The sequence below is a fragment of the Rhizobium sp. NZLR11 genome, assembly GCF_019685115.1.
Classification (GTDB): Bacteria; Pseudomonadota; Alphaproteobacteria; order Rhizobiales; family Rhizobiaceae; genus Rhizobium.
This window is the reverse complement of the sequence record NZ_JABDWD010000019.1, coordinates 1-56,595: the sequence shown is the minus strand read 5'-3', so window position 1 is coordinate 56,595 and position 56,595 is coordinate 1. Positions and strand designations below refer to the sequence as shown.

The following is a 56,595-nucleotide window of genomic DNA, read 5'->3' as shown; positions in this document are numbered from 1 at the left end:
CACTCGGCTGGGCGCTGCAATTCCTCGTACTCAACCGCACACTTGGCGACGATATTCTGCCGCCGCTGCTGGTGACTTTCGGCTTTTCGATCGTCATCCAGAACGGGCTTCTCCAAGGCTTTTCGGCCGACAGCCGTCGCATCTCGGCGGGCGCGCTGGAAACGGCCTCGTTGCAGGTCGGGCCGATCAGCATCGGCACGATGCCGCTGCTCACCTTCCTTTCCGCCGTTGGCGTCATCGTGGCGCTCAACCTGCTGTTCTATCGCACCTCGCTCGGCCGCGCCTTCCGCGCCACGTCCGACGACAGCGCCACTGCTGGTCTGATGGGCATCCGGGCCGAACGGATTTTCGCGACCGCAACCGGCATCGCGATGATGGTCGTGACAATCGCCGCGCTCTATCTTGGCACTCGTGCGAATTTCGATCCGACCATGGGGCCGGCGCGGTTGATCTATGCCTTCGAGGCCGTGATCATCGGCGGGCTGGGGTCGTTCTGGGGTACGCTGGCCGGTGGCATCATCATCGGCGTGGCGCAGACGGTGGGTGCGGCGGTCAATCCGGAATGGCAGATTCTCGCCGGGCATGTCGCCTTCCTGCTGGTGTTGATCGTCCGGCCCCGCGGCCTCTTCCCTCGGGCGGTGGACTGAGATGGCAGGCAACGTTTCCACATCCTGGTCCGTCTCGACGCGCACGCGCGGTTCCTTGGTTTCCATCCTGCTGATCCTCGCGGTGGTGGCTCTCGCCTCCGCAACGCCGCTCTTCGCGCCGCGTGCCGTGATCCAGGGCCTGTTCTCCATCCTGACCATGCTGGTGCTGGCGCAGTGCTGGAACCTGCTCGCGGGGTATGCCGGCCTCGTCTCCGTCGGCCAGCAAGCTTTCGTCGGCTTCGGCGCTTATGCGATGTTCGGCGGCGTCAGCCTGCTTGGAATGGATCCGATGGCGGCCATCGTGCTCGGAGGGCTTGCGGCGCTCGCGCTCTCCGTACCGACCGCCTTCTTCGTGTTCCGCCTGCACGGAGCCTATTTCGCGATCGGCACCTGGGTGATCGCCGAGATCGTGCGGCTCTCGCTCGCACAGTGGAAGGCACTGGGCGGCGGCACCGGCACCTCGCTGCCCTCGGGTGCTGCGCGTGATATGTTCGGCGTCCGCTTCGTCGCCGATCTGCTGGGCATGCGTGGGCCGCAGGCGACCGACATCGTCTGCTACTGGCTGGCGCTGCTCCTGGCGGTGGTTACCATCGGCTCGATCTACAAGCTGCTGCGATCCAAGCGGGGACTTGGCCTCGCTGCCGTACGCGACAACCGCGAGGCGGCGCGCTCCGTCGGCGTCGACCCGCTCTGGACCAAATCCTTCGTCTATCTGGTCGCAGCGCTGGCGACCGGCCTCACCGGTGCGCTGATCTACGTGCAGAAGGCGCGCATCTCGCCGGACGCCGCCTTCTCGGTACCGGACTGGACGGCTTACGTGATCTTCATCGTCGTGATCGGCGGCATCGGCACGATCGAAGGGCCGATCGTCGGGGTGATCGTCTTCTACATCCTGCAGAACCTGCTTGCCGACTACGGCTCCTGGTATCTGCTGATCCTCGGCCTGATCGGCATTCTGATCATGCTGTTTGCGCCGCGCGGCCTGTGGGGCCTATTCACCGACCGCACCGGAATCCAGCTCTTTCCCGTCCGCCGCATCCTGGCGGACCAGCCCAAAAACAAAGACGAACGAGGGAGTGCCTGATGGCTGACATCGAAACCGACGTATTGATCATTGGAACCGGCCCGGCGGGCTCGGCCACTGCGGCGCTGCTCGCCACCTATGGCGTCGAGAACATGGCGATCAACCGCTATCGCTGGCTCGCCAACACGCCGCGTGCCCACATCACCAACCAACGGGCCATGGAGGTGTTGCGCGACCTCGGCCGCGAGGTCGAGGCCGAGGCCTATCTCCATTGCAGCCCGCAGGAGATCATGGGCGAGAACGTGTTCTGCACGTCCATTGCCGGCGAGGAGCTGGGCCGGCTTAAGACCTGGGGTAACCATCCGAAGTCCAAGGCGGAGCATCTGCTGTCTTCGCCGACAGAGATGAACGACTTGCCGCAGACCTTCATGGAGCCGCTTTTGTTCAAGACCGCCTGCTCGCGTGGCACGCAGGCCAGGATGTCGACGGAATATGTCAGCCACGTGCAGGATGCCGATGGCGTGACGGCGACCTGCCGCGACCGGCTGACCGGCAAGGACTTCACCATCCGCTCGAAATATCTTGTTGGAGCCGATGGCGGCAACTCGCTGGTGGCGCAGCATATCGGCCTGCCGTTCGAGGGCAAGATGGGCGTCGCCGGCTCGATGAACATCGTGTTTAAGGCCGATCTTACGCGCTATGTGGCCCACCGTCCCTCGGTGCTCTATTGGGTGCTGCAGCCGGGCTCGAATGTCGGCGGCATCGGCATGGGTCTCGTCCGCATGATCCGGCCGTGGAACGAGTGGCTGATCAACTGGGGTTACGATATCACCCAAGGCGTGCCCGATGTCGACAATGCCTTTGCCGAGGGCGTGGCCCGCGACCTGATCGGCGATCCCGATATCGACATCGAAGTCACCTCGGTCTCGACCTGGACGGTCAACAATTGTTATGCCGCGCGCGCCCACAAGGGCCGGGTCTTCTGCATAGGTGACGCGATCCACCGCCATCCGCCGTCGAACGGGCTCGGCTCCAACACCTCGATCCAGGACGGCTTCAACCTCGCCTGGAAGCTCGCCATGGTCGTCAGGGGCCAGGCCGGCCCCGGCCTGCTCGAGACCTATACCGAGGAGCGCGCGCCTGTCGCCAAGCAGATCGTCACCCGTGCCAACCAGTCGATCGAAGAATTCGGCCCGATCTTCGGCGCGCTCGGCCTGCTCGATTCCATCGATCCGGTGAAGATGCAGGAGAATATGGACCGTCGCTGCGACGACACGCCCGCGGCCGAGACCCAGCGGGCTGCTCTGCGCGAGGCGATCGCCTTCAAGGTCTACGAATTCGACGCCCACGGCGTCGAGATGAATCATCGTTACAAGTCAGCGGCAGTCGCAGTTGAGGACCAGCCCGAGCCCGCCTTCACGCAGGACAACGAACTGCATTTCGAGCAGACGACCTGGCCCGGCGCGCGTCTGCCGCATGCCTGGCTGTTCGGCGACGGCAACAAGAAAGCCTCGACGCTCGATCTCTGTGGCCATGGCAGGTTCACCATCCTGACCGGCATCGGCGGCCGCGGCTGGGTTGATGCGGCTGAGGCCTTGTCCGCCGAACTCAATCTGCCGATCGCCACCCATATCATCGGGCCTCGGCAACAATGGCAGGATCACTATGGCGATTGGGCCCGCGCCCGCGAAGTCGGCGATGCCGGCGTCATCCTGGTGCGGCCCGACCACCACGTCGCCTGGCGTTCGGAAGGCCTGGCGGCCGATCCCGCCGGCGAACTGCGCCGCGTGTTGAAAACAATCCTGGACCGGTGAGGCGAACATGGAAGCGCATGAGAAGGGCTATTTCACCGAGGAGAACTCGGTCGAGGTCGTGACCGGCCGCAATGCCGGCGCCAAGGACGAGCGGCTGAAGCAAGTGATGGAAGTCATCACCCGCAAGCTGCACGAGACGGTGAAGGAACTGGAGCCGACGCAGGACGAATGGATGCAGGCCATCCTGTTCCTCACCCGCACCGGCCAGATGTGCAACGAATGGCGGCAGGAGTTCATCCTGCTGTCCGACGTGCTTGGTGTTTCGATGCTGGTCGACGCGATCAACAACAGAAAACCCTCGGGCGCCTCCGAGAGCACGGTGCTCGGCCCCTTCCACGTGGCCGATGCGCCGGAATTGCCGATGGGTGCCAATATCTGCCTCGACAGCAAGGGCGAGGACATGGTGATCGAGGGCCGCATCCTCGACACGGAAGGCAGGCCGATCGCCAATGCCGTGATCGATGTCTGGCAGGCCAATGACGAGGGTTTCTACGACGTGCAGCAGAAGGGTATCCAGCCCGAGTTTAACCTGCGCGGCATTTTCCGAACTGGGCCGGACGGACATTACTGGTTCCGTGCCGTGAAGCCGAAATACTACCCGATCCCGGACGATGGCCCTGTCGGCCAGTTGCTCGGCAATCTCGGCCGCCACCCCTATCGTCCGGCGCATCTTCATTACATCGTCAGCGCCGGTGGCTTCGAGACGCTGACGACGCATATCTTCGACCCCGACGATCCCTATATCCATTCGGACGCGGTCTTCGGGGTCAAGGAAAGCCTGCTCGCCAAGTTTGATAAGGTGCATGATCCCGGGCGTGCCAGGACCTATGAATTCGCCGACGACTTCTGGGATGTGACGCACGATTTCGTGCTGTCCCGCTGCAAGGCTTGATAGCTTTAGACATAGGGCATCGTAGGAGGACGCGGTCGCCGCGTCCTTGTTTTTGCGCGCGAATCCTATTCCGTGGCGGTCTTGCGCTCGCGCTCGCCCATGAACGGTCCCTGGACCCAGTGAATCGTCTTTTCATGCTTCTCGACCGCACGGCGTAGTTCGGAGAACTCCCGCCTGAGATGGCCCAGGAACTTGCGGCCGGCGGGGTTCGAATAGGGCTTCTTGCGGGTCATGATCCCCAGCACCCTTTCGGGCTGCGGAATGTCGAGCGGAATGATAGTGATCTTGTTTTCGCCGCGAAAGGCATAGGCCACGGAATGCGGCAGGATCGCCAGCGCGTCGGTGCCGGCAAGATAGTTCACGACGCTGAATAGCGAGCCGCCGGCATAGCGCAGGCCGACTTCCTCGAGCCCGAGGGTCAGCAGGATATTGTGCAGGTCGAGCACCAGAGGCGAGCCTGGCAGCGGTGCGACCCAGGGGTAGTTGACGATATCCTCCGTCGCGACGCTGCGCTTGCGTACCAGCGGATGGCCGGCGCCGCAGGCGAGCACGTTGCGTGCCGGCAGGATCGACTCAAAATGAAGATCGGCTCGCATGTCGACCGACCCGGTCGGCGTGACCGCGAGATCGATCTGGCCAGAATCCAGTTCGGCGACGAGGTCGGGATAATTGCCATAGGACTGGTGCACCATGATACCCGGCTCGCCGCGCTGGAACGAGGCGATCATCGGCGAGACGACGGCATCCATGAAGAAGGGCACGCCGCCGATGCGCACCCGGCCGGACGATCCCGACTTGAAGCTGCGGATGATCTCCATCGCCTTGCGCGACGATGCCAGGATCGACTTGCCCTGCTGGCCCAGTTGCTCGCCGAGCGGGGTGGGCTGCATCGGCCGGCGGCCAGAGACGAAAAGCGGCTCGCCGATGCGCTTTTCCAGGATGGAGATGGTGCGTGACACCGCCGACTGTGTCATGCCGAGCATCGCGGCGGCTTCGGTCACGCCACCGGTTTCGATAACGGCGGCCAGCTGGACGAGATGAGCTTCGACGATCTTCATAGCAATTTGCTATAACTCCTATGAATAATGTCAATCAACAGGCGATTGCATCGGCTATAGTTGTGACGATCACGACGCGCGGCTCGCTCTGCCGGCAACCGTGGCTCCGGATGAACGCGGGGGAGGACCCGCGTCCGGAATTGGAGACCGTTTCCGGAGGAGGAAAACATGGCCCTTATCAGCGGATATCATCATCTGACGCTTTGCACCGACGGTGCGCAGGAAGATTACGACTTCTACACCAAAGTGCTCGGCCTCCATTCGGTCAAGCGCACCGTGCTATTTGACGGCACGATCCCCGTCTACCACCTCTATTACGGCTCTCGGAACGGCGATGCCTCCACCATCATCACCACCTTCCCGTTCCGGAAACCCGGTGTTTTCGGCCGGCGTGGCACCAATCAGTCCAAGATCATCCAGATGGCCATTCCCGTCGGCTCCGCCGGCTACTGGATCGACCGGCTGAACGGCAAGGGCGTCGAGGCAGCCAAGATTTCGCGCTTCGGCATCACCCGCGTCGCCTTCAAGCATCCCTGCGGCATTCCGCACGAACTGGTCGAGAGCCCTGCGGACAACCGCGCCTCGATCGTCAACGAGGCACAGGGCGTTGTTGCGGTGCATGGCATCAAGGGCATCTACGGCGCGGCGATCGCCGTTTTCGACCGCACCGCGATGGATGACTTCCTCGGCGTCGGAATGTCGATGACGAAGGAAGCAGACAGCGACGAAGGCCTGATGTTCTCGGTGCCGAATCCCGGCGGACCGACCAGCATGGTCGAAGTGCTGCACGAGTCGAACGGCCCCCAGGGCACTTGGACGCTGGCGGGTGGAACGATCCACCATCTCGCACTCAACACCGGCAACGAGGAAAACCAGCTCAAGCTCAAGGCGCATATCGAAGGCCTGGGCTTCACCGACGTGTCGGACCAGAAGGACCGCAATTATTTCAAGTCTTGCTATGTCCGTTCGCCGGGCGGCGCGCTGTTCGAAATCGCATGGTCCGTCGAGGGTGGCTGGGCACTCGACGAACCCGCCGACCAGATCGGCACCACGCTGGTTTTCCCGCCGTGGTTCGAAGGCCGCAAGCAGGAACTGATCGCCGGACTAGAACCGGCGAATTTTTGAGCCAATGCCGATGTCGCACCACGACGCACCGCTCCTCCTCGGCGTGCCACCCGAGGCGGCCTTGGTTCACTGCGTCTTCATCCATGGGCGAACCCAGTCGCCCGAGGACATGCAGGAGCAGGTGATTTCCAGGCTGAGGACGAAGGGCATCGCCTACCTTCTGCCCCGCGCGCGCGCCAACAGCTGGTACGACGCCCGCGCCACCGACGTGCTGACGGACTGGACCCGCAAGCAGCTGGAGCAGTCCATCGGCTATATCAGGGATCTGGTCCAAGGACTGTCGAACGGCCAGGCCCATCCGAAGCCGCTCGTTATCGGCGGCTTCAGCCAAGGCGCCTGCCTGGCGCTGGAATATGCCATGCAGCACGGGCCCTGGCATGGCGCAATGGCAGCCCTGACCGGTTGCCGCGTCGGCACGCAGACATGCGACCGCCCCTTCGCCGACCTCGACAGGCTGCCGGTCTATCTGACGGGCTCCGACAAGGATCCATGGATCCCCGTCGATGCCTTCGCCCATACGGCGGAGGCACTGGCACGGGCGCGCGCTCGGCTGCATTGCGACATCCTGCCCGACAGGTCCCACGAAGTTTCCGCGACCGAGATCGCGCAGCTGGAGAAGATAATGTGTGGGCTGGCGAATCAAAGCTGGTGGTAGGCCTACCGGCGGCGCAAGAGACCGGATCTGGAAGGACACCCACATCATTTCCGCGTCGAAAAATGCCCAAAGCCCGAAATCGCAGATGGGAGCAAAACCGCAGACGAATCAATCGATCGATCGCCGCCTTGATGAGAATCGAACAGCCGGCACTGTATCCATCGTCAAGAATTAGAATTTGAAGCAGTTCTCTCGGTGCCACTGAAGAAATCGAGGAGGTGGCCGCTCAAATGGTCGCGACGGGACGATCGCTTTTCCCGTCCTGTTACAGCCGGCATGAGGCCTTTCACCCATCCAGCCCCTTGAAGCGCACCGGTTGGTAGCCGCGCATCAACAGGCTGCCGAGCGAATAGGTGTTGCGGCAGACGCGGCCCTTGCAGGCGTTTGGCGACGCCTCCATCACCTCAACCTTGCGGTCGTCGGTGAAGCGCATGAACAGCAGCACATGCGAGCCGGGCTTGTTCAACGCGTCGCCCGGCCGCATCGACCAGGGGTCGGAGACGCGCTTGGTGATATCGGGAATGGCACGCGTCGAGACATGCATCTTCAGGCCCCAGGCGTCGCTGACGAAGCCGGAGCAATCGACGCCGAGGATGTTGGATTGCGGCGCGCTCTTGGTGCAGACATTGCCGGCGGTCTGGCCCTTCTCGACGCCGTCCATGAAATCCTCGAGCCGCGTCTTGCAGCCCCAGCAATAGGGAACGCCCTTGACCGTCTGTCCCTGCTTGCCGATCAGATAGATCGGCCGGCGCAGCCGGTTCATGTTGATGCAGCCGGGGCCTGGATCCTTGCCATAGGCGGTCGATGTGACCAGCCAGTTCAGCGTCTCGAAGCCGATCGCCCGCTCGATGACGTCGCTGCGAGACTTCGGCACGATCGCCACCTTCGGCCCCTTGCCCGGCTTGCCGGCATTCGGCTGCTTTGCCGGCCGGGCGACGGCAAGCTTGCCGCCAGGGTCGCGGCCGTCGAGCCGCAGCACCTGCGCCCGGCTTTCCTGCGATCTTAAATAGAGCACATCGCCGCGCGGGCCGATCGCCACGAAGCGTCTCGAAAACACCGTACCGGGGTCGATCGGCAGGTCGTAGACCCGGTCCATCGCCCCGTTCGGCGTGAAGCGCACCACCAGCATGCCGGTGCGCTCCGGCCGGTCGGCCGGCACCAGTTCGACCAGCGCATAGGGCCTGCCCGTCGTGTCGATGTCGAGAAGTTCGACGGTGCCGATCCTTGTCTCCGAGGTCAGCGGCAGCGACAGGAAATTCTCCTCCGAGCTGCTGCGCCGCAGCAGGATTTCGGCCTTGTCGTTTGCAGCCGAGACCTCGGCAACGATATCGCCAAGCCCGCGGCTCGGCACATATTGAATGACCGGCGGGCGGGCCTCGGGCCGGCTGGTGCTGCGGCCGATCTCGTCGACTATGCTGTTCAGCGGACCCGGCGGCACCGAGCCCATCGAGGCGAAGACCGAACGGGTGTAATCGTCGGCATCGCCGCCATCGACGGCGCGCAGCGTCTGCGACCTTCCGTCGGCCTCGGTGGAGCGCTCGAGCGGCACGACGCCGTCCGACCAGAGGTAGAGTTCGTTGTGGACGACGGCGAGATCTTCGGGCGTCGCATTTTCCGGCAAAGGCAGGATTTCGGGCTCAGCCTGCGAGCGTTCGGCGTCGACAGCGAGCACGCGGCCGTTATTCTGGTCGAGAATATAGATGGTGCCGTCGTCGCCGACGGTGATCGCCGCCGGACCGGATGCCTCGACTTCTTCGCTGGCGGAAATGATGCCGACCGAGCGGCCGCCGTCGCCGCTGCGAAGCTCGATCATCACAGTGTCTTTGGCAAAAACTGGGTCTTTGGCTAAAACCGGGTCTTTGGCAAAAACCGGCGAAGCGACCGCAAGTGCCGCGGCAATCAGAATATGCGACCCAAAACTACGCATGTCCTCGACCCCCGAACAGGACGATGTCAGGCCGGCTCGGCCCTCTGTGACCGTCAAGTCTTCGAAATGGTAAGATAGATGCGCCTCGTCAGCAAGCTGTTGCTTTCCAAACGATTTGGAGATCGGCGCCGGCGATAGTACAAGATCATCGTCTCGAAGATTTGCCGGCGGGAAATGCTTATGCTGGAATGGAATGGTGACGAACTGGCGCTCGACATAAGCTTGCTGGAGCAGGTGCGCGCCGCCCGGATAGGCTTCTCCGATCGCGTCTGCGCGGCCTCGCAAAGCACCGACGACAAACATCTGGCGCAGCTGCGCTCCGAGCCGACCTATCTGATGGCCGAGTTCCTCTATTCGATGAAAGTGTTCGGCATCAACACGGCTGAAGATATCGAGCGCTTCGCCGATCTGCACAATGATTACGTGGTGTCGCTCACCCGCGATCCGGCCAAGCTTCAGCGGCTCGGGCTGTCGCAGGATCGGGCGCTCGCCTCGATGTTCACCGCCGACACCAAGCCGCGGCTGATCCAGAACTGGGCCGATAAACCAGGCGCGATCGACCAGTCCAATCTCGCCCGTTTTCTGGTGGCGGTGATGTCGAGCGAGACCTGCCGCAAGACGCTGATCGATTTCGAGACGGCCGGCTTCATGCAGCGCAAGCGCTCGCCCTACGGCACCATGGTCGTCTGGTCCACAGGACAGATCGAGGAGATCTTCGGCGAGATGCTGCGGGATCTCCGCCTCGGCCTGCAGCAGTTGAAGATCCTCTAGCCAGCCAATTTCGCCCCTCCCAATCGATTGGCACTGAGCGCCGTTGCCATCTTTCCGGCCTCTGCCTATTGTCGGGATGCCAGTTATCCAAGCACTGGTCGCGCGCAGTGGCGCCCATAAGACGGATGTGACGACGATGACGAAATTCCGGCTCATAACCCTGTCGATCGGCCTCCTCATAGTGCTGCAGATGCCTGAACTCGCCCATGCCGGCCCGGCCGAGGATGCGCTGGCGGCGCGCAACCCTTCGCTTGCGGCACTCCGCCAGCATGACGGAAAGGCCTTTGCCGCGGCGACCGCGATCATTGCCGAGCACGAACGCGAGAAGGGGCTGACACCCGGTCAAACCAAGCTGCCGGATGCGACCTCGCCAGGGCGCGACATGGGCTCGGTGCCCGGCAAGGAATTGACGGTCGACAATCCGGATATTCTCTGGCTCTACAATTCCTCGCCCGAGGGCATGAGCGACCTGATCTCGATTTTGAAATCAGCTGGACAGAAACCCAAGAACTAAGCGCAATTCCGAAGTGGAAAAGACGACATCGGACGGCGAATATTGCCGATCCCGAGTCTTGCTCACGGCTTTTTCGGGACGGTTTCTTGCAGGTTCCAAATAATTTGTAACCCTCCCTCAAGCAAGACAGGCAAAGCCATCCCAATTTCGCCGGTCGGTGCTATTCTCATCTTCAACACAGTGTGAGATTGTTCGAAGAGGAGGTTTTCCAATGCTCAACCGCAAAGCCATCCTGGCCGCCGCCACCTTTCTTTCGTTCTTTTCGGTGGTTCCCGCCGTCGAGGCGCAGAACGAACGCACACTGACCGAAGCGCCGGCACAGACCGGGCCTGTCAGCATCACCTTCGATCGCGCCGAGGCCAAATACGCCATCGGCGAAGTTGTCGGCCTGTTCATTCAATCGACCGAGAATAGCTATGTCACGGTGTTGAACGTCTCGCCGAACGGCTCCGTCGTAAAGCTTTTTCCCAACAAGTATCAGACCGACGCCCTAGTCGGGGCCGGCAAGCGCGTGCAGGTGCCGGATCCGGCCAGCGGCGCCCGGCTGCAGGTGTCCGGCCCTGTGGGACAGGAGCAGATCAAGGTCTTCTATTCTTCCAAGCCGCTGAACATCTTCGCCGATCTCGGCGGCAGCGGCAGCGGCATGTTCCGCTCGGTTGACGGCGGCATGGATGCCGTTTCGCGCAGCCTTGAAGAAGCCCGCAGCCTCGGCACCAAGATCAGCAGCAAGACGCTGATGCTGACGACGGTCGACAGCCCGGCGGCGCTGCCGACCCCTGCCGCACCACCTGTTGCAGCTGCCCCCGCAGCAAAACCCGCACCGGTCGAACAGGCGGCAAAGCCGCCCGTTGCACCGAAACCGAAGCCGGTGATCAAACAGGAAGTCGCCAAGAAGCCGGAAACGGTGGTGGAAAAACCGAAGGCTGCCCCAAAGCCTGTGGCGCCGAAGCCGGTCGAGCAGGCCGCACAACAGCCGCCGAAGAAATACAAGATCGTCACCAATCTGGCGCCCGGCCAGGAGCTTGCCGCCGATGAGCTGCAATTGATCGGCCCCGCCGACACCACCTCGTCCACCCGGCCGACCCAATACACACAGCCAAAGCAGTATAAGCAGCCGGCCCAATCGTCGCAGACCACGATGCCGAAACTGCCGATGCCGCAGCTCAAGATGCCGCAGTTCAAGCTTCCCGGCGGTTTCAGCATCAAGATGCCGCAGCTGAACCTCGGCCGCTCGGCCGAACCCAGCCAGGCCGGCGAAGAGATCGAGGTCGCGAACGCCGATACGCCTGCCTGCACCGCGCTTCTCGACAAGCTCAACACCGCCGTTGCCGCCAAGGATATCACAGCCGCCGCGACTGAGGCCGATACGATCGCCGTCAGCGCCGATTGCGGCCAGTTCCAGGTGAATGCCCAGCGCCGCGTTGCAGCCCTCAGGCTTGCCGCTGCCCAGGAAATGATGGCCGCCAACCAGCCGGTCACCGATTACGAACCGCTGCTTGTCGCCGCCGATAGCCCGCAGGTGCTCTGGCAGGCCTCCGCCACGCTCGGCGAGATCTATTTCTCCGCCCGCCGCTTCGCCGATGCCGCCGCCGATTACCAGCAGGCGATCGAGATCATCAAGAACGAGACCCGCACGCCGAAGGCGCCGCCGGCAGACACGATCTCCGATCTGATCCAGCGTGCCGCCCAGGCCCGCATCCTTGCCGCCAACCCGACGAGCGACAATCCCCAAGGCAGCTTCGTGCCGGCCGAGAAGGATCACCGCAGCGGTGTGCTCGGCGGCATCTATTCCGAGAATGTCCGCGGCATCGTGCCGGTCTCCATTCCCGTGCCGATCACCTTCGACTTCAACAAGTCGAGCTTCACCTCGATCGGCACCGAGGCCGCCCAGGAATTGCTCGAAGCCCTGAAGGAGCAGAAGCCCGGCCGCGTCATCCTGATCGGCCACACCGACCGGCGCGGCGGTGACGATTATAATCAGAAGCTGTCCGAGCGCCGTGCCCAAGCCGTCGCCGATTTCCTCAAGAGCCACGGCATCGACGCTTCGATCGACGCTGAAGGCCGTGGCGCCTCCGAGCCGGTGGATGTGACGGCAACCGCAAACCTCACCGAAGACGATGTCGATGCGCTGAACCGCCGCGTCGAATGGCGCCGCGAATAGCCGGGGCGAGGGGAGTTTGGCCATGTCCGCATCCGTTTCCATGGCCGCCGCATTTGCCCTCCTCAGCCTGGCGGCCACCAACAGCCTGGCAAGGACGATCGAAGCGCCCGATCGCGGCGCCGTCCGAGCCGTGCTGATCGGCATCGACCTCTACCGCAACGTTCCACCGCTGCATGGCGCCGTCGCCGATGCCGAGGATCTTTCGCTTTCGCTGCGCTCGGTCGGCGTCGAGGACATGACGCTGCTGAAGAACGGCGAGGCCGACCGCGAGGGCATCTTCCATGCGATCGAAGCCGTCACCGAGCGGGCAGGGGCCGGCGATCTCGTCGTGCTCGGCATCGCCGGCCACGGGTCGAGCGAGCCGGAGCGCGTCAAGGGCTCGAAGCCGAGCGGCCGCGACGAGGTCTATGTGCTCGCCGGCTTCGATACCCGGCTGCCGGGATCGCGCGAACGCATCTTCGGCGACGAATTCAAGGTGCTGATCCGCAACCTCGAGGCCAAGGGCGCCGATGTCGTCTTCATCGCCGATACCTGCCATGCCGGCGGCCTGACCCGCGATGTCGATCCGCGCGGCGCCGCGATCACCTGGCGCCAGGCGCCGTCCTATACGATCGAGGAGGACGATCTCGCGCCGATCTCGACGACGGCGGATGCGCTTTCCACCGGCTTCGATTTCAAACGGCTGACCTTCCTCGCCGCCGTCGACGACAACACCAAATCGCCGGAGATATCCATTCCCGGCATTCCGCAGAAACGCGGCGCGCTGAGTTATGCCACCGCCCGCGCCTTCGAAGGGGCGGCCGACCGCAACGGCGACGGCGCCGTCAGCCGCCGCGAACTCTTCGAATATGTGCGCCAGTCGGTCTATCAGTTCACCGATCAGCGACAGAACATTTTTACCGAAAGCCCGCCGGGAACCGATCTCGACCGCGCGGTGGTCTACCATTACGAAGGGGCGGGAACGACGACAGAAGTAGCGAAATCAAGCACTCCGCCGCCCGCCGAGCCCGCGCCGATCGGCGTTGCCGCCCTCGGCGCCGCACCGGTGCTGCAGGGCATTGGACCGGCCATCACGCTCTTCAAGCTGACAGAGGGTGCGAATGCCGACATTGTCTTCGATCCGGAAAAGCGCGAGGCGATTGCCGGCGGCGATGTCGTCGCCTCCGGCATCGGTGCCGGCGACATGCCTTTCGTCGTCGACCGGATGGCCGCGCTCGACACGCTGAAGCGGCTGTCGGAGGTTAATCCGCAGACCGTGCGCGTCACCCCGTCCGACACCGTCCATCGCGAGGGCGAGCGTGTCGGCGTCGCGATTTCCGATCTAGCGGGCCGCAAGCTGGTGCTCTTCGACGTCACCGGCGATGGCACCGTGCAGTTCCTCTATCCCGGCGAGAAGGATGGCGATGCGCAGATGCCGGCGAGCTTCGATCTCGATCTTTCCGTCGTCGCCCCGTTCGGCACCGATCTCTTGGTTGCCGTCACCTCGGAAAAGCCAATGCCCGAGCTCGTCGAGTTCCTGAAACAGAACGACAGGCGCCGCACCGCCGGCAACATCGCCAGGCGGCTCGGCGAATTCCTGCCCGAGGGCGCCCGCCTCGGATTTACGGTCCTCTATACCTCCGCCGGAGCCAAGCTATGAGCGCGTCGATCAGCAAGGTCCTGACTATTGCCTCCGTCATGCTGCTCCTGGCTGCGCCTGCGCTGGGCCAGCAGGATACCGATTTCGCCGGCGAGGATGGCGGCCGTGTCATCGGCGGCCAGGCTGCGAAGAAGGGCGAATGGCCCTGGCAGGTCAAGATCCTGGCGCCCGATCCCGAACAGCGCGGTCGCTTCGGCGGCCATTGCGGCGGCTCGCTGATTGCGCCGCGCTGGATCTTGACCGCCGCCCATTGCGTCACCAGCGGCCGCTCCGGCAAGCAGGATCTGTTCGCCCGCGACCTGTTGATCGTCGAGGGCAAGTCGAAGATCGACAAGGTCATATCCGTCGACGGACCGGATAAACCCGGCCTTGCCGTCGAAGACGTGGTCATCCATGAGGATTTCGACCGCAAGGTCTTTGCCAACGACATCGCCCTGATCAAGCTTGCCGAACCCGCCGTCTCCAGGCCTGCAGTCCTCGCCTCGGCGGGGGATGACGAGGTCGAGGCCGCCGGTCACATGGCTGTCGTCACAGGCTGGGGTTATACCAAGGCCGATCACGGCTGGGACGACAAATACCTGCCGACCGAGCTGCAGGAAGTCGAGCTGCCGATCGTTCCGCGCGAGGATTGCCGCGCCGCCTATCGCGACAGCTCGATGCGGATGAACCCGATCGACGAGCGCAATGTCTGCGCCGGTTATGCCGAAGGCGGCAAGGATGCCTGCCAGGGCGACAGCGGCGGCCCGCTGGTTGCGCAGCGCCCCGACAAGAGCTGGATCCAGCTCGGCATCGTCAGCTGGGGTGCCGGCTGCGCCGAGGCTAAACATTACGGCGTCTATACCCGCGTCGCCGCCTTCCGCGACTGGATCGCCGCCAAGACCGAGGGCGATGTGCCGAATGTCGAAGCTTCAGCCGCCGGCGATCAGGTCGCCTCGACCACCACCAGCGCCGGCGCTGGGACGAAGCTGAGACAGTCCGGCCAGAAACTCGCCAACCTCGCCATCACCACCCCTCCCGCCGGCGATAGCGCGCCTGCCGCCACGACCGAAACGCCAGACGCCCCCACCGGCGAACCCGCCGCCCAGCCGCCTGCAGTCCAGACACCCGCCGTCCAGCCGCCTGTGGTCCAGACGCCTGCTGCCCAAACACCCGTTGCTCAGGCGCCCTCGATCGAAAGCTCTCCCGGCGACCGCGTGCTGCTGATCGGCATCGACGATTATGAGATGCGCGAGGCGAAACTGACCGGTTCTGCCAGCGATGTGAAGTCGATGCAGCTCTTCCTCGTGAAGACGCTCGCCTACCGCCCGGAACAGATCCACACGCTGACCAACCGCAAGGCCAGCCGCGAGGCGATCCTTGCCGAAATCGACGACTGGCTGGTGCGCCAGTCGACACCTGGAAGCCGGGTCTTCCTTTATTTCAGTGGGCAAGGTTCCGAGGAAATGGGCGCCGAGGCGACGACCAGCCCGACGCTTGTTGCAGCCGACGCCAAGCTGGTGCGCGAGGCCGGCAAGGTAACGGTCACCAATCAGATCCGCGAAACCGAAATCGCCGCACGGCTGAACAGCCTCAAGGACCGCCGCGTCACGCTGCTGATCGATGCCTGCCATGTCGGGCCGGGCAGCCGCAGCGCGGTGGCGGCGCCAAGCGGCGGCAACGTCCGTTGCCTCGGTCCGGCGCTGGCTGCGCTCGAACCGCCGAACAAGTCCGGCACGGAAGCGAAATTCTCGTTCGGCGGCGAAAACGCCATGGTCTGGTCGGCGGTCAATTCAGGCCAATGGGCGCTCGTCGACCGCGAGGCCAAGCCGCCGGGCGGCGTCTTCACCCGCCGCTTCATCGAAGGCGTTGAGGATGGCGTGGCGCGCGCCGCCGACAAGCCGAATGTCAGCAATGCCGCCCTGCTTGATTATGTCCGGCGCAAATCCGACGAATATTGCCGAACCCATGCCGACGATTGCCGCTTCACGCCGGTCCCACAGTTTTATGGCCAGCCGGATGCGCTCGGCCGCGATGTCATCACCGGCGAGGAGGCAAAAACCCCGCTCGCCGCCGTCGAGAACACGCTGAAAAGCGACAATGAGGCCGGCGTTGCCGTCGACGTGTTGCCTGGCACCTCGGTCGGCATCGGCGACAAGGTGGCGATGCGGGTGTCGACCAAGAAGTCCGGCTATCTGATCCTGGTCGATATCGATGCCTCCGGCAAGCTGACGCAGCTTTACCCGAACAAGCGCTCGATGGGGCTGAAACCATCAGCCAAGAGCGGCGACAACCGGCTCGATCCGGCCCGGCCGGTCGTCGTGCCCGATGCGCGCAATCCCTATACCGGCTTCGAATATGTGGTGGAGGGACCTTCCGGCGTCGGCATGGTCGTCGCCATCCTCAGCGACAAGCCGATCGAAGTGCTCGACCTGCCGGATGTGCCGACCCCGCTGGTCGGCCAGCGCGCCGCCTTCAACTATGTCTACGACCTCGCCCGCAGCCTGAGGATCGTCGGCGACGACGAGACTGGCGGCCAAGGCAAATGGTCGTTCGATTCCAAATTCTATCGCATCCGCTGAAGAGGAGGGAAGCATGCCGAAATCCACGCTGCTGGCGGGTCTTGCCGCTTCCCTGCTGACGCTCGCCTCAGCCGCCCATGCCGACAACTCCGGCGACGGCAAATCGATGCTCGCCGCCCAGGCCGGGCTCGCCGCCGAGCTGATCGACCGCACGCTGGCAAAGGAGGGTGCGGCTAATATCATGGTGTCGCCGGCAAGCCTTGCAGCAGCCCTCGGCCTTGCCAGCCTCGGCGCCTCCGCCGAAGGCAAGGCCGCAATCGCCAAAGGCCTCGGCTTCGGCAGCGAGGTGAAGGGGCCGGAGACGGTGCTTGACGCGATGTCACAGGAGAAGCCGGCCGCCGCGGATGCGTCTTTGGCGACGGCTGTTGCGATCGTCTTCGACGATAAGCTGGTGCTCGTCCCCGACGCGCTCTCGATGCTCGCCACCCACCGCATCAAGCCCTCGATCGAGGATCTCGACGGACCGGCATCGGTCGAGCACATCAACCTCTGGGTCAAAGAGACGACGCGCGGCGCCATTCCCGTCATGCTCGACGCGCCGCCCGGCGGCGGTTTCGTCAGCCTCGGCGCGCTGTCCTTCAAGGCGCGTTGGAAGACCTCTTTCGAGCGGGAAAGCCCGGCGAGCCCCTTTCAGCGGCCGGACGGTTCGACGATTTCGGTGCCGATGATGCATCTTGCCGGCGATGGGCAGAAATTCCGCTTCGACGATAAATTTGCCGCCGTCGACCTTGCTTATGCCGGCGAAAGCTACAGCATGGTCGTGGTGGCGGCGCGCTCCGGCAAAGGTGTCGCCGGCGCCGACCTGAAGGCGCTTACCTCCTGGCTGCAGGGCGAAAAATTCGAAGCGGCCAAGGGTGAAATCTTCCTGCCCCGCTTTTCCCTGAACGACGGGCGTGATTTGATGCCGATACTGAATGCGATGGGACTGACGCCCGAAAAGGCCAAGCATGCCACCTTCCCGGGTTTCACCAAGGAAAACATTCGCTTGTCGCGCGTTCTTCAGAAGACGATGATCAAGGTTGACGAAAACGGCACGGAGGCGGCGGCAGCCACGGCAGCGATCACAGAACGCAGCATCGATCCCAAGCTCGTTCGCGTCGTCGCCGATGCCCGTTTTGCCTTCGCACTTCGCGATACGAAAAGCGGCCTGCTGCTGGCCGCCGGCCTGATCGGCGATCCGCTTCTGGAACAGGATGATTGAAGGCCGATTGGCCTGAAATCTGAATCCTGTTCTGCATGAAAGAGTCAGAGCATGGCCGGCGAATAGAAATGCCAATGATTGCAGGGGGACACGTGCATGAGAAGTGATCTGATCGCCCGCTACACGATCGGCGAGCCGGTCTATGAGAACGAGTTCATCGTCTATCCCGCCCAGGACAAGCGGATGGACCATGCGGTCTTTATCGTCGCCCCCGATGTGGCGTTAAAATTGGACAAGGCGCGTTTCGAGCGGGTCTGGACCTCCATCAACGAGGCCAAATCGCTGACCGCCCGCCGCTTCGTCGAAATCGAGGACCTCATCCCGCCGTCGCCGGAAGACGACAATTTTTATATCGTCGAGAAACGGCCGTCGAAGACGCTGCACCAATATCTCGACGAAACCGAAATGGTGGCCTACGAGCGCGCCGCCGAGATCGGCCGCCACATCCTCGAAGGCCTGGCGACGCTGCACGGCGCCGGTTATGCCCACAACGCGCTGACGGACCAGTGCATCTACGTCTCGGAGGATTATTCCGGCCTGTCGGTCCGGATCGGCAACCTGCACCTGATCTCGAAGATCGGCGAGCACATCATCCCGCCCTATGTGCCCGAATTCGGCGCGCCGGAGATCTATGCCAGCGGCACCTTCTCCGCCTCATCAGCTCTCGACATCTACGCAATGGGCATGATCGCCTACAAGCTTTTCCTGCCGCGGCAGACCTATAACAGCGTCTTCGATAGCGTCATGGTCTGGGAAGACGAACACCAGCGCGAGCAGAGTTGGAAGAACATCCATCTCGATCCTTCCAACATCTTTCCCCGCCTCGACGTGCTGATCCCCGGCTTTCCCGAGGGTCTGGCAAGCCTGATCGAGCGGATGCTGAGCCGCGACCCGGCCCAGCGGCCGCGCACCGGCGCCGATGCGCTCGGCGAATACACAAGGGTGACGACCGGCATCCAGCCGATGTCGTGGGATCCGCGCGGCGGCATGCAGCAGCAACAGGAGGCGCCGAAACCGAAAAAGTGGACGCCTGTCAAAATCTCCATGATCGCAGCCCTGCTGTTGATCTGCATCGGCGTCGGCGTCGTCACTATTCCGAAGCTGCTGCGCCCGGATCCGAAACTCGTTGCCGATGTCGGCGTCTGGAAGAAGGAGGCCGAAAGCCGCAAACAGCAGGCGATCGCCGCCAAGGCGCCGGAGCGGCCGGCCAGTGACCAGGCGAAGCTCTCCTATGACACCGGCGCCTCGGCACTGACCTCTGCCGATGCCCTGCTGAAGGATGAAGACTACGAAAAGGCCCTTCCGGGCTACCAGTCTGCCGCGATCAATCTCGGCAATGCGCTGATCGCCATCTCAAAGGAGAACGCCGAAAAGGCGAAAGCCGCCGCTTCGACTGCCGGCGGCGACAAGGCGCCGGCTTTTGCCGACGCCGATGCCAAGATGAAGGCTGCTGCCGACAGCGCTACGGCCAAGCAAATGCATGCGGCCGTCGACGGCTACGACGCATCGAAGACCGGTTTTAACGATCTCGCCAAGGCACTCACGGCGCTGACGGCGGCCGAAAAAGACGCGGCGGCGAAGCGCGAGACGGTCAATCGCATCGGCGCCGGCGATAGTCCGGATGTCGCCAAGGCGAGCGGGTTGATGACCGAGGCAAAGGCCAAGGCTGAACAATGGCAGATGCCGGCGGCGACATCAGGCTATGGCGACGCCGCCAAACTCCTTGCCGCCATCATCGCCGACGTCATGGCGTCGAAGGACGAGGCGACGGCGCTAAAGCAAAAGGTCGCCGATCTCAACGCCTCGATCACGACGCGCGCCGGTGCAGCCGATCCGACGCTTGCATCACTCGCGCCGAAGATCAGCGAGGCCGATGGCCGATATAGCGCCGAGGCCTATAAAATAGCGGTGGTCGCCTACAAACCGATCCTTGCCGATCTCGAGGCGCTGTCGGCGCGCGGCTTCTGCCCGGTTTCGCCGACCCTGGCCTTCGAGACTGTGCCGGCGGGAAGCTATTCGCTCGACAATGTGCGGCTGATGACCGCTTCGATGAAAGAGCTTGGCGGCATGCTCGGCGTTGCCAATGGCGCCGTCAAAGTCGAAAAATCCTTCTGCATGCAGGCGAAGGCCGTCACTCGCGCCGAGATGGCGGCATATTACACCGCCAATTCCGATCCCGCCTCAGCGCAGGCATACAGCGACAATCCGCAGCAGCCGGCCGACGACGTGCCGCTTGCCGTGGCTCAGACCTATACTGCCTGGTTGTCGAAGCAGCTGAACACGCCCGTTCACCTGCCGTCGGCAACCGAGTGGATGGCCAGTGCGACGAAGCTCGCGACGGAAAAACTGCCCGACAATGGCGACATCATCCTGCAATGGAGCGCCACCCCCTGCGAGGCCGGCGGCAATGTCGCCTTCATGGCGCAGGAGGGCTCGACCTTCGTCGTCTGCTCGGACGCTTCGGCCGGCGGCATTTTCAGGGTGACTGCGGAATTACGGTGAGTGAACCGGAGCGTCGAGATCGAAAAGGAAAAAATCCCGCATGCCTCCATCGGTGCAACACGTGTCGACGCAGCGCTTGAAAATAGGTCGCAGAGCGCCTTTTTTCTTCATTCGGCAGCCTCGCGCTCAAGCGGTACTCTTCACCAAATTTCAATTCCAACTTTCATAAAATGTGCGTATATTAGAGGTGGGGACTGCAGTATCCCCGCCTTGAGGGGTCGAGGACAATGTGCTGGAATACATCAGCAGCATTCACGCCGGTCGGTTTTGCTTTGCGGGGTCCGGCGTCTCGCAAGATCGTATGGACGCTGGGCGACGCGGCACGTCTCCTGATGAACGACTGGCCTTTCGATGACGGCGAGGAATATGTCGCTGCCGTGAAAGCCTGCGTCGACGCAATCAGCGGGAAAATTGCCCCGGAACAATTCCGGGAAGCGCTTCTGCGTGCGGCCGAAGAGGCGGGCATCGCGGCTCTCTGTCTCGTCCCGCAGGGCGTGGCAGCGCGACGACCGGACCTGCCGTCGAAGGCGCAAAGATAGTCCCAATTTCGAGAAGCTGACGCAGGTTTGCGCCACAAGCGATCATTGCTGGCATCGCGAAACTGTCTATTCTGCGGCGTTGCAAAAGACAGGAAAACAAGTGTCGCGTTAATCGGGATTTTTGCGACAACGGGGCCATATCCCTTACTGATCGGCCGGGGCTTCGCGGACCTACATGATCTTGTCGATCAAGCCCCATTCCAATGCTTCTTGCGGCGTCATGAAGCGGTCGCGGTCCATGGCGCGTTCAAAATCCTCATAGGAGCGCCCGCAATGTTCCGCGTAGAGCCGTGTCATACGCTGCTTTGTTTTCAGGATTTCCTCGGCGTGAATTTGCATATCCGACGCCTGCCCCTGAAAGCCGCCTGATGGCTGGTGGATCAGGATGCTTGCATTTGGTAGGGTGGCCCGCTCGCCCGGCTCGCCCGCCATCAGTAGAAACGATCCCATAGAGCGGGCCGTACCCATGCAGAGCGTGTGAACCGGTGCGCGGATGTAGCGCATGGTGTCATACATGGCGAGGCCGCTGGTCACGACGCCGCCCGGCGAATTGATATAGAGGTTGATGGGCTTTTTGGGGTTTTCTGCTTCCAGAAACAGCAGCTGCGCGCAGACGAGGGCCGAAACGGTGTCGTTCACCTCGCCATTGAGAAAGATAATCCGCTCACGAAGAAGCCGGGAATAAATATCGAATGATCGTTCCCCCCGGCTGGACTGTTCTATGACCATAGGGACGAGCTGCATCGCTTCGCGCATCGGCGACCTCCAAACTTCCAGAGTTTTAGGGTGAGGCTCGCCGCGTCAGGCGGCGAGCATGAGGGGCGGGCTGTTGCTGTTTACGGCCGTCCTCGCCATTCGGTCAAATCTTGCATCCGTCAGTTCGTGGACGATCCGAAGGCAGGTTCCGCCCGTCGCGTTCGGTGTGATCGTGAACGTCACGGTGCTTTCAAGGAATGGTGGGCTGTCGTCGCGCAGCTTGTAGCGGACTTCTTGGCCGGGGGTGACGGCGATCGCATCGGGATCGGCCAATGCCTCCTTTGGCAACCACCTTTCCCGAAATTCGGGAACGGTGACAGCGCGCCAGACCTTTTGCGGCGGATCGCTCAAGTCAAATTCCTGCTCGACGCTGCTATCCTGCTCCTTGGTCTTCCCTTCGTTCATTGATCCATGTCCTTCAGCAAGACTTTGAGTGCTGCGATACGCTCCGGCCAATAGGCGCGGTATTTTGCGAGCCACTGGGCGATGAGAGCCAACCCATCGGGATCGACTTCGTAATTCACGAAACGCCCCTGTCGTTGTTCCCTCACGAGCTTTGCACTCCGCAGAACTGCAAGGTGTTGCGACATTGCCGGCTGGCTGATCTCCATGCCTTCACGCAAGGCGCTGGCGTTCATGCTCCCCGCCGCCAGCTTCTCGAAAATCGCGCGGCGGGTCGGGTCTGCCAGAGCTCGGAAAAAGTCATTCTCGATCATGCCAACACATAAGCACACACTTATCTGATTCGCAAGCCTGTTTTCGAGACGACTTTCTGGTGTCGCTGGCGGGCATGCCAGCGTTTCGACGGCGGCCTTGGTCGCTTCGCGGGCGAAGGCGCGTTTCTGATCGTCGGTTCGGCCGGGATGCATCTGCAGGTGAAGAATATGCATGTTTTCTCGATGTTCGTTCGCACAATCTGAGGCGAACCAGATACAAGGCGGCGTGCTCTAGAGCCGTACGGAAGCTGTGGGACGACTGCCGGCGATGGAATGCAATCACTCGGTGAGGCCAGCTTTGCGCAGTCCGTCCACAATGCGCTCGAAATCGGCAGGGTTCTTGTAGGGCAGCACTTTGCGCCTGTGCTCCAGGGAATAATCGGGATTGATCCGGAACACTTCCTCCCACTGCCCCCGCGCCTCCGCCAAGCAGCCCAAGTGACCATAGCTCGCCGCCAGCAACACACGTGAGATGTCGGTGGCTGGATTGCGGACTAGTCGTCGCTTCAGGAAGACAACGGCCTCCTCGTACCTGCCCAACTGGAACATCGCCTGCGCGTGGAAGTGCAGAAAAATGTCTGGATAATATGGATTCAGGGCGATCGCCCGCTCGAAGCAGACGAGGGCCTCGTCGGATCTGCCCGCATAAGTGCAGCGCGTTTCCGAGGCTCTCGTGGCCCTCGACAAGATTGGGAGCAAGCGCGATCGCGCGTTCAGCCTCGCGGATGGCCACGTCAAGTCGTCGCAGGTACAAGTTGACGACGGCCAGCGCCCAATGTGCGTACGGATACCGATCGTCGAGCGCCACCGCCAGCGTCGCAGCCTCGGTCGCCTGTTCCAGCGATTTCGACGGCGATCGGCTCCACTGGTTAACGTAGGCCAGCCCGTGCGTGACGGCGAGGAAGGCGTGCGCCGGGGCGAATTTCGGGTCCAGATCGACGGCGCGCTGCAGCAATTGCCGGCCCTGAATGTTCTGCTCTCTCGTCAGCCGCCACATGTGTTCACGGCCCCGCAGGAAGCAGTCATAGGCTTCCAGATTTTGAGTTTGCTCGGTCGCGAGCCGCTGCTGGTCCCCGGCCGTCAGCTTGAGTTCCAGAGCGCCGACGATCTGCTGCGTGACGTCATCCTGCACTGCGAAGATATCGGTCAGGTCGCGATCGAAACGCTCCGCCCACTGATGCCCGCCGGTAGTGGCATCAATCAGCTGCGCGGTGATCCTCACCTTGTTGCCTGATTTGCGGACGCTTCCTTCCAGCACGTAGCGCACCTTGAGGCTGTCGCCCACTTCCTGCACGTTCACGTTCCGGCCCTTGAAGGTAAACGACGAGTTGCGAGCGATGACAAACAGCTGCGACAGCTTCGATAGAGCTGTGATGATATCTTCGGAGATGCCGTCAGCGAAGTACTCCTGCTCGGCATCGCCGCTCATGTTGACGAATGGCAGCACGGCAATCGAGAGGTCCAACGGCAATGCGGCCGGCGCAGGAGCAACGGCGGCGGTCACTCCTGGCTTTACCTCCGCGGCGGTGCCGACCTGGAGCGAATAGATCCGGATCGGCTCGGCAATGTTCTTGAGTTGCGTGTTGCCGAGATCGCTGACGGAGAGATCGAGTCTCGCCCTGACCTGGCGATAGGCGTCCTCGGACAGGCAAATAGCGCCGGGGGCCGCGATACCCTCGAGACGCGAGGCGATGTTGACGCCGTCGCCCATCAGGTCGCCATCGAATTCCTCTACTACGTCCCCCAGATGGATGCCGATCCGGAACTCGATGCGCCGATCCTGCTGAACGCCGGCGTTGCGCTCGACCATGCCGTTCTGCACCTCGATGGCGCAGCGCACGGCATCGACAACGCTGCGGAATTCGACCAGCGCTCCGTCACCAGTGCGCTTGATGACACGGCCGTTGTGCACTGCGATGGTTGGATCGATCAGGTCGCTGCGCAGTGCCCGCAACCTTGCCAGGGTGCGATCTTCGTCCTCGCTGGCGAGCCGGCTGTATCCAACTACGTCCGCGGCCAGAATTGCGGCCAGCTTGCGATTCTCGCTCATAGAGCCGTCCCCCATCTCCACGATAGCAGGAAGACAGAGACAGGGGAACTTCTGCCCAGGGCGATCTCGGCTGAGATCAAGTTCTCTGGTGCATCTGCGACCTACAGCGTGTTCGTCGACGATGTCTGCTTTCAGGCAGACTCCGCCATGGCTCAAATGCGCGGAAAGCCTAAGTCCGGGCGAAGCCAGGTGCCCCCAGCTTGCGGGCGGTGGATTCGCAGCAGCCAGTAAGTCAACCGGTCGCTCGACGCGGTCAACACGGGAGCCGCGTGCCGGCTCCCTGTCCAACAGCATGGCGGCGTCCCGCAGCTCGAGCCTTCGATGCTGCGGGACGTCTCTCAGGCCTCGGATTTCAGCTTGCCGCCTACCGCCCAGGAATCCTTGGCGATCTCCGTTATGAGGATTTCCACCGATTCCGGCGGGCATGCCAGCGTCTCGACGGCGGCCTTCGTCGCTTCCCGGGCGAAGGCGCGTTTCTGATCGTCAGTGCGGCCGGGATGCATCTGCAGATGAAGAATAGGCATGTTTTCTCCTTGGTCATGTTGGTTATATCAGTCGCCTTGGCTCGGGCGTGACCACTATCTTGCAAATGCTGAGGTTGATAAATAAGCTGCCGGTATCGTCATTCGAAACCAACAGGTAGGCAATCATGGACAAGCTGGCCGGCATGGCGATGTTTGTCAGGGTCATCGACAACGGCAGTTTCGCGGCCGCCGCGGAGATCGCGCAAGTGTCGCCTGCCATGGTCGCCAAGCACATCAAGACCATCGAGACCCGGCTCGGGGCGAAGCTGATCCATCGCACCACCCGACGCCATCAGCTCACAGAGGTTGGCCAGCTCTATTACGAGCGCTGCAAACGCGCGCTTTCCGAAGTGGCGCTGGCCGAGGCTTCGGCGAGCGAGCTGCAATCGGCGCCGCGCGGCCGGCTTCGGTTGGTGGCACCGGTCAGCTTTGGGACGCAGATCCTGGTGCCGGCGCTGATCGATTACCAGAACGCCTATCCCGACGTCAGCATCGAGCTGTCGCTCGACAACAATGTCCATGACCTCGTCGGCGAGGGGTTCGAGCTCGGCATCCACATCGGACCGTTATCCGACGACAGCCTGGTCGCCCGCCCGCTCACGCCCTACCGGCGGATTCTCGCTGCCGCGCCGGATTATCTCGCCCGCCATGGCCGGCCGGCCTCGCCTGAGGCTCTGACGAACCATCTCTGCCTCGGCCACTCCTATTGGCGCATGCAGGATCGCTGGCACCTGGTCGGGCCGGGAGGCGAAATGCGTGACGTGTTGATTTCCGGAAAATTCTCCACCAACCAGGGGGCAGCACTTCGCATGGCAGCGCTCAGCGGCGCGGGAATTGTGCTTCAGCCGGAACTGCTGCTCGCCGCTGATATCGTCGAAGGACGGCTTGAGCAGGTGCTGCCGGAATGGTCCTACAAGCCCGTTCCGATGTCCCTCGTCTATCCGCCGAACCGCCGGCCGACAGCGATGTTGCGGACGGTGATCGATTTCCTGGTGGAACGGTTTGGCTAGCGACACTCGGGACGCCAACGGTCGCTACTTAGCGGACGCGTATAAGCTCGCGCTCGCAGTCTACAGTAACCGGTGTTCCAGTCCCACTTTGCTTGAATTGTTCTTGAAGTAGAATGGCGCGAAAATAGGCCACGTGGAGTCGCCCGGTTTATTTATCGGATACGTCATAGGAGCTGTAGAAGCTCGGGTCCTTATCAAACACGTCGTAGTTATCGGCCGATTTCGTGGTCGACTTGTTGGTGACCTTGCGACGAAAAGCAAAGAGAAAAACCGCTGCCAATAAGGCGATGCCTAATGCCACCCCGATAAGAGCCGAAACTATCATCGTCATGATCCACTCCTCCGATACGAGGACAGTAAGGCACACTCCTTAAAAGACAACTTATCGCTGAAGGAGTTTAGGCATGCGATAGAGTTCGGCGATCCGCCTTCTTCCAACCGGCGCTGGCCGGCGCGAGATGTCGCTAAGTTTCGGGATATCGCCTAACAGCCCCACAACCCGATAGATGGATTATTAACTTCGAAATTAACTCAGGCGTGCAAGCCCATGGCAGCGGAGCCAGTTGATCGTATGATTGCCGCAATTGTCGAAGGTCGGTTTAGCTTGGGAGCGGACCCGTGCGTGTTCGCATTATCTGTGTTCTGATCCTGTCAATCGCCTTTGCGCGCTTCATGCCTGTGGTGATGGAGTTTGGCCGGGCGCTTTACGTAGACGACGACTTCGGAGCACCCGCTTCACCTGACCTCGTCTTCATCGCCATGTCGGTCATCCCAGGTATTCTCGCGGCAGCGGGCCTCTGGCTGGCGGATGTCCGGCAGCGCAGGTTACCGCTGCTCGCCTTGCCGCTCGGCATCATCATGTCGATCGGTGTGGGTTATGGCAGCACATTCTTCGCATTTCGCTACGCGACGGCCCGCTACGACATCCTGACCAACGACTGCTATTACACAAACGCCCTGGCTTTTCAGGGTAGGACTGGCGTCTTCATCTCATGGGGTGGACGAACGGCTTTTCATCCACTCGAAAAAGTTCGATCGATGATTCTTGTACCAGCCGGAGCCTAGTCAGCATGGCCAGCGGGACGCGATGAGCCACCTCTATGTCAGATTGTCCGAGGCGTGCAGCAGCCTCGGCCTCATGCGACGGACCATCCACCGTCCACCAGCAGGTTGGCACCGGTGATCAGGCTCGAAGCCGGCGATGCCAGGAAGACGACGGCACCCACCACATCATCGGTTTCACCGATCCGGCCGAGTGGAATGTGACCGAGCGTCGCTTTGCGATTGTCGGCATCGGATAGAAAAGGTGCTGTACCATCCGTGTGGATGAACGTCGGCGATACGGTGTTCACGGTGACATTATAGGCTGCCCATTCGGCTGCAAGGCAGCGCGTGAGGTGATTGATTGCCGCCTTGCTCATGCAATAGATTGCCTCGCCGCGCAGCGCCACGGTGCCGGCCTGTGAGCTGATGTTGATGATCCGGCCCCCATTGCGCTTGATCATGTGACGCCCCACTGCCTGCGTCATCAGAAAGGTGCCCTTAATGTTGACATCGAGGATCTCGTCAAGGTCCTTCTCCTCGACGAGTTCCGCGAGATTGCCGGGAGCCACGCCGACATTGTTGATGAGCACGTCGACCCGACCGAATGTAGCAAGCGCTGCATCGACGGCTTGTGCGATATGGGCCTTGTTGGGAATGTCCAGTTCAACAGTGATGACTTTTCGTCCCGTCCCCTCGAGTTCGGCCACCAGGCCTGCCGACGCTGCGACATCGCGGACCCCCAAAACAATATCGGAGCCTGCTGCGGCACAGGCAAGCGCGCAAGCTCGACCGATGCCACGGCTCGCTCCCGTCACCAAAGTCACCTTGCCCTCAAGGCTGAAGTCCGGCGCTTTCTTCTGCATCATGGTGCCTCCCTCGATGAAATCAATTTATGGCAGGGTCGGCGGGCGGATGCCAGAAATTCCACGCATTCTGAGGAGCGTCCCTTTGGCACGCGTCAGGTCTGCTTCGGGCCGGCAGCATCCGAAACCCGTCACACAAGCGGTCATTGAGGGATCGCTGCGCGCATACTCGCCCGAGGCGCTGGCGAACCTCGCCAAGCCCTGACATCGGATGAGACCGTGCCCGGCCTCCGCGCCCTTCGGGGGTTAGCGATCGAAGCCCGCTGGCTGCGGGGCCTGTTCGAAACACTCGATCAGCATTTCGGAGAGGACCCGTACCTTGCGGGCGGGATGCTGGCCCGGCGGGCGGATGACGTAGATGCCTGCCGGAGGCGGAGGATAGCGTGTCATGACCGGAACCAGCGCGCCGGAGGCCACGTATTGATGGGTGATGCCGTCGGGGATCCAGGCGATGCCGAGCCCTGCCAATGCGGCGGCGGCAAGTGCCGTGGCGTTGTCCGCCTTGAATCGCCCCCGCGGATGAACCGTGACGATCCTGTCGCCATCCATGAATTGCCAGGTTTCCGTTCCCTGCATGAGGGCCTGATGGGCGGCGAGGTCCTCCGGCCTCGCAGGTGAACCATTGCCTTTGATATAGTCCGGGCTCGCGACGAGCTTGCCATAAATCGGTCCGACGCGCTTTGCGATCAGGTTGGAGTCCGGAAGGAAACCAACCCGGATCGCACAATCGAAACCCTCTGCAATGAGATCGACGAAGCGATCGCTGTAGGAGGTGTCGATGTGAAGCTGGGGGTGGCGTCGCGCCATGTCCGCGAGCACGGGCGCGAAGTGGGTCGGGCCGAAGGAAAGCGGCAGTGCAACTCTCAGGCGGCCGCAAAGGTCACCGGCGGGCAGGATCGTCTCCCTGGCCGCGTCGATCTCGGCGCAGACCCTGGCCGCATAGTCCCGAAACGTGATCCCGGCCTCGGTGAGCGCCGCGCCGCGGGTGGTTCGTGCAAGAAGCTGGACGCCGAGATCCGCTTCAAGCCGGACGAGCCGCCGGCTGACGATTGACTTGGAGATGCCGAGCCGGCGCGCGGCTGATGTAACGCCACCCGCATCCGCAACTTCCACGAATGTCCTGAGCTCTTCAATATCCACTTCGGCGTTCCCCATTTCGCAACACAGCTTGGCACGAGAGAGCACTACCGTATCGCAAATGGGAATGACAGTGTCCGTTTCGGAGGCAGCGCCGCTGCTGGCGCGTGTCACCCGGCATACCAACCTCCCACACAACGGCAGCAGAGGATGTATTCATGACTTTTCGCAATGGCCTTGCTTCGCTTCTTCGTCCCGAGGATTCGGTCCTCGTTCTGATCGATCACCAGCCTTACCAGCTCGCGAATGTGAACAGCCACGAGCCGCAGATGGTGATCAACAATACGACGGGGCTGGCGAAGGCCGCCAAGGCCTTCGGTGTTCCGACAATCCTGACCACGGTGATCGCCGCGCGAGGCGGTCTCCTCTTCCCCCAGATCACGGATGTGTTTCCTGGTCAGGAGGTGATCGACCGGACGTTCATCAATACCTGGGAGGATCGCAAAGTGGTGGACGCGGTCAAGGCGACCGGCCGCAAGCAGCTGATCATTGCCGGTCTGTGGACCGAGGTCTGCGTCGCGATGCCGACGATCCAGGCCCTCGGCGAAGGCTGGGATGTGACTGTCATCACCGACGCGTCCGGCGCTGTATCGGTCGAAGCCCATGAGGTCGCCATCCAGCGCATGATCGCGGCTGGCGCAAACATGATGACGTGGATGGCACTGGCGTCCGAATGGCAGCGCGACTGGGCCCGGACCGACCAGGCCGCCGCCTTGACCGAGGTGATTACCCAGCATGCCGGCGGTAGCGGGATCGCATTCCTGTGGGAACAGCAACTGCTCAACACGCCGGTGCCGAACGCTGCAGGCTGATCCGAGCGGGGATGACGACAATCCTGACCGAGGCGTTGCGAAAGCGCGTCGTCTATCGGCTCGTCATCCCCTTCAACGAGACGCGAAGGGTGCGATGTCTCGTTCGGGCGGTCGATGGTCATGATGTTGCTCACACACAAGAGAGAGCTAACCTTTTCATGCACTCGGTCGCTTCGAGAGATCAGAACCTATCCCTCGACATAGGCTGCCAGCTCTTCCGCCGTACCCATGGGAAAGGCCACTTTCAAATAGTCGAGGAAGGCGGACACACGCGCGCTGAGTAGCCGTCGCGATGGATAGAGAGCCCAGAGCCGCGTTTCAGGCCCATCGACATCTCCCCAACGGACCAGTGTGCCGGCAGCAAGATCACGGCTGACCAGGGATACAGGAAGACGCGCCGCGCCGATGCCCATCCGGACGGCATCTCGGACCATGGTCAGCGAAGATAGGCAAAGAACTGGATCAACGACAATCTTGGATTGCCCGGTCGGCGTCATCATCGTCCAGGACCCGCCTTGATCCAGCGAGCCGCGGACGACCACGGGCACCACTGCCCCCTTCGCCGGGTGCGGAACGCTCGGGCTTGCTACAATCACCAGTCCATCACGCAGGAAAACCCGTCCGACAAGGCTCTCATCCGGGTCTGGATTGACACGGATCACCACGTCGTATCCTTCCTCCACCATGTCGACGGCACGGTCCTCTGTCGTGATCTCCAGGCGGACCTCCGGATATCTAAGGGCGAATCCCGCGGCCAGTTTGCCCATCGCCGTCTGGGAAAACAGCAATGGTGCACTGATCCGCAACCTGCCCCGCGGGCTGTTGCCGCCGAATGCGATGGCTGCGGCCGTTTCGTCGAGTTCCGTCAGCAGCGCGCCAGCCCTCTCATGAAGCGCTCGCCCCTCCTCCGTCAGCTTGAGCATACGCGCACCGCGCTCGAATAGCCGGAGCCCGAGGCTGGCTTCGAGTTCCGCTACCCGGCGCGAGAGCGTGGCTTTGGGACGGCCGGCAGCGCGTGCGGCGCGGCCGAAGCCGCCGTGGCGGGCGACGGTGACGAAATCGGCGAGGGCAAGCAAATCCATCTGTTCCATCCATGAGACGCGGCGTCCAGATTCAGCGTCTATTGGATCATCTGTGAGCCATCCATATTCGGGTTGTCAACAATGACTACCCCGGAGAAATCACATGACTATCCTTGTTACAGGCGCAACCGGCCGCGTGGGCCGCCAGGTTGTCAGCCAACTTCTCAAGCGCAAAGCCTCGGTTCGCGTTCTCGTCCGCGATCCCTCAAAGGCCAACCTCCCGGCCGACGTGGAGGTCGTGCAGGGCGACATGCTCGACATCGACGCATTGCGCGCCGCCTTCGACGGCATCAGAACGCTTTTCCTTCTGAACGCGGTGGCGGGCGACGAATTTACGCAAGCGCTCATCGCTCTCAACATTGCGCGCGAGTCAGGCGTCGAGCGTGTCGTCTACCTGTCCGTCATCCATAGCGAGCGGTTCGTGAACGTGCCCCACTTCGCGGTGAAGTCGGGTGCCGAACGGATGATCGAAGCGATGGGTTTTAGCGCCACTATCTTGCGTCCGGCCTACTTCATCGACAATGAGCTCATGATCAAAGACGTCATCTTCAATCATGGCGTCTATCCGATGCCGATTGGCAGCAAGGGGGTGGCCATGGTCGACACCCGAGACATCGCCGAGGTCGCGGCGATCGAGCTGATCCGGCGGGATCGAGCACCCGGCAAGCTGCCGGTCGAGACCATCAACCTGGTTGGCCCGAATACGCTGACCGGCTCGGACCTCGCCGCCATCTGGTCGGAGGTCCTGGGTCGCCCGGTCATCTATGGCGGCGACGACCCCACGGCGTTCGAGCAGAATCTCGCCACCTTCATGCCGAAATGGATGGCCTACGAGATGAGGCTGATGGCCGAACGCTATGTCAGCGACGGCATGGTGCCGGAAGCGGGCGATGTCGAGCGTCTCACTCAACTGCTGGGACGCCCGCTCCATAGCTATCGCGCCTTCGCTTCCGACCTCGTCGCGTCAGCCTGAACTCTCTTACGTCCAACGTCCCGAACAAAGAGCAATTCCAGCAAAAATGCGTAGCGGTTTCGCGTTCTATCTCTTTGTTTTCACGCAATTCCGGACCTGCGATCAACGCTTGGCAGGCGGCTTCACGGCCGCTCGCCGCTGCAGCGCAAAACGCGCCGCCGAGCAGTTAATGTCGGGCACGAGATCATAGGTCTGCTGGTAGAGGCTCAGCGCCAGCGTTTTGTTGCCGCGGGTTTCCGAGGCAAGGGCGGCAATTGCGGTGCGTTTGTAGGCCTCGACGATCGGCTCGGCGGCCTTTGCCAGCGCCGCGTCGTCCGACGGTTCGGCCGCCAGCGAAAGGGCAGCATAGGTTGCATCGCCATCGCGGCCGACACGGCCGCCGACGGCGCCGTTGAAGCTTGGTTCGGAGACCTGGCGCATGCGCCGGGCGTTCTTGATGCAGGTCGGGATGCGGGCGGCCTCGGCGTTGATACGCTCGGCGGTCGGTCCGCCCTCGGTGCTGCCGCTATCGGACAGGATCACGTAGCCGATGATGCCGACGATGGCGAGATAGACGACACCCATGCCGGCGAGGAAAGCCGGCTGCTTGAGCAGCGGCTTCTTCGGCTTGTCGTCACCAGTCTTGGATGCCTCCTTCTTCGGCGCCTCCTTGGCCGGCGCCTTCTCCAGAAACTGGAATTCGACATCCTTGCCGAGGCGGAAGCTGTCGCCTGTCTTCAGCGAGGCAGTCTGCAAGAGGGCTTCGCCGCGCAGCATAATCGGGTTCAGCCCCATGCGGCGAATGATGAAGCCGCCGTCGTTCTGTTTTTCGATGCGCGCATGGATCGGCGCCAGAAACGGATCGTCGACGACGATATCGGCATTCGAAGCCCGGCCGATCGACATCTCAGGCCGGTCGAGCACATGGCTGCGGCTCTGGCCGCCGGGTCCGGTCTGCAGAAGGCTGGGTTTGTTTCCGCGAAAGAAGGAAAAGGCCATGATCAGAACATCCCACTCGACATCATCTCGACAATTGCCGGCGCCAGCACCAGAAGCAGGATCGACACGACGATCATCATCGCCGGCATGACGATCTTGGCTTTCAGCTTTTCACTGGCCCTGTCGGCCTTTTCCCAGCGGCGGAAGCGCAGGTCGCGCGCATGTTCGCGCAGAAGCTCGACGCGGTTGCTGCCCTCGACCTCGCCCTGGATCACCGCACGGATGACGCGGATGACCTCCTCGGCAGTCATGCGCCGCTCCAGGCGCTGCAGCGCCTCGACCATGCCGGTGCCGAGCGCCACGTCCTTCAGCGTCTGATCGATCTCTTCGCTCATCACCGTGCCGGGTGCCGCCTCGGCATAAAGCCGCAGGCTTTCCGGCAGGGTCGCCTGCGCCTGCTGCGTCATGACGACGAGATCGAGGAAATAGGGAAATTCGCGCGAAATGCGTTCCTTGCGATCCTGCATCTTGTCGTCGGCGACCACCCAGAAATAGATGGCGGGGATCAGCCCGAGGATCAGACCGGCGACCAGGCCGCCGATGATGCTGCCGCTGGCAATGCCGAACAGCACGCCGAGCAGGACGAAGCCGAAGAGGCTGAGGACAACGAGAAGCGCGATATATTCCCGCCCGGTGACGCCGCCGAACGGCCGGCCGCCATAGATCAGCTTCTGCTCGAGCTTGACGCCGTAATCTTCCAGCAGCGGCTCGAAGTGCAGCAGCACGAATTCGACCGGCGTGCGCATGCCGATGCTGTCGACGATATTCGGCGGCGGGCCATCGCCGCCGCGGGATCGGCGCACCACCTGGATGCTGCCGAGCAGATCGCCGATCCACCAGACGAAGAGGGCCGCGGTAATGCCGGCAAAAACCACCGCAATCGGGGCGAGAGGAATTTGAGACATCAGACCGACACCTTCATCATCGAGCGCATCCAGAAGAAGCCGGTGGCATAGAGAATGGCGCCGACGATCGCGATGACGATGCCGATGGCGTTGCCGAACACCTTGTCGATCAATTCAGGCTGCCCGAAGAAGATCATCAGGATCATGAACAGCGCGCCGCCGTTGACGACGCGGAAATTCATGCGCGCCTGCGACGACGAGGTGGTGATCTTCTGATCGAGCTTCCATATTTCCTTGAAGGATTTCGACATTTCGGTCAGCGGCTCGGAAATATCGCCGCCTTGGCGGGCAAACAGACCGAGGGCCGCATCGACCATCTTGAAGTGCAGGCTCGGCACGGTGCGGGCGTGGCGGTCGAGCGCCTCGACCAGGCCGATGCCGAGCTTCTGTTCGCGGGCGATGCGCTCGAATTCGCGCGAGGCCGGCATCTGGCCGGTATCGGCCACCGCATTGACGGCCACGGCGAGCGGCTTGCCGGTGCGCACCGCCGAGACGATCTGGTCGACGGCATAGGGAAGCTGCGATTCGATCTGCAGCCAGCGCCGGTGCAGGAAGTGGCGGATCACCGCCTTAGGCAGGAACAAGGCGACCGGGATGGCAACGACGATGCCGAAGATCGGCCCGAAGATCAGCGAGACGACGATGAAGACGACGATCGCCGTGATGGCGTAGGCAAGGATCATCGTATACGGCGGAACGGCATCACGCCCAAAGACCTGTGCTGCCTCGCTGGCCAGCGCAATATCACGTTCGGTGGCGCGCAGCAGCGGCGCCGGCCAGTGCACCGGCGCGCCCCAGACGAGCAGCCCCGCCGTCACCGCGCCAAGGGCGACCGTAAAAATCTGCAGAATGCTGATATACATTGCTTCCCCCTCAGAGCAATTCCAGGAAAAGTGCGAAGCGGTTTTCCCAGGCAAACCGCAAAGCCCTTTTGCCGGGAATTGCGTAAAAACAAAAGCTTAGAGCGGTTCTGCGCTTCCGCAAAACCTGAACCGCTCTAAACGAACATATCGAGTTTTTCGATTTCGCCGTCTTCCCCGAACTCGACGAGTTCGGCGACGAAGCTCGGCAGGTAGCCTGTAAAGGCATGCACCGCCTGGCCGCCGGCGCGGCCGACCAGATGGAAGATCGGCTCGACGATGACCAGACCGGTATCCGGATCGATGCCGATCACCTCGGAAATCTCGGTCACCGCACGCCGGCCATTCGCCAGACGGTTGAGCTGGACGACGAGTTCGACGGCGGCGACGATCTGCTGGCGGATCGCCATGACCGGCAGCGAGCTCTGACCCTGCAGCACCATCACCTCAAGCCGGGTCATCATGTCCTGCGGCGTATTGGCATGCGCCGTCGTCATCGAGCCGGCATGGCCGGTGTTCATCGCCTGCAGCATGTCGATCGCCTCGGCACCCCGGCACTCGCCGACGATGATGCGGTCGGGGCGCATGCGCAGCGCGTTGCGCACCAGGTCGCGGATGGTAACGCTGGTTTCGGATTCCGCCGTCTTCGGCCGCGATTGCAGATAGACCACATGGATGCCGTCGAGCTGCAGTTCCGACGTGTCCTCGACGGCAACGACGCGTTCGCCGATCGGGATGAACTGCGACAGGCTGTTCAACAGCGTCGTCTTGCCGGAGCCGGTGCCGCCGGAGACGACGATGTTCTTGCGCGAGCGGACGGCCGCCTCAAGAAAGGCGCGCATCGGCTCGCTGAGCGCGCCGGCGGTAACCAGCTTGCTGATATCGAGACGCGACTTGCCGCCGAACTTGCGGATGGTCAGGCAGGCGCCCTTGACCGCCAGCGGCGGGATCACGGCGTTGACGCGCGATCCATCCGGCATGCGGAAGTCGGCCATCGCCTCGCTCTCGTTGATCGAGCGGTTGGAATCGACGGCGATGCGCTCGATCACCTTCATCAACTGCCGCTCATTGGCAAAGGCGAAGGGATACCGTTCCAGCAGGCCGAATTTTTCGACATAGATCTCGTCATAACGCGTCACCATGATTTCCGAGATGACGTCGAGATCCATCAGCTCCGAGATCGTCCCCCAGCGGTACATCAGCTCCTCGATATTGGAGCGCAGATGCATATGGGCGATCTCGTAGCGGTCGCCGGCGTTGAAGAGGGCCTGGCGGGACTGGAAGGCGGCGCTGAACCGCGTGTCGAGCTGGGCGAAGTCGGCGCGGGTGGATTCGAAATTCAGCTTCAGCTGCAGCGCCGAGATCAGCGCCTTGCCGACGTCGAACAGCCGGCGATTGTCCTGCTCCTCGCGCGATAGGCTTGCGGCATTCGACGAAGCATCGCGCCGCCCGGTGCGGGCAATGCGTTTTGCCAGCCACCGATAGACGGCGTTCTTGATGACGAGGATGACCAGATCCTGCGGCGCACTGTCGAGCGCCTCCTTGATGAACATGTCGAGCCGTTCGCGGATGCGGTTTCGCGTGTCCTCGCGGCCGAAATCGGAGGATTTCACCAGCCGGTCATATTGCGTGTCTTTTAGCAATCGCTCATGGACTTCCATCTGCAGCGCCAGCACCCGCTCCTGGTCCGGAAACTGCGTCACGACTTCGGCGGCCGCGGTCGGCTCGACGAGTTCGATCGTGACGTTCGGCACCCAGATCGACATGCCGGCCGAGATCGCAACCGGCGTGCCGGCCCGAAGCGGCTGGTCGTCGACACGCGTCGGATTGCGGCCGTGATGCTGCACCGACCAGCCCTGACCGGACTTGCGCAGCACGAATTGCGGCGAAGAGACGTGGCTGCCGCGCAGCCGCACGACCCCGGCGCCGGCCGGCAGCGTCAGCGTGCTGCTTTCGCCGACGAAATAGGTCTCATTCGAAGAAAGCGGGATCACCTCCCGGCCGCTGCCATCCTCATAGGAAATCTTCAACAGCATGGCTCACTCCTCCGCGACGGTCACATACGCGTCCAGTTGATGCTCGGCAGTTCCTCGACGGTATTGTCGGCGGGATTGCGCAGCACGAGGTTCAGACTGCCGTTCGACTGGCCCATGGCAAAAATCAGCATTTCGGCTTCCGACGGTGTGACTTCGACGGTCACGTTATTGTACGTGCTGTTGGCCTTGGTAATGGCACCTTCCGCCGTCGTCGCCGCGCCGACGGCCAGCACTTTGACATTCTGCAGGAAGGTGCGGGTGACGACGCGGGTGCGCGAGCTCATGCCGAGTTTATAGTCTTGCGCCTGTTTGCGGTAGGCGTTGACGTCATTCTCGTCGGCCCCTGGATATTGGTTGAGATAGTTCTTCAGCATCTGCTCGGCCGGCGACTGCGGCTGGGCCGGAGCCTGCGGCTGTCCGGCCACAGTCGGGGCTTGTCCGGGCGCGGCAGGCGCCTGGCCGGGGGTTCCCGGCTGGGCTGCAGCGGCAGGTGCGACGGGTTCGACCGGTTCATCGACCGTGCCGAGGATATCGACATAGCTGCCCGGCTCGACGAAGTGGCCGACGGCTGCGGCCGCATTGACGGGAAGGGTGAGCGCCCGCTTGCCGGGCGCGATCATCGTCGTCAGGCGTCCGCCGTCATTATCGTCGAAATACTGGAACAGAAGCACCGAGCCGGCGGGAATGTCGGCGGCGGCCGTCCTGTCCTTCAGCCATTCCTGGTAAGCGCTGGCCGCGGGAACCGCGAGCTTGGCGAGCGCCCCGAAGCTTTCCGGCAGCATGACCGGTTCGGCGAGCATGTCGGGCGTGATCGCTTGACCTCGCGTCACCTTCCTGTCGGGCTGGAGCCGCATGAAGGCATAGGCTACCTGCTCGTTCTTGACGCTCTCGGTCCAGAAGTAGAGCAGAACGCCGGTGATGAGCCCGACGATGACAGCCGCGATGAGCTTCCAGTTCATGGTGTTGTTCCTTCGAGGAAGGGTTGCCTGATTTGAATGACCTCGACGGTCCGGCCGTCGGTCTTGCTGCTGGTGTAGAGAACATTGGCCTCGACGCTGCCGCGCCGGCCATAAAGGGCGGTGACCCCGCCGCGCTCAGCCGGCGGCGCCTCGATGGTGAAGCCGTCACGGGCCAGCAGCTCGGCGCGCGCATCGGCCCAGCGTACGGCCGATAGCCGGCCTTTCGACACGACCGTGCGCGACGTGTGGCCCTTGTCGCGGTCGCCGATATCGCTCAGCACCTCGACGCCGGCCGGCGGACGCAGCGACGGCGGCAGCTTGCTGACATCGGCCGAAGCCGCGAAGGCCGGCAGGGACGAAGCGACGTCCTCGAAGCGGCTCATCAGCACCTCTGTCACCGGCGCATCGGCGGGCCGGCGGATCATGATCGAGACGCCGGGGATCGGTGCTCTCGCCGAGGGATTTGCCGGGTCCTGCCGTCTGAGATAATCGAGGGCTGCCTCGCCGTCGCCGTCGAAGAACCGAACCACCACGGCGAGATCGTCTCGGATGCGGCTGGTCTTCGGGACGATCAGCATGTTGGCGGCAATGACCGCGGTCAGTTCTTGGCTGTCGTTGCTTTTCGGCAGGGCAGGCCGGGTATTGACGGCCAGCACCCGCAGCCATTCGTCGGTGATATCGGAAATGCTGCGATCGCTCTGATAGGGCGTGAATTCGAGCGGCTGGCCGTTGATGACGAGATCGCGCGGCGAACGTTCCGGTGCGCCGAGAATGCCGGCCAGCATCGAATTCAGCGTCGCCCGGAAATCCTTGTAGACCTCCGCATGGCCTGGTTTGGCCACGACCATGGCAGCGAGCCCGATGACGAGCGCCAAACCAGTGAGATGGCCGGCGAAACGGATGGAGATGCGCGCTCCCTGTCTCATCCTATTTCGCTCCCGGAAAGACGCCGTCGAAGAGATCGCCGGAATCGTCGGCCACATCGCGGATTTCCCGGCGCAGTGTCGGGTCATAGCCTCGGCGCGTCGTATTGTTGTTGTGCGAGGCAAACAGCGTTGCGTCGTCCACCGTGAACGCATCCTTCCAGCGGATGCTCCTGATCGTATCGAGGTCGTCGGAATCCCTGAACTTGTAGACCCGGTCGGCCGTCGCGGTGACCAGCTGCGGCTTCTCATTGGCGAGGTCGCCGACCATATCGCCGAAATCGCGACCGTCGCTCTTCAGCGTGTTCTGGACGTCGTCCCAGACAAAGGTGCGCTGAGGGTCGCCGTCGCCTTCATGCGAGGGGGTGCGCGAGCAGCTCATGGCGTCACTTCCGGGCAACGCCGGCAAGGACGGGATTGGAAAGACGTTCGAGAAATCCGACGTACAGTCCAGCCCATTCGCCTCGGCGAAAGCGGCGTTGCGCATGGCAAGCATGGTTCCCACCTTCTTGGTGGAAATCCGGTTTGCGTGGATCATGAAGATCACGATCAGCAGGATGACCGGTGCTGCGAGCACGAATTCGATCGAGGCCAGGCCGCGCCTGTCGCGATGCAGCCGCATCAGCAGGCCGCCGGCCGGCGCGCCGCCGACATGCTCAGTGTGTGTTGACGGCAGCCCAGGCATTGGCTCCTCCCTTGTCGAAGACGCGGGTCAGGCCGGTGAAACTATCGGCGGCCGGGCTCTGCTTGATGGTGTTCGAAACCTCGCCGGTGTCGTCGGCGAGCGTGTCGGGTGCAAGCGATGCGAGCCAGTCCTGGGTGTAGAGATCGAAGGCCGTATAGTTGTGAACCCAGCTCTGCGCGAGCGCATAGGCGGATGGTGTCTTGTCCTTGAAGATGCGGATCTGCAGCCTGGCGCGCGGGGCGCGTGAAACGATCGCCAGCGTCTGGTAGTCGTCGAGTTGTTCGCCGCCAAACGGCGTGAAGTTGAAGGGTATGCGTCCCTTCAGCCAGTAAGGCTTGGGGAAGGAGATGACCGGCAGGTCAACACCCGCCACAGAGATCGCGCCACCCGCCGGGCCGCAGACCTGGTTCCAGATCATGTCGAACTTGCGGGTGAAATCGTTCTCGTCTTTTGTCTGTGAGTCCGAATAGCGCGGCGGCACGTCGATCGGCAGCTGGAAGGGGTTCACGATGCCGAACCCGACACCGAAGACCTTGTCTGCGAGCCAGAAGCTGACATCGAGCGCTGCTTCTTCCAGCCAGCTCAGATCGCCGGCATATTGTTCGACAATCGCTTTGAACGGCACCTTGCTCAGGTAGGCCGGGCCGAAGGCTTCGTAAAAGATGTAGAAGTTCACCAGTGCATTGTCGATGCCACTCTTGTGGTTGACAAAGTCGCGAATATGGCTGCCGTCGACTCCGCCCGCGGTCAGCGGGCCTTTGCCGTTGGGGAAGCCGCGGTTGGCATACTCGCCACGCATCAGAAACGGGTCCTGTCCCTCCGTACCCCTGCTCATCGCAAGGCACATTTCAGCATAGGCCGAGGCGGGATTGATGCCATCGCGATCGACCGGCAGGTTACCGCCCGCACCTTCTCCGGCCTGGTCGCAGGATTCGCACGGCGGATGGAAGACGACATGATCCGACTTGTTCAGGCGCACCAGATGCAGGGCCTCATTGCCGACCCGCTGCGGAAAGCTCTCGACCAGGTAGTCGTTGAGGTCGTTCATCGCGTCGATGATGTCGCTAGACTTCACGATCAGGCCCCAGGGATCATAATCGATCTGTGCTTTTACCGTGTATGCAATCGCAAGACTGGCCTCCGTCGCCCGGAACCCCTGGAAAGCCAGGCAAGCGCCGTAGATGATGCCGCCGACGATCGGGACCTTTTCCCAGCCGGGGCAATAGGGCATCGGCGGAAGCGGCGGCAGAAGCGACGCCGGTCCGAAGCCGTCCGTGAAAGAGTATTCGGCGAGTTTCGCCAGAATGACGCCCGAGCGCAGCGCCAGTTCCGCCGAGGTGAGCTGGAAGGCGACCGAGGTCGCCATGACCACGGTTGCCTGCGAGGAGGCGACGTTGTTCATCGCCATGATGTTGAGATAGCGCGCTTCCCAGTCGGCATGGACCATAGCGGCAGCGTCTGCCGTGTCCTGGGTGCGCTGCTTGTCGTAGATCAACTGTCCCGTATTCAGGATCCATACGATCATCAGGGCGAGCGCGATCGTCATGTAGAGGATGATCGGCGACAGGAAGCCGCGTTCGTCGCGGTGCAGGCGTTTGATCAGGGTCGGCGTCATAGCAGGTTCACCTCCGCCGTCGAGATCGTGTAGTAGCGGCCGTCTTTCCTCTGGCCGCGGGCAAAGACCCAGCCGGCATATTCGAGCAGCAGGAAGCGCGCTTCGACCCTGGCGGTCACCGGCACATGCGGCGAGCGGTTGATGGCGGCATAGAGCGCCATAGGCGCGCGGTCGACGGTCACCGTGACGTTCTGCGGGTCGAACATGTAGCGAGCCTGGTTGCGCATTGCGCGCCAGTTCTTCGAAAGGCCGGAGGCATCGGCAAGGCTTTTCAGCGCCTCTTCCGGCGGCTGACAGGCGCCGACACATTTCAGCTGGTCGTAGGGGGCGGCCGGGATCAATGCCAGGCGGGCGGCAAGATCGGCCTTCCCCGGGGCAGCGTCGTCATCGCAGGTCTTGGCGTCGATGAAGCTCCGGAGGGTGATCGGCAGGGCCGGGCAGAAATAGACCCGGGCACTGCGGGCCGCCGCATAAGCGGCATAATGGGTGAAGAGGTGGTTTTTGGCCAGGATCGCGAATTGGAACACCACGAACATGAAGAAGACGAAGACCGGCGTGACGAGCACGAAATCCATCATCGTCGTGCTGCCGGAGATATCGCCGTGCAGCTCCGATATCCGGCGCCGGCGGGCGGAAAGCCGCGGCAGCAGCAGCATCGAGGCAAGCAAAATCATCGCAATCGCAAAGGTCCCGAAGAGCGCGCCGTGATCCTCAGGGATCCAGAAGGTCCGTGAGTGCAGGATCGAACTCCAGAAGGCACCGTCGAAGATGGGGCGTTCGAGTTCAGCGCGCATTGCCGTTACCTCACGAGTGAAAGAGGGGTGAAATCAGGCATGAAAAGGCACCAGAGAAGTCCGAGAGCGGCAGCAACGCCGAAGCGGACGGTATGATGTGTCTCGCGTGGCTTCAGCACCGAAGCGGCATCGCGGAAACCGGCAGGCAGAAGCAGGGCGAACAATCCGACGGTCCTGGCCAGCACGCTCCACTGAACACGCCGCGCCATCGAGAAGACGGCGATCACGCCGCCGACCATCAGCGATGCAAGCGTCACGTCGATGGCCGGCCAGAGGCCGAGAATGGCGCCGAGCGCCGCCATCAGCTTGACATCGCCGCCGCCGCAGCTTCCGGCTGCGAAGGCGATGATGAAGATCATGCCGGCCGCAATGAGGCCGGCGAAGGCAAGGCCGATCCCGGCCAGACCGCCGCTGACTGCCGCCAGCATGAAGCCGGCAAGCAAGCAGGGATAGGTCACGGCGTTCGGGATGTGACCCTGGCGGTGATCGAGCACCGCCGCGGTCGTGGCGCAGGCGACGGCAAGAGCCGCCGCCGCAGGCATCAGGGTCAGATCATAGGTCGTATCCATGATCCCGGCCCACTTATTGACCCGGCTCGGGAATTCTCTCGGCATCCGAGAGCGCCGTGTTCTTTTCGTTGAACCATTCGCCGATCTGTTTGCCGAATGCGAGCAGGATCAGCATCAGCGGAATGACGATCAGGGCGACGGCGAGAACGATCTGGGCCATGTCGCCGCGCTCGTCCTGGTGAAGTGCAATTGCGAGTGTCTTGAGTTTTCCAAACATCTGCGTATTCCTCGTTCCTAGGGTTGTTTCGGATCGAAGACCTGAGAGAAGATTACCAAGCATACGGTATCGATCCGAACGAGCACGTTGCTCGTTCCAATGATATGTTCTGCTTCAGCTTTTCTTCCCCGGCGGCCAACGCTTGTTGAGCAACACCATTAAGACCCAAGAGTGCGCCCAAGGCCAGCCCTCCGTCAAGCAAACGAAACGAAGGGTTCCAATTGCCTTGGAGGCATGGCGTGGGAAAACGGAGTTGACGCCGGGATTTCGCAACTAACCGATTGAATACGCAGCAGTTTTACCTCAAGAAGGGAAGTCTGCGACGATCTTGTGGCGACTTGTCTACTGCTCCATAATTGGTCAATTCTTTCAAGGTGATAGAAGAAGGCGCCTGCAGGGGTCATCTGGGCTGTCTCAGCGCGACGCGGCCATGGCGTTGCTTGACGATCTGGATTAAGCTTTCCTGCAATGGCGGGTATGATCCGCTAGTCGATCCGGAGAGAAAACGATGGAAACGATGAGCAGCATCTTGATACTTGCATTGGTCCTCATTCCACTGATGATGTTCTTTCCGACCGCGGTCCAGATGATGGCGACATTGTTCGGCATGAGCACGGTTCTTGTGGGGATGCCGCTCTGATGAAGGCCGTTTCCGACGACGCCGCCGAACAGGCGACCTTCCAGGTCCTGACCCGGGCACTGGACAAGCTCTTGGGCCCGATCCGCTTCCTGCTCGATGATCCGAGCGTTTCCGAAATCCTGATCAATGGGACATCCAACATCTTCGTCGAAAGGCGCGGCAAGCTCGAACGCGCCGATACGCGTTTTGCCAGCCGCGAGGACCTGGAATCGGCTGCGCGCAGCATCGCGCAATTCTCCGGCAAGCGACTGACGCCGGAGGAGCCGAGCGTCGAAGCGCGTTTGCCGGATGGCTCGCGCGTGCAGATGATTCAGCCGCCCGCGTCCCGCACCGGGCTCTGCATCTCCATTCGCCGCTTTTTGAAAGAACATCGCAGCATCCGCGACCTCGTCACCCAGGGCAGCCTGACCGAGGGGTCGCTATCGCTGCTGCAGGCGGCCGTCGGGCTGCAGAAGAACGTCATCATTTCCGGCGGCACCGGCACCGGCAAAACGACGATGCTGAACGCGCTGTCGGAGGCCTTTGCCGACCACGAGCGCATCATCGTCATCGAAGACACGTCCGAATTGCAGATCCGCAAGGAACACGTCGTCTATCTCGAAGTCACCAAGCCCGACCGTTTCGGCCGCGGCGGCGCCAGCATCCGCGACCTGTTCCGCTCATCGCTGCGCATGCGGCCCGACCGCGTCATCGTCGGCGAGTGCCGCGGCGGCGAGGCGCTGGATATGATCCAGGCGATGACATCAGGCCATAGCGGCAGCCTTTCGACGGTTCACGCGAACACGCCCTACGACTCCCTGCACCGGCTGGAGACGCTGGCGCTGATGTCGGATATCGACATGCCGCTCCGGCCGCTGCGCGCCCAAATCGCCTCGGCGGTCGACGTCGTCGTGCAGATCGCCCGTTTCAAGCGCACCGGGAGACGCCGGGTGATCGAGATTTCCGAGATCAAGGGCCTGAACAATGACGGCCAATATATCGTCGAGAGCATCTACAAGCTCGAGGGCGACGGCCATTCCAATCCCGACGGCGCATTGCTGTGGACCGGTGTCGTGCCGAGCTTTGCCGCCGATGCGATCGAAGAGCTGCAAGGCGCAGAACGCCCCGAATGGATAGGTGCCGCCGCGCGGGAAACGGCTTGAAGTCCATCGGCGGACGCCGCCTGGTGGAAAGCGAGTTAGGATTTACGGTTAGGCGATACCCAAAAACACGGCGAGCGATCTTGTGACTGCCAAGAGAGCATCGTCTTCCAGGCGACCGATTATCGGCCCAATTCGTTCCCGTTTCACCGACATGCTTTTGTCCACCTTCACCTGCGAGGCTTTGCGCAAACCGCTGAGCGCTGTCGGCTCGATTGTCGGCCGAATGAGCGGCGCGTCGATGAGGGTGCCGGAAATCGGCAGCACGGTAACCGTGCCGGTTGCGTCAAACTGATCCGCCTGGATGATGAGCGCCGGACGCGGTTTGCCGAAATCGCCGGTGATGGCAACGGTTACGATGTCACCGCGCCTCACGCTTCACCATCATGGTCCATGTCGGCGAGAGCGGCATCGAGGAAATCCTGCAAATCGCGATCGCCTGCATCGGCAAGAGCTGTCTGAACGGACTGACGATGGCATTCGTCGGCAAAACCAGGGCGACGGGTATCCGGAACCCATATTTGCACGGGACGCAGTCCAGCGGCCCGCAAAGCCTCGCGGCGCTTTTGAACTCTTTCGTTGACCGGCGTTGCCATGACGAACTCCATTGCCGCGTTACATGTAACATAAGAACCCGGTATTGCCATGTCAATCTGCCGGCGGTCAGGGCTGCGCGGACATCTGGAGAGAGATGCAATGCGCTCGGTATTGGCGGGAAGGACGGCCCTTATACGCCGCCATCCTTTTCGGCACTCGCCGCCATATGGGTGAGTTCGTCCCAGAGACTTTCGGCGAAGCTGCGCAGAACCGTCAGCTCGAAGCTGTCATCGCCGGTGCGGGCGATCTGCACCGAGAGATGACCGACCATCGCCATCGCCGAACGACCTTCCGGGAAGATGGCAGGATCGAGATCGACGGCGGTGCCCTTTGCAAGAAGCAGCCGCGAAGACCGGCCGGAAACGCCGATGCGGACACGTCCGTGGCTTTGGTCCATGACGAAGGCTTTTCCGGCAAGCGCTGCCGTAAGAGTATCGAGACCGGCGGGCGTAAGCGGCTCGTCGCCGGCGACGAACCATTGCCGGAAGCCGGCCTTGCGGATCGAACTGTTTGCAAAGCCGGCTTTGACCAGTTCGGCGGCAAGTGCCGCCGGCTCGATCGTGCCCAGTACGTGTAGCAGATGGCCTTCCGGCAAGGCTTCCAGCCGGATGTCTGCCGCTGAGATACCGGCATATGCTGCCCCGGCGAGAACCGGTCTGTGCTGAGGAAGATCAAGCATGGAGCTTCTCGTTTTCAGGATCGACGAAGACAGGATGGCAGAGCACCGCATCGGTATATTCGTTGCGCAGGCCGTTCCAGACCGTCACCTTTTCACCGATGCGCTCCGGCCCGCGCCTGACCAGAGCCAGGCCGATCGTATGGCCGAGCGTCGGCGAGAATGCGCTTGATGTGACGTAGCCCTGGTCGTTTTCGAGCGTCGCTGCATCAGCCTCGACAAGGATATGCGAGCCGGTGCGAAAGCCGCTTGCCGGATTGAGCGGCTTGACGCCGACGAGGCGCGGCCGTTCCGGGTCCTGCAGGCCTTCGCGGGCGAGCATCGCCTTGCCGATGAAATCCGGCTTGGTCGATGACACCATGCGGCCGAAGCCAAGATCGCCTGGTGTGACCGTGCCGTTGATCTCGGCATGGGTGACATGGCCTTTCTCGATGCGCAGAACGCCGAGCGCTTCGGTGCCATAGGCGCAGATGCCGTGTTTCTCGCCCGCCGCCATGATCGCGTCGGCAACGTCCTCGCCGTAACCGGCCGGCACCGCAAGCTCGTAGGCGAGTTCGCCCGAGAAGGAGATGCGGAAGAGCCGGCCTTCGAGGCGGCCGCCGAACAGCGAAACCTTTCGGGCGCTCATGAACGGGAAGGCCGCATCCGATAGATCCTCGTCGACGATCTCCGAAAGGATGGCGCGCGACTTCGGCCCGGCAACGGCCATCTGCGCCCATTGATCGGTCGACGAGGCGAAGCAGACGTCGAGTTCCGGCCATAGCGTCTGGGCGCAAAATTCGAGATGGGTGAGCACGCCGGCGGCAAGCGCCGTCGTCGTCGTCATGAAGAAATGCTCGTCGCTGAAGCGGCTGGTGGTGCCGTCGTCATAGATGAAGCCGTCCTCGCGTAGCATGATGCCATAACGCGCCTTGCCGACGGCAAGCTTGGCGAAGCCGTTGCAATAGATGCGGTCGAGGAAGGCCGCGGCATCGCGGCCGAAGATTTCGATCTTGCCGAGGGTCGAGACGTCGCAGAGGCCGGCATTCCTCCGGATGTTCAGCACTTCGCGATCGACGCTGTCGCGCCATGTCGTTTCGCCGGCGCGCGGGAACCAGGAGGAACGGTACCAGAGGCCGGTTTCGACGAAGACCGCGCCGTTCTTCTCAGCCCAGCCATGCAGCGGCGATTTGCGCCCCGGCTGGAAATGTTTGCCGCGCGATGTCCCGGTCAAAGCACCGAAGGAGACCGGCGTATAGAAGGGCCGGAAGGTTGTCGTTCCCACCTCGGCCGGCGACACGCCGCGCGCCTCGGCCAGGATGCCGATGGCGTTGATGTGGGAAAGCTTGCCCTGGTCGGTCGCCATGCCGCTCGTCGTATAACGCTTGGCGAGCTCGACATGGCCGTAGCCTTCGCGCACGGCAAGGCCGAGATCCTTGAGATGCACGTCGTTCTGATAATCGACGAAAGCCTTGCCCTTCGAACCCTTGACCGACCAGAGCGGCTTTGCCGGGGCAACCGTCTCGGAAGCTACGGCAAAGGCCGGTTCCGCCGCTGTGAAGCCAATCGCCTTCAACGCGGCAGCTGCCTTTGCGGCGCCATCACCGAGGCAGGCCGCGGTTTCGGCAAGACCGGCAGCCGAGCCGGCAACGGCAAGACCGTCCTGTCCGGCCGGCGCCAGAAACGCCGCGGTCTCGTCCGACCATTGCGGCTTGCCGCCGCGATGGCAGGCAAGATGGATGATCGGGCTCCAGCCGCCCGACATGGCAAGCGCATCGGCGTCGATGCGGCGGGTGCCGTTTGCGGTTTCGACGCTGACGCCGTTGAGGCGCTGGCCACCAAACGCGTCGATCACCCGGGCGCCCTTCAGCACCTCGGCGCGGCCCTGCCAGCCCTTGCCCGCATCGGCGCGGCTGTCGACGATCGCCGCGACCTGAAGGCCGGCGGCTTCAAGGTCGGCGGCGGTGCGGTAACCAGAATCGTCGGTGGTGAAGATTACCGTGCTTTTGCCTGGGGCCACTGCCTGCCGGTTGAGATAGCTGCGCATGGCGCCGGCCATCATCACGCCGGGAATATCGTTGCCGCCGAAGACCAGGGGCCGCTCCTCGGCGCCTGTCGCCAGGATCGCCTGGCGGGCGACGATGCGCCACAAGCGTTCGACCGGACGGTCCGGATCGGGCATCGCCACATGCTTCTGCACCCGTTCGACGGCGCCGAAAACATTATCGTCGTACCAGCCGAACACGGTCATGCGCGGCAGGCGGCGCACATTCGAAAGCCCTTCCAGCTCTGCCAGCAGCTCGCCGAGAAGCATGTCTGCCGGCTTGCCCTCGATCGTGCCGCTATCGGAAAGCAGGCTGCCGCCGAGTTCGGGCCCTTCGTCGGCGAGGATGACGCGGGCGCCGGCGCGGCCGGCGGTGAGTGCCGCGGCAAGGCCGGCAGCACCGGCGCCGATCACCAGCAGATCGCAATGCGCCCAGCATTTCTCGTAGGCATCGGGATCGGCCTCATAGGAGGCTCTGCCGAGGCCCGCCGCTTTGCGGATCACCGGCTCGTAGAGCTTTTCCCACAGCGCCGCCGGCCACATGAAGGTCTTGTAGTAGAAGCCGGCGCTGAGGAAGGGCGAGAGCAGCCCGTTGACGGCGCCGACATCGAAACCGAGCGAGGGCCAGCGGTTCTGGCTCTTGGCCGCCAGCCCCTGGTGAAGCTCGATCATCGTCGCGCGCGTATTGGGCTCGGTTCGGCCGCCGCTGCCTGTCGTGACCAGCGCGTTCGGTTCGGCAGCCCCGGCTGTCAGGATACCGCGCGGGCGGTGGTATTTGAAACTGCGGCCGACGAGTTGGATGCCGTTGGCAAGCAGCGCCGAGGCGAGCGTATCACCCGGATGGCCTGCGAGCGCCTTGCCGTCGAAAGTGAAGCCGAGTGTCGTGGCGCGGTCGATGCGCCCGCCGGAGGAAAGACGGAAGCTCGTCATGCCAGGTCCCCGCCAAGCTTCGAAAGCGCGGCATCCCTGACGCCATGAACCACATGGGTGACGGTATCACGTTCGACGATCAGCCAGCGGCGGCATCCAGAGGAATGGTGCCAGTATTCGCTGTGGCTGCCACGCGGATTGTCGCGCAGATAGACATAGTCGAACCAGGCCTCCACGCCGGCATCCGGCGCCGGTCTGATAAGGCCGGCATCGCCGCGGATCGAGAATTCCTCCTTGGGCCGGGCGCCGCAATGGGGACATGAAATCAGGCTTGCCATCGTCAAATGTCCTCAGTGCAGATTGGGCTGGGCGCCGACGCCCTTTTCGTCGATCGGATAGCCGCGGGCGAACCGGTCGAGCCGGAAGGCGCGGGCCGTCTGATGCGGCGTGTTGCGGGCGATCAGATGGGCGTAGCAGAAGCCGGAGGCGGGCGTCGCCTTGAAGCCGCCGTAACACCAGCCGGCATTGAGATAGAGATTGTCGATATGGGTGCGGTCGATGATCGGCGAGCCATCCATGCTCATGTCCATCACCCCGCCCCATGAGCGCAGGTAACGCACCCGCGACAGGGAAGGGATCATCGCCAGCCCGGCTTCGGCGACATGCTCGACCGAGGCCAGATTGCCGCGCTGGGCATAGGAATTATAACCGTCGATATCGCCGCCGAAGACGAGCCCGCCCTTGTCCGACTGGGAGACGTAGAAATGGCCGGCGCCGAAGGTGACGACATTGTCTATGAAGGGTTTCAGCCCTTCGGAGACGAAGGCCTGCAGCACATGGCTTTCGATCGGCAGGCGAAGGCCGGCCATGTCGGCGACGACGGTGGAATTGCCGGCCGCCGCCAGCGCCAACTTGCCGCAGCCGATGAAGCCCCTGCTGGTCTCGACGCCGGTAACCTTACCGTTTTCGCTGCGGATGCCGGTCACCTCGCACTGGGTGATAATATCGACGCCGCGGCTGTCGGCGCCGCGCGCATAACCCCAGGCGACCGCATCGTGGCGTACCGTGCCGCCGCGCGGTTGGTACAAAGCGCCCATCAGCGGGAAACGGGCATTGTCGAAATCGAGGAAGGGCAGTTTTTTGCGCACCGCCTGTCGGTCGAGAAGCTCGGCATCGACGCCGTGCAGCCGCATGGCGTTGCCGCGGCGCGTATAGGCATCCCGCTGCGCGTCGGAATGGAAGAGGTTGAGGACGCCGCGCTGCGAGACCATGGCGTTGAAGTTGAAGTCCTGCTCCAAGCCTTCCCACAGCTTCATCGACAGTTCGTAGAAGGGATTGTTGCCGGGCAGCAGGTAGTTCGAGCGAATGATCGTCGTGTTCCTGCCGACGTTGCCGGAGCCGAGATACCCCTTTTCAAGGACGGCGACATTGGTGATGCCGAATTCCTTGGCAAGATAATAGGCGGTGGCAAGGCCGTGACCGCCGCCGCCGACGATGATGACGTCGTAATGCGGCTTCGGCGCCGGATCGCGCCACGCGGGCGCCCAGCTTTTGTTGCCGCGAAGGCCGTTGAGAAAGATCGAAAGAGCGGAATAGCGCATGGGTCAATCCGATAAGAACCGCTGCATGATGCCAGAAAGAGCACGATCGACTTGCGCAATAAGGACATGAATGGTTAGAAAAGAGACATGTCCTCCACCGATAGTAAAAATGTCCAGGAGATCGGCTTCATCCTGATCCCCGGATTCGCGCTGATGTCCTATGCCTCGGCGACCGAGCCGTTGCGGGCGGCAAACCTTCTGGCCGGGCGCGAAATCTATCGCCTGTCGATCTTTTCGCCGGACGGGGAGCCGGCGCGCTCCTCCTCGGGCGTCAGCGTGCCCGCAGAACCGCTTCCGGCCAGGGGTTCCGGCCTCGGCACGGCCTTCGTCTGCGCCGGCGGCTTGCCGCGCGACTGGCGTTATCCCGGCGTGCTTGCCTGTCTGCGGCAGTTATCGCGCGAAGGTGTGAGGATCGGCGGCATTTCGGGCGGGCCCTATCTGATGGCCGCGGCCGGACTGCTGGCCGGCCGCGATTTTACCATCCACTGGGAACATGCGGCCGCCCTTCTCGAGGCTTTTCCCGATCTGTCGCCGCGCCAGGCGCGCTTCATGATCGACGGCAACCGGATCACCTGCGGCGGCGGTATCGCGCCGCTCGACATGATGCATGTGCTGATCGCCGAGCGCATGGGACCGGATTTTGCCCGCCGCGTCAGCGACTGGTATCTTCACACAGAGGTCAACGAGCCCGCCGCCCCCCAGCGCGCGTCGCTCGCCGAACGCTACGGCGTCCACCATCCCGGTCTGCTCAGCGTTCTCGAACGGATGGAGGAGACGATCGAGATGCCGCTCGACCGCGCCGCCATGGCGCGCATCGCCGGCGTCACCGTCCGCCATCTCGACCGGCTCTTTTCCGCCCATCTTAAGACCAGCTTCCTCGATCAGTATCATAGGATCAGGCTGCAGCATGCCCATCGCCTGCTGAAGCAGAGCCCGCTTTCCGTCTCGGAGATCGCTGTCGCCACCGGCTTTTCCAGTCTTAGCCACTTTTCCCGGATGTTCCGCACAGTCTACGGCATCGCGCCGCGTGAGGCGCGGCGCGAATAGGTTTTCTTCACGGTTGAGAAAATTTCACTAGGGCGATAGGGTTGCCTCTTAACAACGCGAAGGCGGCAGCATGAAATCCAAGCTTGAAGCGGCGAAGCAACTGGAACAGGCGCAGAGCGAACGCGCTCCCTTTTCCCAGGATCCACACGCTGTTCGCGAGCCGAAGGAAAACAACCTCGAAATGGCGATCGGCCATGAGGTGCGCGCCTACCGCAAGAAACTCGGCATCACGGTCACCGATCTGGCGGCCGCGACCGGCATTTCGCTCGGCATGCTGTCGAAGATCGAGAACGGCAACATCTCGCCGTCGCTGACGACGCTGCAATCGCTGTCGCGGGCGCTGGGCGTGCCGATGACCGCCTTTTTCCGCCGCTTTGAGGAACCGCGCAATGCCGTCTTCGTCAAGGCGGGGCAGGGCATCGAGCTCGAACGGCGCGGCACGCGCGCCGGCCATCAATATAATCTGCTCGGCCATATCGACAATAATACCAGCGGCGTCATCGTCGAACCCTATCTCATCACCCTGACGGCCGATTCCGACACCTTCCCAACCTTCCAGCACGAGGGCATGGAATTTCTCTACATGCTCGAAGGCGAGGTCATCTACCGCCATGGCGATCAGCTTTTCCAGATGCAGCCGGGCGACAGCCTGTTCTTCGATGCCGATGCGCCGCATGGGCCGGAACAACTGGTGGAACTGCCGAGCAAATACCTCTCGATCATCAGCTATCCACAGCAGAACTCCAGAAGCTGACTTGCCTTAAAAGAAAAATTTATTCTTCCTAGTTGAAGTCGACAAATAGTCCTGCTAGTCCTTTCTCACCATGAACGGAGGCACACGCTATGTGCGGCATTGTTGGATTGTTCCTCAAGGACAAGAGCCTTGAACCTCAGCTGGGAAATCTGCTCTCGGATATGCTGATCACCATGACGGATCGCGGACCGGACTCAGCCGGCATCGCAATCTATGGCGGCTCCACCGAGGGAAAAGCGAAAATTACCATCCAGTCCGCCAATCCCAGCGTGGACTTCGAAGGCCTCGCCGGTGACCTTGCGAAGGCCGGCATCAAAGCCGACGTGTCGATCAAGAGCACACATGCGGTCATCGAGCTTGATGCCTCCAAGCTTGGAACCGTGCGCAAGGCGCTCGAAGAGATCCGCCCGACGGTCCGTCTGATGGGATCGGGCGAAAGCGTCGAGATTTACAAGGAAATCGGTCTTCCGAAAGATGTCGTGAAGCGGTTCGATGTCCGCGCCATGAGCGGCACCCACGGCATTGGCCATACCCGCATGGCGACGGAATCCGCGGTCACCACGCTCGGCGCCCATCCGTTCTCGACCGGCGCCGACCAGTGCCTGGTGCACAACGGCTCGCTGTCCAACCACAACAACCTGCGCCGCGAACTGGTTCGTGAAGGCATGACCTTCGAGACGCAGAACGATTCCGAAGTCGCCGCCGCCTATCTGACGGCCGAAATGGCCAAAGGCAAGGATCTCGGCCAGGCATTGACCGGCGCGCTCGATGATCTCGACGGCTTCTTCACCTTCGTCGTCGGCACCAAGTCCGGCTTCGGGGTGGTGCGCGACCCGATCGCTTGCAAGCCCGCCGTCATGGCCGAGACCGACCAGTATGTCGCCTTCGGCTCGGAATACCGCGCGCTGGTCAACCTTCCCGGCATCGAGAACGCCCGTGTCTGGGAGCCGGAGCCGGCCACCGTTTACTTCTGGGATCACGACAAGGCCGCCTGAGGGGCGCCTGAATGCAGGAGCGGCTCAAACCGTCTCCCGGACCAACGAGGATGCAATGCCGACATTCGATCTTTCCAACACCCCTCTTCGCGAACTGAACAGCGCGCTGCACGCCCTTTCCAAGGGTGCCAACGACACTGAATTCGAAGTCATCAACCCGCGCGGCAGTCATTCCGTTGCCGTTGGTATCGACAGCCCCGTCACGGTCGCCGTTAAGGGATCGGTTGGCTATTACTGCGCCGGCATGAATGACGGCGGCAGGGTCACGGTTCATGGCTCGGCCGGTCCGGGCGTTGCCGAAAACATGATGTCGGGCACTGTCGTCATCGAGGGCGACGCCAGCCAGTATGCCGGTGCCACCGGCCGCGGCGGCCTGCTCGTCATCAAGGGCAATGCGGCGTCGCGCTGCGGCATTTCGATGAAGGGCATCGACATCGTCGTTCACGGCAGCATCGGCCACATGTCGGCCTTCATGGGACAGTCCGGCCATCTCGTCGTGCTCGGCGACGCCGGCGATGCGCTGGGGGATTCGCTCTACGAAGCCAAGCTTTTTGTCCGCGGCGAGGTCAAGAGCCTCGGCTCCGACTGCATCGAGAAAGAGATGAGGCCGGAGCATCTGGAAAAGCTTGCCGAGTTGCTCGACAAAGCAGGCGTGACTGACGTCAGGCCCGAAGAGTTCAAGCGCTACGGCTCGGCTCGCAAGCTCTACAATTTCAACATCGACAACGCCGACGCGTACTGAAGCGAGGGACACCCATGAGCTATCACAATCCTTATACCCCGCCACGCAAGTCCGCGACGTTCGATGACTATACGCTTGCAGAAATCCGCCGCGCGGCGGCGACCGGTATCTATGACATTCGCGGTGCCGGCACCAAGCGCAAGGTTCCGCATTTCGACGATCTGCTGTTTCTCGGCGCCTCGATCTCGCGCTATCCGCTCGAAGGTTATCGGGAAAAGTGCGACACGACAGTCGTCCTCGGCTCACGTTTCGCTAAGAAGCCGATCACGCTCAAGACGCCGATCACCATTGCGGGCATGAGCTTCGGCGCGCTGTCCGGCAATGCCAAGGAAGCGCTCGGTCGCGGTGCGACCATCGCCGGCACCTCGACCACGACAGGCGACGGTGGCATGACCGATGAGGAACGCGGCCATTCGCAGACGCTGGTCTACCAATATCTGCCCTCCCGCTACGGTATGAACCCGAAAGACCTGCGCCGCGCCGATGCCATCGAAGTCGTAGTCGGCCAGGGCGCCAAACCCGGCGGCGGGGGCATGTTGCTCGGCCAGAAGATCTCCGACCGCGTTGCCAATATGCGCAACCTGCCGAAGGGCATCGACCAGCGCTCGGCCTGCCGCCATCCCGACTGGACCGGCCCCGATGATCTGGAAATCAAGATCATGGAGCTGCGCGAAATCACCGATTGGGAAAAGCCGATCTACGTCAAGGTCGGTGGCGCGCGTCCCTATTACGACACCGCCCTTGCCGTGAAGGCGGGTGCCGACGTCGTCGTGCTCGACGGTATGCAGGGCGGCACGGCGGCGACGCAGGACGTCTTCATCGAGAATGTCGGCATGCCGACACTCGCCTGTATTCGTCCGGCCGTCCAGGCGCTGCAGGATCTCGGCATGCATCGCAAGGTGCAGCTGATCGTTTCGGGCGGCATCCGTTCCGGCGCCGACGTCGCCAAGGCGCTGGCGCTCGGCGCCGACGCGGTCGCCATCGGCACGGCGGCACTCGTCGCCATCGGCGATAATGATCCGCACTGGGAAGAGGAATATCAAAAGCTCGGCACGACGGCCGGCGCCTATGACGACTGGCATGAAGGGAAGGATCCGGCCGGCATCACCACCCAGGATCCGGAGCTCGCAAAACGCCTCGACCCGATTGCGGCCGGTCGCCGCCTTGCCAACTATCTCAAGGTCATGACGCTCGAGGCGCAGACGATCGCGCGTGCCTGCGGCAAGAACCACCTGCATAACCTCGAGCCGGAAGACCTCGTTGCATTGACGATCGAGGCATCGGCCATGGCGCAAGTGCCGCTCGCCGGCACCAACTGGATCCCCGGCAAGACCGGTTTCTAAAAAACACCGGCCGGGCGCGTTTGGGAGGATGCGACCGGCTTCATCATCAAGTGTCTAAGATCAATACAAGGGGACAAACGTGACACTGGACCTCTCGCAATACGCCTCCGAAAAAGGCATCAAATATTTCATGATCAGCTACACCGACCTGTTCGGCGGCCAACGCGCCAAGCTGGTCCCGGCGCAAGCCATTGCCGATATGCAGAAAGACGGCGCCGGCTTCGCGGGCTTTGCAACCTGGCTCGATCTGACGCCGGCCCATCCCGACCTGTTCGCGGTTCCCGATGCGTCCTCCGTCATCCAGCTCCCATGGAAGAAAGACGTCGCATGGGTCGCAGCCGACTGCGTGATGGACGATCAGCCTGTCGAACAGGCACCACGTGTGCTCTTGAAAAGGCTGGTTGCTGAGGCTGCGAAAGAAGGGCTGCGGGTAAAAACCGGTGTGGAGCCCGAGTTCTTTCTGATCTCTGCGGATGGTTCGGTGATTTCGGACCAGTTCGATACCGCCGAAAAGCCCTGCTACGATCAGCAGGCAGTGATGCGTCGCTACGATGTGATCGCCGAGATCTGCGACTACATGCTCGAGCTCGGCTGGAAGCCCTATCAGAACGACCACGAGGATGCCAACGGCCAGTTCGAGATGAACTGGGAATATGACGACGCGCTTCAGACCGCAGACAAGCACTCCTTCTTCAAGTTCATGGTCAAGTCGGTCGCCGAAAAGCATGGCCTTCGCGCCACCTTCATGCCGAAGCCCTTCAAGGGCCTGACCGGAAATGGCTGCCACGCCCACATCTCGGTTTGGGACATCGATGGCAAGGTCAACGCCTTCGCCGACAAGGAAATGGCCTTTGGGCTCTCGGCTCAGGGTAAGACGTTCCTCGGCGGCATCATGAAACATGCCTCTGCGCTTGCCGCGGTCACCAATCCGACGGTCAATTCCTACAAGCGCATCAACGCGCCGCGCACCACATCGGGCGCCACCTGGTCGCCGAACACCGTGACCTGGACCGGCAACAACCGCACCCACATGGTGCGCGTGCCGGGACCGGGACGTTTCGAGCTGCGCCTGCCGGACGGGGCTGTTAATCCCTACCTGCTGCAGGCGATCATCATCGCCGCCGGCCTTAACGGCATCCGCAGTCAGGCAGACCCCGGCCGCCACTACGATATCGACATGTATGCCGAGGGGCATCTGGTGAAGGACGCGCCGCGCCTGCCCCTCAACCTGCTCGATGCGCTACGCGCCTACGATGCCGACGAGGGCCTGAAGCAGGCGATGGGGGCAGAATTTTCCTCCGCCTACCTGAAGCTCAAGCATCGGGAATGGAATGCCTACTGCTCGCATTTCACCCAGTGGGAACGCGACAGCACGCTCGACATCTGAGCGGCCGACCGATGTCTTCGAAGACCGCCGACACGCCGGGCTGACAAGCTCGGCGTGATCGCATCCTCGGCACCTGATCTCGTGAAGGAAAAGACAGCATGAAAAACGTCGTACTCACCGTATCCTGCAAGTCGACGCGCGGCATCGTGGCGGCGATTTCGAGTTATCTGGCCGACAAGGGCTGCAACATCATCGACAGCTCGCAGTTCGACGATCTCGATACCGGCAAGTTCTTCATGCGCGTCA

General features: G+C 62.5%; 53 protein-coding genes and 1 pseudogene (1 of these 54 only partly in view). 26 read left to right on the top strand and 28 right to left on the bottom strand.

The annotated features are described in order from the left end of the window. The 4 genes in view from HJB83_RS26460 to HJB83_RS26445 are tightly spaced (at most 7 nt apart) and all read left to right on the top strand, a layout consistent with a single transcriptional unit that may run on beyond the window. A protein-coding gene (locus HJB83_RS26460) for a branched-chain amino acid ABC transporter permease (RefSeq protein ID WP_207585375.1) crosses the window boundary here: on the top strand, positions 1-647 show its 3' portion. The gene continues 217 nt to the left of window position 1, outside the view; only the last 647 of its 864 coding nucleotides appear in the window; its start codon lies beyond the left edge, outside the window; its stop codon occupies positions 645-647. A 1-nt stretch (position 648) separates the two neighbouring features. Then, on the top strand, positions 649-1,731 hold the full coding sequence (locus tag HJB83_RS26455; protein ID WP_221132923.1) for a branched-chain amino acid ABC transporter permease: 1,083 nt from the start codon (positions 649-651) through the stop codon (positions 1,729-1,731). Next, the gene (locus tag HJB83_RS26450) at positions 1,731-3,485 is read left to right on the top strand and encodes an FAD-dependent monooxygenase (protein WP_207585373.1); all 1,755 of its coding nucleotides are present in this window, start codon (positions 1,731-1,733) and stop codon (positions 3,483-3,485) included. The genes HJB83_RS26455 and HJB83_RS26450 overlap by 1 nt, the downstream gene beginning before the upstream one ends. A gap of 7 nt (positions 3,486-3,492) precedes the next feature. After that, the gene (locus HJB83_RS26445) at positions 3,493-4,377 is read left to right on the top strand and encodes an intradiol ring-cleavage dioxygenase (RefSeq protein ID WP_207585372.1); all 885 of its coding nucleotides are present in this window, start codon (positions 3,493-3,495) and stop codon (positions 4,375-4,377) included. Between the two features lie 65 nt (positions 4,378-4,442). Here the strand turns inward: HJB83_RS26445 and HJB83_RS26440 are convergent, their stop codons facing one another. Then, positions 4,443-5,435, bottom strand: a complete 993-nt coding sequence (locus tag HJB83_RS26440; RefSeq protein WP_221132922.1) for a LysR family transcriptional regulator — start codon at positions 5,433-5,435, stop codon at positions 4,443-4,445. A 168-nt stretch (positions 5,436-5,603) separates the two neighbouring features. Between HJB83_RS26440 and HJB83_RS26435 the strand changes: the two genes are divergently transcribed. Together HJB83_RS26435 and HJB83_RS26430 are read left to right on the top strand one after the other, a co-directional pair. Next, entirely contained in the window at positions 5,604-6,560 is a 957-nt protein-coding gene (locus tag HJB83_RS26435; RefSeq protein ID WP_207585370.1) for a VOC family protein, read from the top strand. Between the two features lie 10 nt (positions 6,561-6,570). Continuing rightward, positions 6,571-7,215, top strand: a complete 645-nt coding sequence (locus HJB83_RS26430) for an alpha/beta hydrolase (RefSeq protein ID WP_221132921.1) — start codon at positions 6,571-6,573, stop codon at positions 7,213-7,215. Positions 7,216-7,501: 286 nt separating this feature from the next. On the opposite strand, the gene HJB83_RS26425 is transcribed toward HJB83_RS26430, so the two are convergent. Next, complete coding sequence (locus tag HJB83_RS26425; protein ID WP_207585368.1) at positions 7,502-9,142, bottom strand: hypothetical protein; 1,641 nt, start codon at positions 9,140-9,142, stop codon at positions 7,502-7,504. Between the two features lie 180 nt (positions 9,143-9,322). Between HJB83_RS26425 and HJB83_RS26420 the strand changes: the two genes are divergently transcribed. From HJB83_RS26420 to HJB83_RS26385, 8 genes are all read left to right on the top strand, one after another. Continuing rightward, positions 9,323-9,913, top strand: a complete 591-nt coding sequence (locus HJB83_RS26420; protein WP_207585367.1) for a hypothetical protein — start codon at positions 9,323-9,325, stop codon at positions 9,911-9,913. 136 nt (positions 9,914-10,049) lie between these two features. Beyond that, positions 10,050-10,427 carry a hypothetical protein gene (locus HJB83_RS26415; protein WP_207585366.1) on the top strand — a complete coding sequence of 126 codons (378 nt, stop codon included), beginning with the start codon at positions 10,050-10,052 and terminating at the stop codon, positions 10,425-10,427. A 211-nt stretch (positions 10,428-10,638) separates the two neighbouring features. Next, complete coding sequence (locus tag HJB83_RS26410; protein ID WP_207585365.1) at positions 10,639-12,588, top strand: DUF4384 domain-containing protein; 1,950 nt, start codon at positions 10,639-10,641, stop codon at positions 12,586-12,588. A gap of 22 nt (positions 12,589-12,610) precedes the next feature. Further along, a complete protein-coding gene (locus HJB83_RS26405; protein WP_221132920.1) occupies positions 12,611-14,227 on the top strand; it encodes a caspase family protein in 1,617 nt (538 codons plus the stop codon). Next, entirely contained in the window at positions 14,224-16,785 is a 2,562-nt protein-coding gene (locus HJB83_RS26400; RefSeq protein ID WP_221132919.1) for a trypsin-like serine protease, read from the top strand. The genes HJB83_RS26405 and HJB83_RS26400 overlap by 4 nt, the downstream gene beginning before the upstream one ends. Positions 16,786-16,798: 13 nt before the next feature. Then, a complete protein-coding gene (locus HJB83_RS26395; RefSeq protein ID WP_207585362.1) occupies positions 16,799-17,986 on the top strand; it encodes a serpin family protein in 1,188 nt (395 codons plus the stop codon). 96 nt (positions 17,987-18,082) lie between these two features. Further along, positions 18,083-20,488 (top strand): protein kinase domain-containing protein, encoded by a 2,406-nt coding sequence (locus HJB83_RS26390; protein WP_221115562.1) that lies wholly within the window; start codon positions 18,083-18,085, stop codon positions 20,486-20,488. Positions 20,489-20,715: 227 nt separating this feature from the next. Further along, entirely contained in the window at positions 20,716-21,027 is a 312-nt protein-coding gene (locus HJB83_RS26385) for a DUF982 domain-containing protein (protein WP_207585360.1), read from the top strand. 171 nt (positions 21,028-21,198) lie between these two features. Here the strand turns inward: HJB83_RS26385 and HJB83_RS26380 are convergent, their stop codons facing one another. The 5 genes and pseudogenes from HJB83_RS26380 to HJB83_RS26360 all read right to left on the bottom strand — a co-directional run bounded on the left by HJB83_RS26380 (position 21,199) and on the right by HJB83_RS26360 (position 25,073). After that, a complete protein-coding gene (locus HJB83_RS26380) occupies positions 21,199-21,783 on the bottom strand; it encodes an ATP-dependent Clp protease proteolytic subunit (RefSeq protein ID WP_221132918.1) in 585 nt (194 codons plus the stop codon). Positions 21,784-21,828: 45 nt separating this feature from the next. After that, positions 21,829-22,188 (bottom strand): SRPBCC domain-containing protein, encoded by a 360-nt coding sequence (locus tag HJB83_RS26375; protein ID WP_207585358.1) that lies wholly within the window; start codon positions 22,186-22,188, stop codon positions 21,829-21,831. Further along, positions 22,185-22,499, bottom strand: coding sequence for a helix-turn-helix transcriptional regulator (locus HJB83_RS34335; protein WP_246762890.1), 315 nt, complete (start codon positions 22,497-22,499; stop codon positions 22,185-22,187). Before HJB83_RS34335 ends, HJB83_RS26375 begins: the two co-directional genes overlap by 4 nt. A gap of 279 nt (positions 22,500-22,778) precedes the next feature. After that, a pseudogene (locus HJB83_RS26365) lies at positions 22,779-24,549 on the bottom strand (adenylate/guanylate cyclase domain-containing protein). Between the two features lie 338 nt (positions 24,550-24,887). Then, positions 24,888-25,073 (bottom strand): 4-oxalocrotonate tautomerase, encoded by a 186-nt coding sequence (locus tag HJB83_RS26360; RefSeq protein ID WP_003594927.1) that lies wholly within the window; start codon positions 25,071-25,073, stop codon positions 24,888-24,890. A 125-nt stretch (positions 25,074-25,198) separates the two neighbouring features. On the opposite strand from HJB83_RS26360, the gene HJB83_RS26355 reads away from it, so the two are divergent. Further along, complete coding sequence (locus HJB83_RS26355) at positions 25,199-26,083, top strand: LysR family transcriptional regulator (RefSeq protein ID WP_207585355.1); 885 nt, start codon at positions 25,199-25,201, stop codon at positions 26,081-26,083. Positions 26,084-26,231: 148 nt separating this feature from the next. On the opposite strand, the gene HJB83_RS26350 is transcribed toward HJB83_RS26355, so the two are convergent. Next, a complete protein-coding gene (locus tag HJB83_RS26350) occupies positions 26,232-26,414 on the bottom strand; it encodes a hypothetical protein (RefSeq protein WP_207585354.1) in 183 nt (60 codons plus the stop codon). A 287-nt stretch (positions 26,415-26,701) separates the two neighbouring features. On the opposite strand from HJB83_RS26350, the gene HJB83_RS26345 reads away from it, so the two are divergent. Beyond that, positions 26,702-27,148, top strand: coding sequence for a hypothetical protein (locus HJB83_RS26345; protein ID WP_207585353.1), 447 nt, complete (start codon positions 26,702-26,704; stop codon positions 27,146-27,148). Between the two features lie 71 nt (positions 27,149-27,219). On the opposite strand, the gene HJB83_RS26340 is transcribed toward HJB83_RS26345, so the two are convergent. Together HJB83_RS26340 and HJB83_RS26335 are read right to left on the bottom strand one after the other, a co-directional pair. Continuing rightward, the gene (locus HJB83_RS26340) at positions 27,220-27,990 is read right to left on the bottom strand and encodes an SDR family NAD(P)-dependent oxidoreductase (protein WP_207585637.1); all 771 of its coding nucleotides are present in this window, start codon (positions 27,988-27,990) and stop codon (positions 27,220-27,222) included. Positions 27,991-28,236: 246 nt separating this feature from the next. Continuing rightward, a complete protein-coding gene (locus tag HJB83_RS26335; RefSeq protein WP_207585352.1) occupies positions 28,237-29,130 on the bottom strand; it encodes a LysR family transcriptional regulator in 894 nt (297 codons plus the stop codon). Between the two features lie 155 nt (positions 29,131-29,285). Between HJB83_RS26335 and HJB83_RS26330 the strand changes: the two genes are divergently transcribed. Next, the gene (locus HJB83_RS26330) at positions 29,286-29,939 is read left to right on the top strand and encodes a hydrolase (RefSeq protein ID WP_207585351.1); all 654 of its coding nucleotides are present in this window, start codon (positions 29,286-29,288) and stop codon (positions 29,937-29,939) included. A 188-nt stretch (positions 29,940-30,127) separates the two neighbouring features. Here HJB83_RS26330 and HJB83_RS26325 read toward each other — a convergent pair whose 3' ends face one another. Continuing rightward, positions 30,128-31,021 (bottom strand): LysR family transcriptional regulator, encoded by an 894-nt coding sequence (locus HJB83_RS26325; protein WP_207585350.1) that lies wholly within the window; start codon positions 31,019-31,021, stop codon positions 30,128-30,130. 103 nt (positions 31,022-31,124) lie between these two features. On the opposite strand from HJB83_RS26325, the gene HJB83_RS26320 reads away from it, so the two are divergent. Continuing rightward, the gene (locus tag HJB83_RS26320) at positions 31,125-31,994 is read left to right on the top strand and encodes an SDR family oxidoreductase (protein WP_207585349.1); all 870 of its coding nucleotides are present in this window, start codon (positions 31,125-31,127) and stop codon (positions 31,992-31,994) included. Positions 31,995-32,096: 102 nt separating this feature from the next. Here HJB83_RS26320 and HJB83_RS26315 read toward each other — a convergent pair whose 3' ends face one another. The 11 genes from HJB83_RS26315 to HJB83_RS26265 form a co-directional block, all read right to left on the bottom strand. Beyond that, on the bottom strand, positions 32,097-32,972 hold the full coding sequence (locus tag HJB83_RS26315; protein WP_207585348.1) for an FHA domain-containing protein: 876 nt from the start codon (positions 32,970-32,972) through the stop codon (positions 32,097-32,099). Positions 32,973-32,974: 2 nt separating this feature from the next. Next, complete coding sequence (locus tag HJB83_RS26310; RefSeq protein ID WP_221132916.1) at positions 32,975-33,877, bottom strand: type II secretion system F family protein; 903 nt, start codon at positions 33,875-33,877, stop codon at positions 32,975-32,977. Continuing rightward, positions 33,877-34,740, bottom strand: a complete 864-nt coding sequence (locus HJB83_RS26305; protein ID WP_221115559.1) for a type II secretion system F family protein — start codon at positions 34,738-34,740, stop codon at positions 33,877-33,879. The genes HJB83_RS26310 and HJB83_RS26305 overlap by 1 nt, the downstream gene beginning before the upstream one ends. A 134-nt stretch (positions 34,741-34,874) precedes the next feature. Beyond that, positions 34,875-36,773 (bottom strand): ATPase, T2SS/T4P/T4SS family, encoded by a 1,899-nt coding sequence (locus HJB83_RS26300; RefSeq protein WP_207585345.1) that lies wholly within the window; start codon positions 36,771-36,773, stop codon positions 34,875-34,877. 20 nt (positions 36,774-36,793) lie between these two features. Next, complete coding sequence (locus HJB83_RS26295; RefSeq protein ID WP_207585344.1) at positions 36,794-37,732, bottom strand: Flp pilus assembly protein CpaB; 939 nt, start codon at positions 37,730-37,732, stop codon at positions 36,794-36,796. Beyond that, positions 37,729-38,658 carry a hypothetical protein gene (locus tag HJB83_RS26290; RefSeq protein ID WP_207585343.1) on the bottom strand — a complete coding sequence of 310 codons (930 nt, stop codon included), beginning with the start codon at positions 38,656-38,658 and terminating at the stop codon, positions 37,729-37,731. The genes HJB83_RS26295 and HJB83_RS26290 overlap by 4 nt, the downstream gene beginning before the upstream one ends. A gap of 1 nt (position 38,659) precedes the next feature. After that, complete coding sequence (locus HJB83_RS26285; RefSeq protein ID WP_207585342.1) at positions 38,660-39,340, bottom strand: TadE/TadG family type IV pilus assembly protein; 681 nt, start codon at positions 39,338-39,340, stop codon at positions 38,660-38,662. Further along, positions 39,312-40,955, bottom strand: a complete 1,644-nt coding sequence (locus HJB83_RS26280) for a pilus assembly protein TadG-related protein (protein WP_207585341.1) — start codon at positions 40,953-40,955, stop codon at positions 39,312-39,314. Before HJB83_RS26280 ends, HJB83_RS26285 begins: the two co-directional genes overlap by 29 nt. Further along, positions 40,952-41,749: a TadE/TadG family type IV pilus assembly protein gene (locus tag HJB83_RS26275; RefSeq protein ID WP_207585340.1), complete on the bottom strand. Its 798-nt coding sequence runs from the start codon at positions 41,747-41,749 to the stop codon at positions 40,952-40,954. The genes HJB83_RS26280 and HJB83_RS26275 overlap by 4 nt, the downstream gene beginning before the upstream one ends. Positions 41,750-41,754: 5 nt before the next feature. Next, positions 41,755-42,318: a prepilin peptidase gene (locus HJB83_RS26270; RefSeq protein WP_207585339.1), complete on the bottom strand. Its 564-nt coding sequence runs from the start codon at positions 42,316-42,318 to the stop codon at positions 41,755-41,757. 13 nt (positions 42,319-42,331) lie between these two features. Then, a complete protein-coding gene (locus HJB83_RS26265) occupies positions 42,332-42,535 on the bottom strand; it encodes a hypothetical protein (protein WP_007628054.1) in 204 nt (67 codons plus the stop codon). 492 nt (positions 42,536-43,027) lie between these two features. Between HJB83_RS26265 and HJB83_RS26260 the strand changes: the two genes are divergently transcribed. Next, positions 43,028-44,317, top strand: a complete 1,290-nt coding sequence (locus tag HJB83_RS26260) for a CpaF family protein (protein ID WP_246762889.1) — start codon at positions 43,028-43,030, stop codon at positions 44,315-44,317. Between the two features lie 48 nt (positions 44,318-44,365). Here the strand turns inward: HJB83_RS26260 and HJB83_RS26255 are convergent, their stop codons facing one another. From HJB83_RS26255 to HJB83_RS26230, 6 genes are all read right to left on the bottom strand, one after another. Continuing rightward, complete coding sequence (locus HJB83_RS26255; protein WP_207585338.1) at positions 44,366-44,689, bottom strand: type II toxin-antitoxin system PemK/MazF family toxin; 324 nt, start codon at positions 44,687-44,689, stop codon at positions 44,366-44,368. After that, on the bottom strand, positions 44,686-44,910 hold the full coding sequence (locus HJB83_RS26250) for an antitoxin MazE family protein (protein WP_207585337.1): 225 nt from the start codon (positions 44,908-44,910) through the stop codon (positions 44,686-44,688). Before HJB83_RS26250 ends, HJB83_RS26255 begins: the two co-directional genes overlap by 4 nt. A gap of 131 nt (positions 44,911-45,041) precedes the next feature. Then, positions 45,042-45,590, bottom strand: coding sequence for a sarcosine oxidase subunit gamma family protein (locus HJB83_RS26245; protein WP_221115555.1), 549 nt, complete (start codon positions 45,588-45,590; stop codon positions 45,042-45,044). Further along, complete coding sequence (locus HJB83_RS26240; RefSeq protein WP_207585335.1) at positions 45,583-48,540, bottom strand: sarcosine oxidase subunit alpha family protein; 2,958 nt, start codon at positions 48,538-48,540, stop codon at positions 45,583-45,585. The genes HJB83_RS26245 and HJB83_RS26240 overlap by 8 nt, the downstream gene beginning before the upstream one ends. Next, the gene (locus tag HJB83_RS26235) at positions 48,537-48,818 is read right to left on the bottom strand and encodes a sarcosine oxidase subunit delta (RefSeq protein WP_207585334.1); all 282 of its coding nucleotides are present in this window, start codon (positions 48,816-48,818) and stop codon (positions 48,537-48,539) included. Before HJB83_RS26235 ends, HJB83_RS26240 begins: the two co-directional genes overlap by 4 nt. Positions 48,819-48,830: 12 nt before the next feature. Further along, positions 48,831-50,081: a sarcosine oxidase subunit beta family protein gene (locus tag HJB83_RS26230; RefSeq protein WP_207585333.1), complete on the bottom strand. Its 1,251-nt coding sequence runs from the start codon at positions 50,079-50,081 to the stop codon at positions 48,831-48,833. Between the two features lie 87 nt (positions 50,082-50,168). On the opposite strand from HJB83_RS26230, the gene HJB83_RS26225 reads away from it, so the two are divergent. From HJB83_RS26225 to HJB83_RS26195, 7 genes are all read left to right on the top strand, one after another. Next, a complete protein-coding gene (locus tag HJB83_RS26225; RefSeq protein WP_207585332.1) occupies positions 50,169-51,128 on the top strand; it encodes a GlxA family transcriptional regulator in 960 nt (319 codons plus the stop codon). Between the two features lie 70 nt (positions 51,129-51,198). Beyond that, positions 51,199-51,882, top strand: coding sequence for a helix-turn-helix domain-containing protein (locus HJB83_RS26220; protein WP_207585331.1), 684 nt, complete (start codon positions 51,199-51,201; stop codon positions 51,880-51,882). A gap of 89 nt (positions 51,883-51,971) precedes the next feature. After that, a complete protein-coding gene (locus tag HJB83_RS26215) occupies positions 51,972-52,877 on the top strand; it encodes a glutamine amidotransferase family protein (RefSeq protein WP_221132915.1) in 906 nt (301 codons plus the stop codon). Positions 52,878-52,932: 55 nt separating this feature from the next. After that, a complete protein-coding gene (locus tag HJB83_RS26210) occupies positions 52,933-53,619 on the top strand; it encodes a GXGXG domain-containing protein (RefSeq protein WP_207585329.1) in 687 nt (228 codons plus the stop codon). A 14-nt stretch (positions 53,620-53,633) separates the two neighbouring features. After that, positions 53,634-54,962: an FMN-binding glutamate synthase family protein gene (locus tag HJB83_RS26205; RefSeq protein ID WP_164015812.1), complete on the top strand. Its 1,329-nt coding sequence runs from the start codon at positions 53,634-53,636 to the stop codon at positions 54,960-54,962. Positions 54,963-55,041: 79 nt separating this feature from the next. Continuing rightward, positions 55,042-56,349, top strand: a complete 1,308-nt coding sequence (gene glnT / locus HJB83_RS26200; RefSeq protein WP_207585328.1) for a type III glutamate--ammonia ligase — start codon at positions 55,042-55,044, stop codon at positions 56,347-56,349. Between the two features lie 98 nt (positions 56,350-56,447). Next, positions 56,448-56,595, top strand: a 148-nt coding sequence (locus tag HJB83_RS26195; RefSeq protein WP_164015810.1) for an ACT domain-containing protein, incomplete at its 3' end; no start/stop codon positions are given.

Excerpts from the sequence above, each read along its gene's own strand:
- HJB83_RS26455 (WP_221132923.1), top strand. The coding sequence starts at position 649 with ATGGCAGGCAACGTTTCCACATCCTGGTCCGTCTCGACGCGCACGCGC.
- HJB83_RS26450 (WP_207585373.1), top strand. The coding sequence starts at position 1,731 with ATGGCTGACATCGAAACCGACGTATTGATCATTGGAACCGGCCCGGCG.
- HJB83_RS26445 (WP_207585372.1), top strand. The coding sequence starts at position 3,493 with ATGGAAGCGCATGAGAAGGGCTATTTCACCGAGGAGAACTCGGTCGAG.
- HJB83_RS26440 (WP_221132922.1), bottom strand. The coding sequence starts at position 5,435 with ATGAAGATCGTCGAAGCTCATCTCGTCCAGCTGGCCGCCGTTATCGAA.
- HJB83_RS26435 (WP_207585370.1), top strand. The coding sequence starts at position 5,604 with ATGGCCCTTATCAGCGGATATCATCATCTGACGCTTTGCACCGACGGT.
- HJB83_RS26430 (WP_221132921.1), top strand. The coding sequence starts at position 6,571 with ATGTCGCACCACGACGCACCGCTCCTCCTCGGCGTGCCACCCGAGGCG.
- HJB83_RS26425 (WP_207585368.1), bottom strand. The coding sequence starts at position 9,142 with ATGCGTAGTTTTGGGTCGCATATTCTGATTGCCGCGGCACTTGCGGTC.
- HJB83_RS26420 (WP_207585367.1), top strand. The coding sequence starts at position 9,323 with ATGCTGGAATGGAATGGTGACGAACTGGCGCTCGACATAAGCTTGCTG.
- HJB83_RS26415 (WP_207585366.1), top strand. The coding sequence starts at position 10,050 with ATGACGAAATTCCGGCTCATAACCCTGTCGATCGGCCTCCTCATAGTG.
- HJB83_RS26410 (WP_207585365.1), top strand. The coding sequence starts at position 10,639 with ATGCTCAACCGCAAAGCCATCCTGGCCGCCGCCACCTTTCTTTCGTTC.
- HJB83_RS26405 (WP_221132920.1), top strand. The coding sequence starts at position 12,611 with ATGTCCGCATCCGTTTCCATGGCCGCCGCATTTGCCCTCCTCAGCCTG.
- HJB83_RS26400 (WP_221132919.1), top strand. The coding sequence starts at position 14,224 with ATGAGCGCGTCGATCAGCAAGGTCCTGACTATTGCCTCCGTCATGCTG.
- HJB83_RS26395 (WP_207585362.1), top strand. The coding sequence starts at position 16,799 with ATGCCGAAATCCACGCTGCTGGCGGGTCTTGCCGCTTCCCTGCTGACG.
- HJB83_RS26390 (WP_221115562.1), top strand. The coding sequence starts at position 18,083 with ATGAGAAGTGATCTGATCGCCCGCTACACGATCGGCGAGCCGGTCTAT.
- HJB83_RS26385 (WP_207585360.1), top strand. The coding sequence starts at position 20,716 with ATGTGCTGGAATACATCAGCAGCATTCACGCCGGTCGGTTTTGCTTTG.
- HJB83_RS26380 (WP_221132918.1), bottom strand. The coding sequence starts at position 21,783 with ATGCGCGAAGCGATGCAGCTCGTCCCTATGGTCATAGAACAGTCCAGC.
- HJB83_RS26375 (WP_207585358.1), bottom strand. The coding sequence starts at position 22,188 with ATGAACGAAGGGAAGACCAAGGAGCAGGATAGCAGCGTCGAGCAGGAA.
- HJB83_RS34335 (WP_246762890.1), bottom strand. The coding sequence starts at position 22,499 with ATGATCGAGAATGACTTTTTCCGAGCTCTGGCAGACCCGACCCGCCGC.
- HJB83_RS26360 (WP_003594927.1), bottom strand. The coding sequence starts at position 25,073 with ATGCCTATTCTTCATCTGCAGATGCATCCCGGCCGCACTGACGATCAG.
- HJB83_RS26355 (WP_207585355.1), top strand. The coding sequence starts at position 25,199 with ATGGACAAGCTGGCCGGCATGGCGATGTTTGTCAGGGTCATCGACAAC.
- HJB83_RS26350 (WP_207585354.1), bottom strand. The coding sequence starts at position 26,414 with ATGACGATGATAGTTTCGGCTCTTATCGGGGTGGCATTAGGCATCGCC.
- HJB83_RS26340 (WP_207585637.1), bottom strand. The coding sequence starts at position 27,990 with ATGCAGAAGAAAGCGCCGGACTTCAGCCTTGAGGGCAAGGTGACTTTG.
- HJB83_RS26330 (WP_207585351.1), top strand. The coding sequence starts at position 29,286 with ATGACTTTTCGCAATGGCCTTGCTTCGCTTCTTCGTCCCGAGGATTCG.
- HJB83_RS26325 (WP_207585350.1), bottom strand. The coding sequence starts at position 31,021 with ATGGATTTGCTTGCCCTCGCCGATTTCGTCACCGTCGCCCGCCACGGC.
- HJB83_RS26320 (WP_207585349.1), top strand. The coding sequence starts at position 31,125 with ATGACTATCCTTGTTACAGGCGCAACCGGCCGCGTGGGCCGCCAGGTT.
- HJB83_RS26315 (WP_207585348.1), bottom strand. The coding sequence starts at position 32,972 with ATGGCCTTTTCCTTCTTTCGCGGAAACAAACCCAGCCTTCTGCAGACC.
- HJB83_RS26310 (WP_221132916.1), bottom strand. The coding sequence starts at position 33,877 with ATGTCTCAAATTCCTCTCGCCCCGATTGCGGTGGTTTTTGCCGGCATT.
- HJB83_RS26305 (WP_221115559.1), bottom strand. The coding sequence starts at position 34,740 with ATGTATATCAGCATTCTGCAGATTTTTACGGTCGCCCTTGGCGCGGTG.
- HJB83_RS26300 (WP_207585345.1), bottom strand. The coding sequence starts at position 36,773 with ATGCTGTTGAAGATTTCCTATGAGGATGGCAGCGGCCGGGAGGTGATC.
- HJB83_RS26295 (WP_207585344.1), bottom strand. The coding sequence starts at position 37,732 with ATGAACTGGAAGCTCATCGCGGCTGTCATCGTCGGGCTCATCACCGGC.
- HJB83_RS26290 (WP_207585343.1), bottom strand. The coding sequence starts at position 38,658 with ATGAGACAGGGAGCGCGCATCTCCATCCGTTTCGCCGGCCATCTCACT.
- HJB83_RS26285 (WP_207585342.1), bottom strand. The coding sequence starts at position 39,340 with ATGCCTGGGCTGCCGTCAACACACACTGAGCATGTCGGCGGCGCGCCG.
- HJB83_RS26280 (WP_207585341.1), bottom strand. The coding sequence starts at position 40,955 with ATGACGCCGACCCTGATCAAACGCCTGCACCGCGACGAACGCGGCTTC.
- HJB83_RS26275 (WP_207585340.1), bottom strand. The coding sequence starts at position 41,749 with ATGCGCGCTGAACTCGAACGCCCCATCTTCGACGGTGCCTTCTGGAGT.
- HJB83_RS26270 (WP_207585339.1), bottom strand. The coding sequence starts at position 42,318 with ATGGATACGACCTATGATCTGACCCTGATGCCTGCGGCGGCGGCTCTT.
- HJB83_RS26265 (WP_007628054.1), bottom strand. The coding sequence starts at position 42,535 with ATGTTTGGAAAACTCAAGACACTCGCAATTGCACTTCACCAGGACGAG.
- HJB83_RS26250 (WP_207585337.1), bottom strand. The coding sequence starts at position 44,910 with ATGGCAACGCCGGTCAACGAAAGAGTTCAAAAGCGCCGCGAGGCTTTG.
- HJB83_RS26245 (WP_221115555.1), bottom strand. The coding sequence starts at position 45,590 with ATGCTTGATCTTCCTCAGCACAGACCGGTTCTCGCCGGGGCAGCATAT.
- HJB83_RS26240 (WP_207585335.1), bottom strand. The coding sequence starts at position 48,540 with ATGACGAGCTTCCGTCTTTCCTCCGGCGGGCGCATCGACCGCGCCACG.
- HJB83_RS26235 (WP_207585334.1), bottom strand. The coding sequence starts at position 48,818 with ATGGCAAGCCTGATTTCATGTCCCCATTGCGGCGCCCGGCCCAAGGAG.
- HJB83_RS26230 (WP_207585333.1), bottom strand. The coding sequence starts at position 50,081 with ATGCGCTATTCCGCTCTTTCGATCTTTCTCAACGGCCTTCGCGGCAAC.
- HJB83_RS26225 (WP_207585332.1), top strand. The coding sequence starts at position 50,169 with ATGTCCTCCACCGATAGTAAAAATGTCCAGGAGATCGGCTTCATCCTG.
- HJB83_RS26220 (WP_207585331.1), top strand. The coding sequence starts at position 51,199 with ATGAAATCCAAGCTTGAAGCGGCGAAGCAACTGGAACAGGCGCAGAGC.
- HJB83_RS26215 (WP_221132915.1), top strand. The coding sequence starts at position 51,972 with ATGTGCGGCATTGTTGGATTGTTCCTCAAGGACAAGAGCCTTGAACCT.
- HJB83_RS26210 (WP_207585329.1), top strand. The coding sequence starts at position 52,933 with ATGCCGACATTCGATCTTTCCAACACCCCTCTTCGCGAACTGAACAGC.
- HJB83_RS26205 (WP_164015812.1), top strand. The coding sequence starts at position 53,634 with ATGAGCTATCACAATCCTTATACCCCGCCACGCAAGTCCGCGACGTTC.